The sequence below is a fragment of the Lentzea alba genome (assembly GCF_011067745.1).
GTDB lineage: Bacteria > Actinomycetota > Actinomycetes > Mycobacteriales > Pseudonocardiaceae > Lentzea > Lentzea alba.
This window is the reverse complement of record NZ_JAAMPJ010000004.1, coordinates 287447-344593: the sequence shown is the minus strand read 5'-3', so window position 1 is coordinate 344593 and position 57147 is coordinate 287447. Positions and strand designations below refer to the sequence as shown.

Annotated in this window: 54 protein-coding genes, 1 pseudogene and 1 riboswitch (1 of these 56 running past the window's edge); of the genes and pseudogenes, 34 read left to right on the top strand and 21 right to left on the bottom strand. The window is 68.3% G+C overall.

Going from position 1 to position 57147, the window contains the following annotated elements; genetic code table 11:
• Positions 1-2021, top strand: partial view of a DEAD/DEAH box helicase gene (locus tag G7043_RS17275; RefSeq protein WP_166046682.1) — the 3' portion only. The gene continues 466 nt to the left of window position 1, outside the view; the window shows 2021 of its 2487 coding nt (coding positions 467-2487); its start codon lies off the left edge, out of view; the stop codon is at positions 2019-2021.
• Here the strand turns inward: G7043_RS17275 and G7043_RS17270 are convergent.
• Positions 1999-2748, bottom strand: a complete 750-nt coding sequence (locus tag G7043_RS17270; RefSeq protein ID WP_166046681.1) for a hypothetical protein — start codon at positions 2746-2748, stop codon at positions 1999-2001. The genes G7043_RS17275 and G7043_RS17270 overlap by 23 nt on opposite strands.
• A gap of 430 nt (positions 2749-3178) precedes the next feature.
• Between G7043_RS17270 and G7043_RS49350 the strand changes: the two genes are divergently transcribed.
• The 6 genes from G7043_RS49350 (at position 3179) to G7043_RS17245 (ending at position 8726) form a co-directional block, all read left to right on the top strand.
• Entirely contained in the window at positions 3179-3301 is a 123-nt protein-coding gene (locus G7043_RS49350) for a hypothetical protein (RefSeq protein WP_278185778.1), read from the top strand.
• A 568-nt stretch (positions 3302-3869) separates the two neighbouring features.
• Positions 3870-4154 carry a hypothetical protein gene (locus G7043_RS17265; RefSeq protein ID WP_166046680.1) on the top strand — a complete coding sequence of 95 codons (285 nt, stop codon included), beginning with the start codon at positions 3870-3872 and terminating at the stop codon, positions 4152-4154.
• A gap of 331 nt (positions 4155-4485) precedes the next feature.
• On the top strand, positions 4486-5397 hold the full coding sequence (locus G7043_RS17260) for a LytR/AlgR family response regulator transcription factor (RefSeq protein WP_166046679.1): 912 nt from the start codon (positions 4486-4488) through the stop codon (positions 5395-5397).
• Positions 5394-5798 (top strand): hypothetical protein, encoded by a 405-nt coding sequence (locus G7043_RS17255; RefSeq protein ID WP_166046678.1) that lies wholly within the window; start codon positions 5394-5396, stop codon positions 5796-5798. Before G7043_RS17260 ends, G7043_RS17255 begins: the two co-directional genes overlap by 4 nt.
• Positions 5795-7537, top strand: a complete 1743-nt coding sequence (locus G7043_RS17250; RefSeq protein ID WP_166046677.1) for a sodium/solute symporter — start codon at positions 5795-5797, stop codon at positions 7535-7537. The genes G7043_RS17255 and G7043_RS17250 overlap by 4 nt, the downstream gene beginning before the upstream one ends.
• A gap of 13 nt (positions 7538-7550) precedes the next feature.
• Complete coding sequence (locus tag G7043_RS17245) at positions 7551-8726, top strand: sensor histidine kinase (RefSeq protein WP_166046676.1); 1176 nt, start codon at positions 7551-7553, stop codon at positions 8724-8726.
• A gap of 77 nt (positions 8727-8803) precedes the next feature.
• On the opposite strand, the pseudogene G7043_RS48325 reads toward G7043_RS17245, so the two are convergent.
• Positions 8804-9211 (bottom strand): annotated as a pseudogene (locus G7043_RS48325) (transposase); the annotation flags it as partial.
• A 617-nt stretch (positions 9212-9828) separates the two neighbouring features.
• Between G7043_RS48325 and G7043_RS17235 the strand changes: the two are divergent.
• The 3 genes from G7043_RS17235 to G7043_RS17225 all read left to right on the top strand — a co-directional run bounded on the left by G7043_RS17235 (position 9829) and on the right by G7043_RS17225 (position 12848).
• Positions 9829-10647, top strand: coding sequence for a metallophosphoesterase family protein (locus tag G7043_RS17235; protein ID WP_313887930.1), 819 nt, complete (start codon positions 9829-9831; stop codon positions 10645-10647).
• A gap of 1 nt (position 10648) precedes the next feature.
• Entirely contained in the window at positions 10649-11290 is a 642-nt protein-coding gene (locus G7043_RS17230) for a 4'-phosphopantetheinyl transferase family protein (protein ID WP_166046674.1), read from the top strand.
• Between the two features lie 79 nt (positions 11291-11369).
• Positions 11370-12848 (top strand): glutamate--cysteine ligase, encoded by a 1479-nt coding sequence (locus G7043_RS17225; RefSeq protein WP_166047054.1) that lies wholly within the window; start codon positions 11370-11372, stop codon positions 12846-12848.
• A 52-nt stretch (positions 12849-12900) separates the two neighbouring features.
• On the opposite strand, the gene G7043_RS17220 is transcribed toward G7043_RS17225, so the two are convergent.
• A complete protein-coding gene (locus tag G7043_RS17220; RefSeq protein ID WP_166046673.1) occupies positions 12901-14583 on the bottom strand; it encodes a cellulase family glycosylhydrolase in 1683 nt (560 codons plus the stop codon).
• A gap of 157 nt (positions 14584-14740) precedes the next feature.
• Here G7043_RS17220 and G7043_RS17215 point away from each other — a divergent pair, with 157 nt between their 5' ends.
• Genes G7043_RS17215 through G7043_RS17195 form a run of 5 tightly spaced genes read left to right on the top strand, consistent with a single transcriptional unit; the run spans position 14741 to position 19081 of the window.
• Positions 14741-15802, top strand: a complete 1062-nt coding sequence (locus G7043_RS17215) for an AAA family ATPase (protein ID WP_166046672.1) — start codon at positions 14741-14743, stop codon at positions 15800-15802.
• Positions 15799-17412 (top strand): vWA domain-containing protein, encoded by a 1614-nt coding sequence (locus G7043_RS17210; protein WP_166046671.1) that lies wholly within the window; start codon positions 15799-15801, stop codon positions 17410-17412. The genes G7043_RS17215 and G7043_RS17210 overlap by 4 nt, the downstream gene beginning before the upstream one ends.
• The gene (locus G7043_RS17205) at positions 17412-18080 is read left to right on the top strand and encodes a DUF3800 domain-containing protein (RefSeq protein WP_166046670.1); all 669 of its coding nucleotides are present in this window, start codon (positions 17412-17414) and stop codon (positions 18078-18080) included. The genes G7043_RS17210 and G7043_RS17205 overlap by 1 nt, the downstream gene beginning before the upstream one ends.
• Positions 18073-18768 carry a class I SAM-dependent DNA methyltransferase gene (locus G7043_RS17200; RefSeq protein ID WP_166046669.1) on the top strand — a complete coding sequence of 232 codons (696 nt, stop codon included), beginning with the start codon at positions 18073-18075 and terminating at the stop codon, positions 18766-18768. The genes G7043_RS17205 and G7043_RS17200 overlap by 8 nt, the downstream gene beginning before the upstream one ends.
• 10 nt (positions 18769-18778) lie before the next feature.
• Positions 18779-19081: a putative quinol monooxygenase gene (locus G7043_RS17195; RefSeq protein ID WP_166046668.1), complete on the top strand. Its 303-nt coding sequence runs from the start codon at positions 18779-18781 to the stop codon at positions 19079-19081.
• Here G7043_RS17195 and G7043_RS17190 read toward each other — a convergent pair.
• From G7043_RS17190 to G7043_RS17170, 5 genes are all read right to left on the bottom strand, one after another.
• Positions 19074-19412 carry a hypothetical protein gene (locus G7043_RS17190; RefSeq protein WP_166046667.1) on the bottom strand — a complete coding sequence of 113 codons (339 nt, stop codon included), beginning with the start codon at positions 19410-19412 and terminating at the stop codon, positions 19074-19076. The genes G7043_RS17195 and G7043_RS17190 overlap by 8 nt on opposite strands.
• Before the next feature lie 11 nt (positions 19413-19423).
• A complete protein-coding gene (locus G7043_RS17185; protein ID WP_166046666.1) occupies positions 19424-19990 on the bottom strand; it encodes a TIGR03086 family metal-binding protein in 567 nt (188 codons plus the stop codon).
• The gene (locus G7043_RS17180) at positions 19990-20400 is read right to left on the bottom strand and encodes a YbjN domain-containing protein (RefSeq protein WP_166046665.1); all 411 of its coding nucleotides are present in this window, start codon (positions 20398-20400) and stop codon (positions 19990-19992) included. Before G7043_RS17180 ends, G7043_RS17185 begins: the two co-directional genes overlap by 1 nt.
• Positions 20325-21032, bottom strand: a complete 708-nt coding sequence (locus G7043_RS17175; RefSeq protein WP_313887929.1) for a DUF998 domain-containing protein — start codon at positions 21030-21032, stop codon at positions 20325-20327. Before G7043_RS17175 ends, G7043_RS17180 begins: the two co-directional genes overlap by 76 nt.
• 81 nt (positions 21033-21113) lie before the next feature.
• Positions 21114-21971, bottom strand: coding sequence for a LysR family transcriptional regulator ArgP (locus G7043_RS17170; protein ID WP_166047050.1), 858 nt, complete (start codon positions 21969-21971; stop codon positions 21114-21116).
• 99 nt (positions 21972-22070) lie between these two features.
• Between G7043_RS17170 and G7043_RS17165 the strand changes: the two genes are divergently transcribed.
• Positions 22071-22619, top strand: coding sequence for a LysE/ArgO family amino acid transporter (locus tag G7043_RS17165; protein ID WP_166047048.1), 549 nt, complete (start codon positions 22071-22073; stop codon positions 22617-22619).
• Here G7043_RS17165 and G7043_RS17160 read toward each other — a convergent pair.
• The gene (locus tag G7043_RS17160) at positions 22585-22752 is read right to left on the bottom strand and encodes a hypothetical protein (RefSeq protein WP_166046664.1); all 168 of its coding nucleotides are present in this window, start codon (positions 22750-22752) and stop codon (positions 22585-22587) included. The two genes, G7043_RS17165 and G7043_RS17160, sit on opposite strands and share 35 nt — an antisense overlap.
• A 64-nt stretch (positions 22753-22816) precedes the next feature.
• Positions 22817-23027, top strand: a riboswitch (cobalamin riboswitch).
• Between the two features lie 96 nt (positions 23028-23123).
• Here G7043_RS17160 and G7043_RS17155 point away from each other — a divergent pair.
• The 3 genes from G7043_RS17155 to cutA all read left to right on the top strand — a co-directional run bounded on the left by G7043_RS17155 (position 23124) and on the right by cutA (position 26933).
• Positions 23124-25475, top strand: coding sequence for a ribonucleoside-diphosphate reductase subunit alpha (locus G7043_RS17155; RefSeq protein WP_390827238.1), 2352 nt, complete (start codon positions 23124-23126; stop codon positions 25473-25475).
• On the top strand, positions 25476-26513 hold the full coding sequence (locus G7043_RS17150) for a ribonucleotide-diphosphate reductase subunit beta (protein WP_166046662.1): 1038 nt from the start codon (positions 25476-25478) through the stop codon (positions 26511-26513).
• A gap of 93 nt (positions 26514-26606) precedes the next feature.
• Positions 26607-26933, top strand: coding sequence for a divalent-cation tolerance protein CutA (gene cutA / locus G7043_RS17145; RefSeq protein WP_313887928.1), 327 nt, complete (start codon positions 26607-26609; stop codon positions 26931-26933).
• Here the strand turns inward: cutA and G7043_RS17140 are convergent.
• Positions 26930-28408 carry a helix-turn-helix domain-containing protein gene (locus tag G7043_RS17140; protein WP_166046660.1) on the bottom strand — a complete coding sequence of 493 codons (1479 nt, stop codon included), beginning with the start codon at positions 28406-28408 and terminating at the stop codon, positions 26930-26932. The two genes, cutA and G7043_RS17140, sit on opposite strands and share 4 nt — an antisense overlap.
• 222 nt (positions 28409-28630) lie before the next feature.
• Here G7043_RS17140 and G7043_RS47615 point away from each other — a divergent pair, with 222 nt between their 5' ends.
• On the top strand, positions 28631-29137 hold the full coding sequence (locus tag G7043_RS47615; protein ID WP_207311277.1) for a glycine-rich domain-containing protein: 507 nt from the start codon (positions 28631-28633) through the stop codon (positions 29135-29137).
• A gap of 62 nt (positions 29138-29199) precedes the next feature.
• The gene (locus tag G7043_RS17130; RefSeq protein ID WP_313887927.1) at positions 29200-30042 is read left to right on the top strand and encodes a hypothetical protein; all 843 of its coding nucleotides are present in this window, start codon (positions 29200-29202) and stop codon (positions 30040-30042) included.
• Here G7043_RS17130 and idi read toward each other — a convergent pair.
• The gene (gene idi / locus G7043_RS17125) at positions 30030-30605 is read right to left on the bottom strand and encodes an isopentenyl-diphosphate Delta-isomerase (protein ID WP_166047043.1); all 576 of its coding nucleotides are present in this window, start codon (positions 30603-30605) and stop codon (positions 30030-30032) included. The genes G7043_RS17130 and idi overlap by 13 nt on opposite strands.
• Before the next feature lie 107 nt (positions 30606-30712).
• Between idi and G7043_RS17120 the strand changes: the two genes are divergently transcribed.
• Positions 30713-30901: an MbtH family protein gene (locus tag G7043_RS17120; protein ID WP_166046659.1), complete on the top strand. Its 189-nt coding sequence runs from the start codon at positions 30713-30715 to the stop codon at positions 30899-30901.
• Here G7043_RS17120 and G7043_RS17115 read toward each other — a convergent pair.
• From G7043_RS17115 to G7043_RS17105, 3 genes are all read right to left on the bottom strand, one after another.
• Entirely contained in the window at positions 30898-33414 is a 2517-nt protein-coding gene (locus G7043_RS17115) for a glycoside hydrolase family 97 catalytic domain-containing protein (RefSeq protein ID WP_166046658.1), read from the bottom strand. The two genes, G7043_RS17120 and G7043_RS17115, sit on opposite strands and share 4 nt — an antisense overlap.
• Positions 33415-33528: 114 nt before the next feature.
• Positions 33529-34821 (bottom strand): YVTN family beta-propeller repeat protein, encoded by a 1293-nt coding sequence (locus tag G7043_RS17110; protein WP_166046657.1) that lies wholly within the window; start codon positions 34819-34821, stop codon positions 33529-33531.
• 35 nt (positions 34822-34856) lie between these two features.
• Positions 34857-35351, bottom strand: coding sequence for a GNAT family N-acetyltransferase (locus G7043_RS17105; protein ID WP_166046656.1), 495 nt, complete (start codon positions 35349-35351; stop codon positions 34857-34859).
• Between the two features lie 98 nt (positions 35352-35449).
• Here G7043_RS17105 and G7043_RS17100 point away from each other — a divergent pair, with 98 nt between their 5' ends.
• Together G7043_RS17100 and G7043_RS17095 are read left to right on the top strand one after the other, a co-directional pair.
• Positions 35450-35941 (top strand): RNA polymerase sigma factor, encoded by a 492-nt coding sequence (locus tag G7043_RS17100; RefSeq protein WP_166046655.1) that lies wholly within the window; start codon positions 35450-35452, stop codon positions 35939-35941.
• On the top strand, positions 35934-36779 hold the full coding sequence (locus G7043_RS17095) for a hypothetical protein (protein WP_166046654.1): 846 nt from the start codon (positions 35934-35936) through the stop codon (positions 36777-36779). Before G7043_RS17100 ends, G7043_RS17095 begins: the two co-directional genes overlap by 8 nt.
• On the opposite strand, the gene G7043_RS17090 is transcribed toward G7043_RS17095, so the two are convergent.
• Positions 36764-38089, bottom strand: a complete 1326-nt coding sequence (locus G7043_RS17090; protein WP_313887926.1) for a serine/threonine-protein kinase — start codon at positions 38087-38089, stop codon at positions 36764-36766. The two genes, G7043_RS17095 and G7043_RS17090, sit on opposite strands and share 16 nt — an antisense overlap.
• Before the next feature lie 69 nt (positions 38090-38158).
• On the opposite strand from G7043_RS17090, the gene G7043_RS17085 reads away from it, so the two are divergent.
• The 3 genes from G7043_RS17085 to G7043_RS17075 all read left to right on the top strand — a co-directional run bounded on the left by G7043_RS17085 (position 38159) and on the right by G7043_RS17075 (position 41267).
• The gene (locus G7043_RS17085) at positions 38159-39118 is read left to right on the top strand and encodes a magnesium transporter CorA family protein (protein ID WP_207311276.1); all 960 of its coding nucleotides are present in this window, start codon (positions 38159-38161) and stop codon (positions 39116-39118) included.
• A 9-nt stretch (positions 39119-39127) separates the two neighbouring features.
• Positions 39128-39895 carry an enoyl-CoA hydratase/isomerase family protein gene (locus tag G7043_RS17080; RefSeq protein ID WP_166046653.1) on the top strand — a complete coding sequence of 256 codons (768 nt, stop codon included), beginning with the start codon at positions 39128-39130 and terminating at the stop codon, positions 39893-39895.
• Positions 39896-40166: 271 nt separating this feature from the next.
• A complete protein-coding gene (locus tag G7043_RS17075; RefSeq protein WP_166046652.1) occupies positions 40167-41267 on the top strand; it encodes a hypothetical protein in 1101 nt (366 codons plus the stop codon).
• An 87-nt stretch (positions 41268-41354) separates the two neighbouring features.
• On the opposite strand, the gene G7043_RS17070 is transcribed toward G7043_RS17075, so the two are convergent.
• On the bottom strand, positions 41355-42197 hold the full coding sequence (locus tag G7043_RS17070) for a DUF1963 domain-containing protein (protein ID WP_207311275.1): 843 nt from the start codon (positions 42195-42197) through the stop codon (positions 41355-41357).
• A gap of 38 nt (positions 42198-42235) precedes the next feature.
• The gene (locus G7043_RS17065) at positions 42236-42691 is read right to left on the bottom strand and encodes an SLATT domain-containing protein (protein WP_313887925.1); all 456 of its coding nucleotides are present in this window, start codon (positions 42689-42691) and stop codon (positions 42236-42238) included.
• A 35-nt stretch (positions 42692-42726) separates the two neighbouring features.
• Between G7043_RS17065 and G7043_RS17060 the strand changes: the two genes are divergently transcribed.
• Complete coding sequence (locus tag G7043_RS17060) at positions 42727-43422, top strand: PIG-L deacetylase family protein (protein WP_166046650.1); 696 nt, start codon at positions 42727-42729, stop codon at positions 43420-43422.
• A gap of 308 nt (positions 43423-43730) precedes the next feature.
• Here G7043_RS17060 and G7043_RS17055 read toward each other — a convergent pair whose 3' ends face one another.
• Together G7043_RS17055 and G7043_RS17050 are read right to left on the bottom strand one after the other, a co-directional pair.
• A complete protein-coding gene (locus tag G7043_RS17055) occupies positions 43731-45026 on the bottom strand; it encodes a UDP-glucose dehydrogenase family protein (protein WP_166046649.1) in 1296 nt (431 codons plus the stop codon).
• On the bottom strand, positions 45026-46357 hold the full coding sequence (locus G7043_RS17050; RefSeq protein ID WP_166046648.1) for a glycosyltransferase family 4 protein: 1332 nt from the start codon (positions 46355-46357) through the stop codon (positions 45026-45028). Before G7043_RS17050 ends, G7043_RS17055 begins: the two co-directional genes overlap by 1 nt.
• A 111-nt stretch (positions 46358-46468) precedes the next feature.
• On the opposite strand from G7043_RS17050, the gene G7043_RS17045 reads away from it, so the two are divergent.
• The 3 genes from G7043_RS17045 to G7043_RS17035 all read left to right on the top strand — a co-directional run bounded on the left by G7043_RS17045 (position 46469) and on the right by G7043_RS17035 (position 51592).
• Complete coding sequence (locus G7043_RS17045) at positions 46469-48475, top strand: glycosyltransferase (protein ID WP_313887924.1); 2007 nt, start codon at positions 46469-46471, stop codon at positions 48473-48475.
• Positions 48476-48477: 2 nt separating this feature from the next.
• A complete protein-coding gene (gene asnB, locus G7043_RS17040; protein ID WP_166046646.1) occupies positions 48478-50301 on the top strand; it encodes an asparagine synthase (glutamine-hydrolyzing) in 1824 nt (607 codons plus the stop codon).
• A 64-nt stretch (positions 50302-50365) separates the two neighbouring features.
• Positions 50366-51592, top strand: coding sequence for an MFS transporter (locus tag G7043_RS17035; protein ID WP_166046645.1), 1227 nt, complete (start codon positions 50366-50368; stop codon positions 51590-51592).
• Here the strand turns inward: G7043_RS17035 and G7043_RS17030 are convergent.
• Entirely contained in the window at positions 51564-52409 is an 846-nt protein-coding gene (locus G7043_RS17030) for a glycosyltransferase (protein ID WP_166046644.1), read from the bottom strand. The genes G7043_RS17035 and G7043_RS17030 overlap by 29 nt on opposite strands.
• 110 nt (positions 52410-52519) lie before the next feature.
• Between G7043_RS17030 and G7043_RS17025 the strand changes: the two genes are divergently transcribed.
• The 3 genes from G7043_RS17025 to G7043_RS17015 are packed head-to-tail and all read left to right on the top strand — an operon-like array spanning position 52520 to position 56165.
• The gene (locus G7043_RS17025) at positions 52520-53545 is read left to right on the top strand and encodes a glycosyltransferase family 2 protein (protein WP_313887923.1); all 1026 of its coding nucleotides are present in this window, start codon (positions 52520-52522) and stop codon (positions 53543-53545) included.
• Entirely contained in the window at positions 53542-54975 is a 1434-nt protein-coding gene (locus tag G7043_RS17020) for a lipopolysaccharide biosynthesis protein (RefSeq protein ID WP_166046642.1), read from the top strand. The genes G7043_RS17025 and G7043_RS17020 overlap by 4 nt, the downstream gene beginning before the upstream one ends.
• On the top strand, positions 54972-56165 hold the full coding sequence (locus G7043_RS17015) for a glycosyltransferase family 4 protein (protein WP_166046641.1): 1194 nt from the start codon (positions 54972-54974) through the stop codon (positions 56163-56165). Before G7043_RS17020 ends, G7043_RS17015 begins: the two co-directional genes overlap by 4 nt.
• Before the next feature lie 16 nt (positions 56166-56181).
• Here the strand turns inward: G7043_RS17015 and G7043_RS17010 are convergent, their stop codons facing one another.
• A complete protein-coding gene (locus G7043_RS17010; protein WP_166046640.1) occupies positions 56182-57147 on the bottom strand; it encodes a hypothetical protein in 966 nt (321 codons plus the stop codon).

Genomic DNA, 57147 nt, shown 5'->3' with positions numbered 1-57147 from the left:
GCTGGGCGTGGCAGGTGCCGCTGGTCGAGCTGCCGCAGGCCCAGTTCCTGCTGATGTCGGCGACGCTGGGCGACGTCACGTTCTTCGAGAAGGACCTGGCCAGGCGCACCGGCCGCCCGACCGCGGTGGTCCGTTCGGCGCAGCGTCCGGTGCCGTTGAACTTCCAGTACGTCTCCACGCCGTTGCACGAGACGATCGAAGACCTGCTGCACGGCCGTGAGGCGCCGATCTACGTCGTGCACTTCACCCAGGCCGCGGCGCTGGAGCGCGCGCAGTCGTTGATGAGCGTGAACGTCGCCACGAAGCCCGAGAAGGAGGCCATCGCCGCCACGATCGGCAACTTCCGGTTCTCCTCGGGGTTCGGCAAGACGCTGTCGCGGCTCGTGCGGCACGGCATCGGCGTGCACCACGCCGGCATGCTGCCGAAGTACCGGCGGCTCGTCGAACAGCTCGCGCAGGCCGGTCTGCTGAAGGTCATCTGCGGCACGGACACCTTGGGCGTCGGCATCAACGTGCCGATCCGCACGGTCGTGTTCACCGCTCTCTCGAAGTACGACGGCACGCGCACGCGAATCCTGAAGGCCCGTGAGTTCCACCAGATCGCCGGCCGGGCGGGCCGCGCGGGCTTCGACACGATCGGCACGGTCGTCGTGCAGGCGCCCGAACACGAGGTCGAGAACATCAAGGCGCTGGCGAAGGCGGGCGACGACCCGAAGAAGCGCCGCAAGGTCGTGCGCAAGAAGGCTCCGGACGGGTTCGTCTCGTGGAGCGAGTCGACGTTCGAACGGCTCGTCGGCGCCGAACCGGAGCCGTTGACCTCGTCGTTCCAGGTCTCGCACGCGATGCTGCTGAACGTGATCGGCCGCCCCGGCGGTGGCGCGTTCGCGGCCATGCGGCACCTGCTGGAGGACAACCACGAGGACCGGCCGAAGCAGCTCAGGCACATCAAGCGCGCGCTCGCGATGTACCGGGCGCTGGTCGCGGCGGGCGTGGTGGAACGCGACGGCGACGACTTCCGGCTGACCGTCGACCTGCAGTTCAACTTCGCGCTGAACCAGCCGCTGTCACCGTTCGCGCTGGCCGCCATCGAGCTGCTGGACCGCGAGGCACCCGGCTACGCGCTGGACGTGCTGTCGGTGATCGAGTCTACTTTGGACGATCCGCGGCAGATCCTGGGCGCGCAGGAGCACAAGGCGCGCGGCGAGGCGATCGGCGCGATGAAGGCCGACGGCATCGAGTACGACCAGCGCATGGAACTGCTCGACGAGGTCACGTACCCGAAGCCGCTGGGCGACCTGCTCGAAGCCGCGTTCCTGACCTACCGCCGTGGCCACCCGTGGGTGGGTGATTACTCGTTGTCGCCCAAGGGCGTCGTGCGCGACATGTACGAACGCGCGATGACGTTCACGGAGTACGTGTCGTTCTACGGCCTCGCACGCTCCGAGGGGCTCGTTCTGCGGTACCTGGCCGACGCCTACAAGGCGCTGTCGCAGACGGTGCCGGAGGAGGCGAAGACCGAGGAGCTGCAGGACCTGATCTCGTGGCTCGGCGAGCTCGTCCGCCAGGTCGACTCGTCGCTGATCGACGAGTGGGAGAAGCTCACCAACCCGGACGGCGTCGTCGAGGAGGTCCGCGTCGACCTGCCGCCCGCCGTCACCCGCAACGTCCGCGCGTTCCGCGTGCTCGTCCGCAACGCCCTGTTCCGCCGCGTCGAACTGGCCGCGAAACGCGACTGGTACTCCCTGGGCGAGCTCGACCACGAGTCGGGCTGGACGGCCAAGGAGTGGATGGACGCCCTGGAGCCGTACTTCGAGGAGCACTCGGACATCGGCGCGGGCCCGAACGCGCGCGGCCCGGCGTTCCTGATCATCAACGTCGAGCGCGAGCGCTGGGTGTGCCGGCAGATCTTCGAGGACCCGGCCGGCGACAAGGACTGGGGCTTCAACGCGGAGGTCGACCTGGCGGCGTCCGACGAACTGGGCGAGGCGGTCGTGACCATCACGGACGTCGGCCGCCTCTGAGCTGCAGACGTTTCATGAGGCATTGCGCCTCGTCCGGGCTGATCGGCACGCACTCGTCGTCAGACCTGTCGCGTCTGATGTCCTCACGCATCCAGGAGTAGCTCCACGCTCCATCGCGGTAGCTGTGCTCGTCGGAGTCGTCGGCGGCCCTCGTCCGGACGAGGGCGTGCGCGTTGGCGAGGTCGAGCGCGGCGACCGGGTCCTTGAAGAGCGCGTAGTACCAGTGCGGGCCCGCCCACTCGGCGCGCCGGCGCTTGCGCAGCTTCATCGACAGCGAGTACGCCTGGCTGTTCCCGTTCGTGCCAGGAGGGAGCTCTTCGACGCGCAGCCCGCCGCCGAGTCCGTTCAGCAGCTCCGCCGGCCCCCACCCGAGGAGGTCGCGCGTGAACGCCTCCTCGCGCTCCCCGTGCACCCGCACCACCGCGACCGGCAGGTCACGTCCGTCCTCTTCGTCCAGCACCAGGAAACACCGCGGCGCGACCTGCCGCGCGATGATCGCCTCGGCCTCCTGCTCACTGACCGGCAGGGGCCGGTAGAACGAGAAGTCACCCCGTTCGATCCCGCCGACCACCCCTGACGGCACCCAGCCGCGGTGCCCGACGTGGACCTCCTCCCCCGCCGCCGACCGTCTGATCACGGAGGGCGGATTCTTCGGCTCGAACTCGACCTTCGGCCACAGCGCGAAGTAGTGGTGCTCTCCTCGCGCGTGATACCGCTCGGCCCGCACTCTGATCGATGGCGGCCCGCACCTCGCGGGCTTCGAGCTCGCCGGAGAGCTTCTCCTTGCGGAGCTGCGGTCGCCCCAGCAGATCACTCGACTGCCACCGCAGCTCGCGTGTGAACGCCTCCTCCGCCGACGGGATCTTCCGCACCAACGCGTGCGGCTCGGCCCCCCACCGGCTCACCGCGAACCAGTCCGGGCTGACGACCCTCCACTTGAGACTTTCGAGCTCCTCTTCGCTGATGGGCAACCAGAACAGCCCGTCGAGGTCCCGGGGCTTCGCTCGCCAGACGTTCTCCCGGTCGAGCCACTCTTCAACGCCGTTTCGCCGGCGCATGACCGCGCTGACGTTGATGAGCTCGTCGACCCGGCAGGTCACCGAAAGCACCGCCACACAAGGCAACCCGGCCCGCGCCCTCCGCATGGCCTGGTACACGTGGCCGTAGAACTCGTGACGCTCGACCTCAGTGCCTCCGTGCCGTTCCAGAAGATCGGAATCGACCCACTCACCCAGGCCGACGAGCCGCTCTTCCCCGTGATGGTCCGCACGCACCTCTGAGGTCATGCCCGACCCCCTGCAGCGCTCGTTCGGCCTCGAAGGTCTCGTTGCGGTACCCGCAGAGGGCCAGGCCGACGGCGGAGTTCGGGGCTGAATGCCGCGACCGTCATCAAGAGCGGCAGGAATGACGTGTCAAACCAGGCGCGTCGAGAACACGCTTCGATAAACCTGTATGAACCCGAACGACTGAACCCTGCGACAAAAGAGTTAATACGTCTGCACAGAACCGGCAACCGGGCAACTCAATGTGGCGGTGTTGCGACCCAGGACACACCACTTCGGTCCAACACCTCGGGCGCCACCCGGCCCACCAGGCACGTAGAATCGACACGATGTCGAACAACATCGACTGAACGTCGAAACCACGTCATTTCAACCGGCCGACATAAGAACGAGACCAATTGAGACGAGTGCCTGTTGAGACGCAATGCCGTGCGATTGACCGGGTAGCCTGGGCGGGGCAACATCATTGCGCTGGACCACCTCGGTCGAGATATGGTGTTGCCCAGTGGGGGAAATGTTCGCACTCGTCCTCTCCCCTCTGCCGCGACACGACGGGAGGATTGACGTGGACCCCGCACTGGACGCCCTGCGCGACCGGCTGGCGGAGATCATCGCCTCACCGCCGGACAACACCGAAGACCTCGTCGACACCCTGAGCGGCCTCGCCAAGCTGTCGAACCAGTGGTCCGAGGCCATCCAGGCGCTGCGCGCGCCCACCCGCAGACTCATCGGACCCGCCGCGGCCGCGTCGGTGAGCGTCGCCGCCCGGCGCGCGGAGGAGTCCTTCATCGAGCTGGAGATCACGCTCGGTGACGCGCTGGCGGTGAAGCCCAGGGCCGGTCGGGTCTGAACGGAATCGCCGACCTGGCGAGGCCTGGCTGACCAGGCAACTGCACGCTGCGTGATAGCGGTTTTCGTCTCGGTGCCGAGACACACCCGTTCGGAGGGTTCCGGCACGTCCTCTCGCTGACGGATGATGCGCCCGATCGGGCTTTCCGGGGGAGGAGGGGGAAACCGTCGGTGCACACGCTGGGCAACCGGACCTCTTCGGCGAGTCACCCTCCGTGAGGGTGCATGATCGCGTATCCTACGCCCTCGGCTCACCAGGCGTGCGCTGACCGATCATGGTCTAATCGCCGCCACGTGAGGATCGGCCGTACACAGTTTGGACTCGATCTCGAATGACCTCAGGTCTGCCCTGCCCCATCTGCGAGGGGCCGGATCGACGTGGCAGCCTCGAGCGATCCCTCCGGGTGCTCGCCGTCGACGACGAGGCGCCCGCGTTGGAAGACCTCGTGTACCTGTTGCGCTGCGATCCGCGCATCGCTCACGTGGAAGCGGTCACCGACGCCACCAAGGCGCTTCGGGTGCTGCACCGCGCGATGGACGCCGGGCAGCCGTTGGACGCGGTGTTCCTCGACATCCGCATGCCGGGGCTCGACGGTCTCGACCTCGCCCGCGTGCTGTCGCGGTTCGCGCAGCCGCCGCCCGTGGTGTTCGTGACGGCGCACCAGCAGCCGGCGGTGGAGGCGTTCGAGCTCAAGGCACTCGACTACCTGCTCAAGCCGGTGCGGCCGGAACGGCTCGCCGAGTCCGTGCACCGCATCGTGCACGAGGTCTGGGACTCCAAGACGGGCGGCGAACCCACGACGCCCACGCCCGCGCAGTCCGCGAACGCCACGCCGCCGGAGATGGGTGACGAGGTCATCCCCGTCGAGCTCGGTGGCGTCACGCGGTTCATCCGGCTCGCCGACATCCGGTACGTGGAGGCGCACGGCGACTACGCCCGCCTGCACACCGCGACCGGCAGCGGCCTGGTGCGCGCGGCGTTGAACGGTCTCGAAGAACGCTGGCGCAGCGCGGGATTCGTCCGCATCCACCGCAGCCACCTGGTGTCGCTCGGCCACATCGACGAGATGCGCCTGGAGGACGGGCACCTGAGCGTCACGATCGGCGGCGCGGTGCTGCCGGTCAGCCGCCGGCACGCGAGGCACCTGCGGCAGCTGCTGGTGCGGCGCGCCCGGCCCACCCCCGTGCCGGGTCAGGCCACGCCCGCCGGTGCCGCGCAACCGAGAAACGGGCTGGGGTCGTGACGACGCCACCACCCCCGAAGGGACCGGAGCCGAAGCCGACCCAGCGGGTGGTGGTGACCAGCCCGCGCACCAGGGCTCCCCGTGCGCGTCGCCCGTACTCGGGCACGCGCGAGATCAACGAACAGAGCGAGCTCGGCGCCGTGTACATGCGCACGCTGATCAGGGCGCAACGGCGGTTGGGCCTGTCGGTGTGTTTGGTGGCGGGTGGCGCTCTCGGCCTGTTGCCGCTGCTGTTCTCGATCGAGCCGGAGCTCGGGAAGTCCCGGATCCTCGGGCTCGGGCTGCCGTGGTTCCTGCTGTGCGTGGTGACGTTCCCGATGCTGCTGCTGGCGGGCTGGTTCTACGTGCGGCAGGCCGAGCGCAGTGAACGCGAGTTCGCGGAGCTGGTCGAACGTCCATGACGAGTGGTTACGCCATCGTGGCGGTGCTGGTCGTCGCACTGGGCACGATCCTGGTCGGTACCTACGGACTGCGCGTTTCCCGCACCACGTCTGACTTCTACGTCGCCTCGCGCACGGTTTCCCCGTGGTGGAACGCTTCCGCGATCGGCGGCGAGTACCTCTCGGCGGCGTCGTTCGTCGGCATCGCCGGGCTGATCTTCGCCTACGGGCCGGACATGCTGTGGTTCCCGGTCGGCTACACGGCCGGATATCTGGTGCTGCTGACGATGGTCGCGGCGCCGTTGCGGCGTTCGGGGGCGTACACGCTGCCGGACTTCGCCGAGGCCCGCTTCCGTTCCCGCGGTGTGCGCGCGGTCGCGTCGATCCTGGCGTTGGCGATCGGCTGGCTGTACCTGTTGCCGCAGCTGGAAGGCGCCGGTCTGACGCTGAACACCGTGACGGGTGCGCCGGACTGGGTGGGCGCGCTGATCGTGACGGTGGTCGTGACCGCGAACGTGATGTCCGGCGGCATGCGGTCGATCACGTTCGTGCAGGCGTTCCAGTACTGGTTCAAGCTGACCGCGATCACCGTGCCGATCGTGTTCCTGATCGCCGTGTGGCAGGTGCACGGCGCGGACTCGCTGACCACGCCGGAGTACCCGGCGTTCCGGCAGGACACCGAGGTCACGTTCCCCCACGACACGATGATCCACGCCGAGGAACCGCTGTACATCAAGGGCATCGGCGAGATCGACGGCAAGTACGTCAACACCGTCGGCCACGGCCTGACCGCCGGCTACCACCGCATCGGACAGGGCTCGGAGTTCGTCTTCCCCAAGGGCGGCGCCGTCCCCCACGTGTCCACAATGGCCCACAACACCAACGCGTCATGGGCGCTGCCGGAGTCGAGCGGCCAGCAGTTCCCGTTGTACGGCGTCTATTCGCTGATCATCGCGACGTTCCTGGGCACCATGGGCCTGCCGCACGTGATCGTGCGCTTCTACACCAACCCGAACGGCACGGCCGCACGCCGCACGACGTTGATCGTGCTCGGCCTGTTGACGGTGTTCTACTGGATGCCACCGATGTACGGCGCGCTGGGCCGGCTCTACACGCCCGAGTTGTTGATGACCGGCCAGACGGACGCCGTGGTGCTGGTGCTGCCGACCCGGATGATCGACGGCATCGGCGGCCAGTTGCTCGGCGCTTTGGTGGCAGGCGGCGCTTTCGCGGCGTTCCTGTCGACGTCGTCGGGGCTCGTCGTGTCCCTGGCGGGGGTGCTGTCGCAGGACGTGCTGCGGCTCGGCGGCGTGCGCGGGTTCCGGATCTCCGCGATGCTCGCGGGCATCGTGCCGCTCGCGATGACGTTCGTCGCCACGGGCATGCCGGTCGCGGACATGGTCGGCCTGGCGTTCGCGGTGGCCGCGTCCTCCTTGTGCCCGTTGCTGATGCTCGGCATCTGGTCGACGCGGATAACCAAGGTCGGTGCCATCGCCGGCATGCTCGCGGGCGGCGTGCCCGCGCTGACCGCCGGTCTCGTCACGATGCTCACCGACACCGGCAACGCCTGGTACGAGGTGCTGCTCTCCCGCCCCGCCGCGTGGACGGTACCGCTCGGCTTCACGGTCATGTACGTCGTCTCGCTGCTCACCCAACGGCACGTGCCACCGGGAGTGCAGCAGACGATGGTCAAGCTCCACGCGCCCGAGAACCTCGGGCTGGACGGCTCCGGATCTTCGTCGGCCGACGAGCGAAGCTAGATAGGTGATGTGAATGCAGGACTTCCTCACCGCCGCCGCGATCCTGATCGTGGGCGGAGCGGCCGTGCTCGTCTTGTGGCGGGGCACGCGCAACCGGCAGTCGCTCTCGACCGAGGCCCAGCGCGTCACCTACGAAACACTGCACACCGCGTGGTCCGCCGCACCGCCGTTGCGCGCGGGCCTGGTGCCGGACGCGGCGAAGAAGTCCGCGCGCCACCTGCGCACGTTGCTCGACACGCCCGCGCTCGCCCTGACCGACGAGACGGAAGTCGTTGCGTGGGAAGGGATGTCCGACCACCACGCGGCCGACGCCATGGCGCAGGCCGAGGACGTGTTCCTCACCGGGCGCACCCAGGCGTTCGACATCGGCTGCACCGAACCGAACTGCCCGATCAACTGCGCCGTGGTCGCGCCATTGACGGTGGAGGGGCGCGTGGTCGGGACGCTGGCCGCCTACTCGCGGGAGGCCTCGGCCGGGCTCGTGCGCGCGACCAACCAGGTGGCGCGCTGGGCGGCCGGTCAGTTGGAACTGGCCGAACTGGACCGCTCGCGGACGCGGTTGGTCGAGGCCGAGGTGCGGGCGCTGCGTGCGCAGATCTCGCCGCACTTCATCTACAACTCGTTGTCCGCCATCGCTTCGTACGTCCGCACGAACCCCGAGCGCGCACGGACGTTGCTGCTCGACTTCGCCGACTTCACCCGCTACTCGTTCCGCCGCCACGGCGACTTCACGACGCTGGCCGAGGAACTGCGGTCGATCGACCAGTACCTGGCGCTGGAACGGGCGCGGTTCGGCGAACGGCTCAAGGTGACCTTGCAGGTGGCGCCCGAGGTGCTGCCGGTGACGGTGCCGTTCCTGTGTTTGCAGCCGTTGGTGGAGAACGCGGTGCGGCACGGGATGGAGGGCAAGATCGAGCCCGGGCACATCCAGATCTACGCCAACGACGGCGGCGCCGAAGCCCACATCACCATCGAGGACGACGGCATCGGGATGGATCCCGAGAAGCTCCGCCGGACGCTGGCCGGGCAGGTCGACGAGTCCGCCGGGATCGGGCTCGGCAACATCGACGAACGGCTGCGGCGCGTCTACGGCGACGAGTACGGCCTGGTAGTCGAAACCGCCTGCGGACTAGGCACAAAAATCACCGTGCGAGTGCCGAAGTACCACGCGGGCATCAACGGCATGTAGCCCGAAGTTGATGAGGGGAGCTTTCCCAAACCTGAGGTTTGGGAAAGCTCCCCTCATCAACTTCGCGCCCAGAATCAGCTGGCGGCTTTTGCGGCACGGCGGTCGGCCGCGTCCAGCACCGCGCGGATCCAGTCGAGCTCCTCGGTCCCGCAGGCGCCCTCCGCCGCCGCACGCCGCAGGCGCACCCAAAGGCCCAGGTCGGTCCACTCCTGGAAGCGCCGGTGCACGGTGGGCACGGTCACCCCGAACGACGCCGGCAGGTGCCGCCAAGCGCACCCCGACGACAACACGAACACGATCGCCGTGAACACCGCACGGTTGCAGACGCGGCCACGGCCACCGCCCTGACGGCGCACCTTGGCCGGCGGGATGATCGGCTCGACGACCGCCCACAGGTTGGGCGACACCAGGCGAGAGGAGAGTTGCTCGATGACGTCACCGCGGCCGGGCTCACAGCTGTGTTCCGGCCAGGAGGCCGTGCGCATCCAGGAGTCCTGGCGCGGCGCGTCGGCGGGCCGGGGGTCCTGGCGGGCGGACTCGGCGCGCTGACGGGAGCGCAGCAGCGTGGCCAGGGCGGTGTCCTCGGCCGTGGTGCGGCGCTGGGGGACGGCGTAGGCCTGGTGCTGCTGCGCCTGCCGGGTGATCTCGGCGCCGACGGTGCGGCGGAACGAGGGGTTGGCCGCCAGACGCGGGTCGACCGGCTGGCCGTAGCGCACCGGGACCTGGCCCTGACGTGGGGGAACGGGCCGTTGCGGCACCTGACGAGGCGGGACCTGCCGCGCGAGTCGCGGGTCCGGGGTGCGAGCGAACTGTGAGTCGGTCATGGTGTGGTCCTCCGCCAGGACTTTTCCGTCAGGTGACAGCACTCACAGTAGGAAGACGGCCGGAAAACCGGTAAGTAGGTAGGCCATAAAAGGCGATGAGCGGACGTGCAACGGCGACGCACGGCTGGTCCTGTTGAGACGAGTGGCGCACTGTCTGCGACGAACGGATAACCGGTCGTGGCACTTGACCCACTACCGGGTGGTCCTGACCGCTCACGGAGCGCATCCCGCCGGGCGGTGATGATCCGGTCGTTGACGCCTTAAGTAACGTTCGAACTGTGAAGCTTCTGGCCACCAGCGACCTGCACGTCTCCTACCAGGACAACCGTGATGTCGTGGAGGCGATCGCACCACCGGACCCGAGCGACTGGCTGATCATCGCCGGGGACATCGCCGAGAAGTTCTCCTCCGTCGAGTGGACGCTGAAGACGCTGCGGCCGAAGTTCGGCCGGGTCATCTGGTCGCCGGGCAACCACGAGCTCTGGACCACCAAGGACGACGAGAACCAGGCCCGCGGCGAGGTGCGCTACAAGCAGCTCGTCGAGCTGTGCCGCAGCCTCGACGTGATCACGCCGGAGGACCCGTACGTCACGTTCCCCGGACCGAAGGGCCCGGTCACCGTCTGTCCCCTGTTCCTCGGGTACGACTACTCCTTTCGGCCGCACGGCGCCACGGACGTGAAGTCCGCCCTCGCCATCGCGCACGAGGCGGGCGTGGTGTGCACGGACGAGTACTTCCTGCACCCCGACCCGTACCCGTCCCGCGAGGCCTGGTGCGAGGCGCGGGTCCGCGAGACCGAGGAACGGCTCGCCCAGGTCCAGGGCCCGACCGTGCTCATCAACCACTACCCGCTCGTGCGCGACCCCACGTTCGTGCTGCGCTACCCGGAGTTCGCGCTCTGGTGCGGCACGACCCTGACCGCGGACTGGCACCGCAGGTTCAACGCGGTGGAGATGGTCTACGGCCACCTGCACATCCCCCGCACGACGCACTACGACGGCGTGCGGTTCGACGAGGTCTCGCTCGGCTACCCGCGCGAGTGGAAGCCACGCGGCACCACCCAGGTGAAGCTGCACGACGTGCTGCGGGAGTCATAGCGTGCTGGAACAGCTTCTTCCCCCGCCCATCGCGGCGGTGGAGCGGTACGACGACGAGCAGCCGGTCGAGCTCTTCCCCGAGGAGGAGGCGCTGCTCGGCAACGCGGTGCCCAAACGGCGGTTCGAGTTCGGCACGGCCCGCGCGTGCGCCCGCGAGGCCATGCAGAGCCTCGGGGTGGCCCCGGCGCCGATCCTGCCCGGTCCGAAGCGCGAACCGCTGTGGCCCGACGGCATCGTGGGCAGCCTGACGCACTGCCTGGGCTACCGGGCCGCGGCGCTCGCCAGCAGGACCGACTTCCAGACCATCGGCATCGACGCCGAGCCGCACGCCGCCGCGCCCAAGGGCGTGCTGGAGGCCATCGCGATCCCGGCGGAACTGCGCAGGATGGAGGGGCTGACGGCCGACGACCCGAAGATCTGCTGGGACCGGCTGCTGTTCAGCGCCAAGGAGTCGACCTACAAGGCCTGGTACCCGATCACCCAGCGGTGGCTGGGCTTCGAGGACGCAGACATCACGCTCGACGCCGATGGCACGTTCCACTCGCGGATCCTGCTGCCGGACACCCCGGTCGCCGGGTTCCACGGCCGCTGGCTCGTGCAGGGCGACATCCTCGTGACCGCCATCGCCGTGCCCACCAGGTAGGAACAAGACACACGGGTGTCGGATTGATCAACCATGATGCACAGTGGTGGGGTTAACCCTCGACCGCCGGGAGGCCACCATGGGCGAGGACGTCGCGAAGCACGAGTTCACCCGCGAGGACCGCACGCGGTACCGCACGAAGGTGCGGCGGTGTCTCGACGTGTTCGCCCGGATGCTGCGTGAGGCCCGGTTCGACTTCGAGAGGCCGATGACCGGTCTCGAGATCGAGATCAACCTCATCGACGAGAACGCCGACCCGGCGATGAAGAACCACGAGGCGCTCGCGGTCATCGACGACCCGGACTTCGTGACCGAGCTCGGCCAGTGGAACATCGAGATCAACGTGGCCCCGCGCCGGCTCGCGGGCGGCGGCATCACCTCGTTCGAGGAGACCGTCCGGCGCAGCCTGAACTCCGCCGAGGAGAAGGCGCGCGGGATCGGCGCGCACATGGTCATCAACGGCATCCTGCCGACGCTGCGCACCAAGCACGTCACCCCGGACCAGCTGTCCAGCAACCCGCGCTACGCCCTGCTCAACGAACAGGTGCTGGCCGCGCGCGGCGAGGACCTGCAGATCGCCATCGACGGCGTCGAACGCCTGCACCTCACCGCGAGCTCGATCGTCCCCGAGGCGGCCTGCACCAGCACGCAGCTGCACCTGCAGGTCAGCCCCGAGCAGTTCCCCGCCTACTGGAACGCCGCCCAGGCCATCGCGGGCGTGCAAGTCGCGGTGGGCGCGAACTCCCCGTTCTTCCTCGGCAAGGAGCTCTGGCGCGAGACCCGCATCGCGTTGTTCCAGCAGGCCACCGACACCCGCGGCGACGAGCTCAAGGCCCAGGGCGTGCGCCCGCGGGTGTGGTTCGGCGAGCGGTGGATCAACTCGATCTTCGACCTGTTCGAGGAGAACGTCCGCTACTTCCCCGCGTTGCTGCCCATCTGCGACGAAGAGGACCCGTTGGCCGTGCTCGACCACGGCGACACTCCGACGTTGAGCGAGCTGAAGCTGCACAACGGCACCATCTACCGCTGGAACCGCCCGGTGTACGACGTGGTGCGCGACCGCCCGCACCTGCGCGTCGAGAACCGCGTGCTGCCCGCCGGCCCGACCATCGTGGACACGCTGGCGAACGCCGCGCTGTACTTCGGCCTGGTGCGGGCGCTGGCGGAGGACGAACGTCCACTGTGGTCGCAGATGAGCTTCCAGGCCGCGGAGGAGAACTTCAACGCCGCCTCGCGCAACGGCATGGACGCGCAGGTGTACTGGCCGGGCGTCGGCACCGTGCCGGTGGTCGAACTGGTGTTGCGCCGGCTGCTGCCGCTCGCGCACGAAGGGCTGATCCGGTGGGGCGTCGACTCCGCCGAACGGGAGAAGCTGCTCGGGGTGATCGAGCAACGCTGCCTGAGCGGGGTGAACGGGGCGACCTGGCAGGCGCGCGAGTTCCACCGGCACTACGACCACACGCACATGGACCGGGCGGACGCGCTCCGCACCATGCTCAAAACCTACGTGGACCTCATGCACACCAACGAACCCGTGCACACCTGGCCGCTGACGTGATGAAGGGACCCTTCATCCACCTCAAGTGGATGAAGGGTCCCTTCATCGAACGCTAGCTCGTCGGGAAGTTGTCGGGTGTGCGGATGCGCTCGCGCACCCAGACTCCGGCCGGCTTCAGGACGCCGGTTCCCGCGAACGTCGTGCCCGAGCAGGTGCCGGTCTTGAACACCGCGCCCGACAGCCCGTCGTCGGAGTAGTTCCAGTTGGCCCAGGAGATCTTCTTCTGCGCCATCAGGTCCAGGTACTTCTGCGACATCGTGAAGTCGTTGCTGCCGCCGCCGGACGAGGTCTGCGTGCCGAACTCGGTCACGAACACCGGGACCTCGCTGGAGACGCGGTTCAGCGCGTCGTAGTGCGACTGCTTGTGCGAGGCCGCGTAGAAGTGGAACGAGTACATGAAGTTGGTCGCGTTGACCTTGTTGTTCAGCACCACCGACGGGTCCTCGCCGTCGGAGTGGCCGAACGTCGACCAGCCGTGCGTGCCCGAGACGATGAGGCTGTCCGGGTCGATGTTGCGGATGACCGGGATCATCTGCTCCGCGTAGGACTTGACCTTCGCCCACGACACGTTGTTCGGCTCGTTGGCGATGTCGTAGATGATGTTCGTCTTGTCCTTGTGCCGCTGGGCTATCTCGGTGAAGAAGGTCTTCGCGCGCGACAGGTTGTAGTTCGGGTCGCCCGGCGAGAGCTGGTGCCAGTCGACGAGGACGTAGATGCCGCGGCGGGTGGCTTCCTCGATGTACCCGTGCATCAGGTCGGTGAACTTGCGCGGGTTGGTCTCGTAGCCGTCTTCCTGGATGTACATGGCGACGCGGATGAAGTCCGCGTTCCAGTCGTTGACCAGCGCGTCCCACCACTGGGACTTCGCGCACTGGTGGTACCACTGGATGCCGTGCGTGCTCATGCCGCGCAACTGGATGGGCTTGCCGTACTGGTTGCACAGCTGCACACCACACACACGCAGCAGACCGTTGATGTCGTGCGGTCGCGTGCCACCGGGGGTGCCCGGCGTGGTCTTCACCGTGATGGAGTTGGACGCGGCGGACAGGTTCCCGGCCGCGTCCCGCGCCTGCACGGTGAAGGTGTACGACGTGTCCGGGGTCAGGCCGGTCACCGTGTGCGTGGTGCCGGCCGCGGTCTGCCCGTTGGACAGCACGTACCCGGTCACGCCCACGTTGTCCGTGGACGCGTCCCACGCGAGCGAGATCGACGACGCGGTCTGCGCGGTGGAGCGCAGGTTGCCCGGTGTCGAGGGGGCGACGGTGTCCGGCGGGCCGGACGGGGGTTCGACGTCGAGCCGGTCGAGGTTCGGGCCGCCGTTGGCGGTGGTCGCGACCGTCCTGATCGTGTTGGTGCCCGCGTTCAGGTTCACCGTGGTGGTGCGGGTGGTCCAGGTGGTCCACGCGCCCGTACCGGGGAACGAGAGCTCGTCCGCCGCCAGCGAGCCGTTCACCGAGACGTCCATCGGGCGGTTGGCCGTGGTGCCGTTGGCGAACCGGAACGTGAGCGTCGCCTGACCCGCGCTGGGCGAGGTCACGGCGAACTCGACCGAACTGCCGACCTCGTTGTCGTAGTTGACGAAACCACTGCCGGTGAAGCCGGCGTGGTTCGACTCGACGAGGCCGTTCGAGATCGTCGCGCTCTCCGCCTGGTACTGGACCGGGGCGGCGACCGCGACGGCCGGAACAGCGAGCGCTAACGCTGCCGGGAGGACCAAGAACAGGGATCTGGCCACAGGGTGCCTCCTGTGTAGAGGAACAGCAGGGTGCGGCGGCGATTTAGTTAAGAAGGTTTCCTATCAGTTGTGGGTTGAATCACAGCACCAGACCACTGCTCGTGTCAACAAATTCGGGCGACCGGGACAAGCCTGGTGAGGCATCCTCGATCACCTCATGCGATCCACAGTCACCGTGACACCAGCACAGCTTCCGGAGGTGCTGCTGCACGTCGCCGTCGTCCGACCGGTCTTCCTCTGGGGGGCACCGGGCATCGGCAAGTCCTCGCTCGTCCGCGAGTTCGCCGCCGAGCTGGGCCTGGAGTGCGTGACGCTGCTGGGCACGCAGCTCGCGCCGGAGGACCTGATCGGTGTTCCGGAACTGGTCGGTGGCCGGTCCAGGTTCGCCCCACCGGAGTCCATCGCCCGCCAGGACCCGTACTGCCTGTTCCTCGACGAGCTCAACGCCAGCAGCCCGGAGGTGCAGAAGGCGTTCTACTCGCTGATCCTCGACCGGCGCATCGGCTCCTACGAGCTGCCGAAGGGCTCGATCGTGATCGGAGCCGGCAACCGGGCCGTCGACAACGCCCTGGCGCGCCCGATGGCGTCCGCGCTCGTGAACCGCATGATCCACGTGCACCTCACGGCGTCGGCTCGCGACTGGCTGGCCTGGGCGCGCGAGAGCGACATCCACCCGTGGGTGCTCGACTACCTGACGCAGCGCCCGGACCACCTGTGGAGCGCGGCGCCGAAGGTCGAGGAGACGTTCTCGACGCCGCGCGGCTGGCACATGCTGTCCGACGCGCTGCACTCGTTCGGCGACGACATCTCCGAGGACCTGCTCGGGGTGCTGGCGTTCGGCACGGTCACCGCGAACCACGCCTCGATGTTCAAGGCGTACGTGAAGACCGTCCGGCATGCGTACGGGCTGGAGGCCGTGCTGCGCGGGGACGCCCGCTGGCCGTCCGCGCCAGGAGACCGCGACCTGCTGTACTTCCTGGCCGAGGCGTTCCGCGCGCGGCTGGTGAAGGAGCTGCCGCACGACAAGGCGCACGCCCCCGCGGCGGGCAAGCAGCTCGCCCACCGCGGCAAGGCGTTGTTGCTGGAGCTGGCCGAGCTGTCGCTGGAGATCGCGCAGATGGTGATCGCGGCCGATGACGACGGCAACCCCGTGCTGCCCGCGTGGTTCCTCGTCGAAGTCACCCGCGACCTGCCACGACTGGTCGCGGCAAGGGCATGAGCCGGCGTTCGAAGGCACACGTCGATCCAGCCGCGCTGGCGTTCGCGGCGGCGAACAAGCGGATCAACTTCCATCCGTTGTTCGCCGCCCTCAGCCCGTATGTGCGCCGGCAGTCCGATCACCCGTGGGCGGACATCACGCTGGACGGCTCGATGCTCGCCCACCCGACGAAGAAGGCGAGCGAGGAGGAGTGGGCGTGGGTGTTCGCGCATTGCTTGCTACACCTGGGTTTCGGCACCTTCTCCTGTGACGACGTGCTGGACTTCCAGCCCGCGCTGAAGTTCGGCACGCGGCCGCCGTCCTGGGAACCGGGCAGGTGTGTGCGCGGCGGGGAGTCGAGGGACCCGAAGAAGTGGGCGGAACGGTTCGCCGCCGGGCTCTCCAACGCCGCTGTCGCCGCGATCGACGTGGCGGGTGGCGCGCGCTCTTCTTTGTCCGACGCACGGCCGTTGAAGACCGAGTGGGATCTCGCACTGGGCTGGTTCGTGTCGAACTACCCGCTGCTGGGCGCGCTGGCGTCGTCGATGAAGGTGGTGGCGGACGCCGAACTGGCACGGGGCTGGGACATCTCGATCGCGGCGGTCTCCACGGCGTCGGCGGAGATCTACGTGAACCCGCTGGCCGGGCTGTCCCGGCAGGAGTGGCGGTTCGTGCTGGCGCACGAGATGCTGCACGCCGCGTTGCGTCACTGCGACCGGGTCGGCGGGCGGGATCCGTACCTGTGGAACATCGCCGCGGACTTCGTCGTCAACGGCTGGCTGGTCGAGATGGGCGTGGGCGAGGCTCCGGAAGGCGTGCTGCACGACCAGTCGTTGCGCGGCCTTTCGGCGGAGTCGGTGTACGACCGGATCACGGTCGATCTGCGGCGCTACCGGAAGCTGTTGACGTTGCGGGGTCACCACCAGGGCGATCTGCTCGGCGAGCCGTTGCGCGGGCCCGCGGACATCACCGGCCTGGACGAGTTCTACCGGCGGGCGTTGCTGACCGGGTTGAGCTGTCACACGTCGGCTCGCGGACTGCTGCCCGCCGGGCTGGTCGAGGAGATCCGCGCGCTGGAGCACCCGCCGTTGTCGTGGGACGCCCAGCTGGCGCGCTGGTTCGAGGAGTTCGTTCCCGCCGTGGAGAAGCGGCGCACCTACGCCCGTGCGTCACGGCGGCAAGCGTCCACTCCGGACATTCCCCGGCCCGGCTGGGTGCGGCCCGAGACGCTGGAGTCGCGACCGACGTTCGGGGTCGTGCTCGACACGTCCGGTTCGATGGATCCCAAGTTGCTGGGCAAGGCTCTGGGCGCGATCGCGTCCTATGCCGCGGCACGTGACGTGCCCGCCGCGCGCGTGGTTTTCTGTGACGCGATGGCATATGACGCCGGATATGTGCCCGTCGAGGACATCGCGGGCCGGGTGACGGTGCGCGGGCGCGGCGGCACGGTGCTGCAGCCCGGCGTCGACCTGCTCGAACGCGCCCCGGACTTCCCAGCGGCAGGCCCGATCCTGGTCATCACCGACGGGTGGTGCGACGTGCTGCGGATCCGGCGCGACCACGCGTTCCTGATCCCGGCTGGCGCGCATCTGCCGTTCCGCGCCCGTGGTCCCGTGTTCCGGATGTCCTGATGGAGATCGCCTGCGACGAGTCGGGTTCCGAGGGCGAGAAGCTCGTCGGCGGCGTCACGGCGGTCTTCGCGCACGCCGGCGTGCGGATGACGCGGGACGAGGCCTCGTCGTGTGTCGAGGCGTTGCGTTCGATGATCAAGTCGCCCGCGCTGGAGTACAAGGCGAACCACCTGCTGCGCACGAAGAACCGGTGGGTGCTGCTGTGGTTCCTCGGGCCGTCCGGGCCGCTGGCCGGTCGCGCCCGCGTGCAGCTCGTGGACAAGCGGCGGTTCCTGGCCTCTCGGGTGCGCGCGGAGTTCGGTCGCGTGTCCGGACCGCTGGAGCACTACAACGACCTGCTGCGCGCCCGCGGACCGGGCGGGACGCTGGACCCGTTGTTTCCTGCGATACTGCGGGCCGTCGCGCAGTGGAGCGGCCCGGTGTCGATCGTGCACGACCAGCAGCTGTCGCTGACCGATGGACGCATCCGGCAGCTCAAGAAGATGGCGCCGCGACTGGAAAACCTGACGTTGGTCGACTCGCAGTACGACGCCCGCGTGCAGGTGGCCGACTTCCTGGCCGGGATCGCCCGGCGGGTCGCGGAGGAAGAACTCAACGGAAAACCAGACCGCGAGGTGATCGAGTTGCTGATGCCGTTCGTCGTCGGGCCTAGGATGTGGAATGCCTGACGCGATTTTCGCCGATCCCCGACTCGCCCGGATCTACGACCAGTTCGACGGGCCGCGCGACGATCTGTCGCTGTACCTGGAGATCGCTGCCGGTGTCGGTGCCCGCTCGGTGCTCGACCTCGGCTGCGGCACCGGGAGTTTCGCGACGCTGCTGGCCGACGCCGGACTCACGGTCTTCGGGGTGGATCCGGCCCTGGCGTCGCTCGAGATCGCGCGAGCCAAGGACGCGCGGGTGAGGTGGATCCACGGCGACGCGACGTCGCTGCCCCCGTTGCAGGTCGATCTCGCGACCATGACCGGCAACGTGGCGCAGGTGTTCCTCGGTGACGACTGGGAGACCGTGCTCCGAGCTGTGCACGACGCGCTGCGGCCCGGCGGGTACCTCGTGTTCGAGACGCGCCGCCCGGAGCGCCGAGCCTGGGAGGACTGGTCGCGGGCGGAGCCGCGGGTGCGGGGCGGCGTTCGCGAGCAGCTCGAACTGCTCGGCGTGAACCTGCCGTTCGTGTCGTTCCGCCACACCTACCGGTTCCCGGACGGCTCGATGATCGCCTCGGAGTCGACGCTGCGGTTCCGCTCCCGTCCCGAGATCGAGCAGAGCCTGGGCCGGTGCGGCTTCGAGGTCGTGGACGTGCGCGACGCGCCGGACCGGCCGGGCAAGGAGCACGTGTTCGTGGCGATGCGGAAATAGGATTCGCCGCATGGCGTTCGGCTACATCGGCTCGATGAGGACCAAGCCCGGTCACCGCGACGACGTGGTGGCGATCCTGACTCGCGGCGGGGACGGCCTGCGGGAGGCCGGCTGCCGGGTGTACGCGGTCGGGCTCGATCCCGAGGACGAGGACAAGATCTGGGTCAGCGAGATCTGGGAGTCCGCGCGGCACCACGCGGACTCGTTGCAGTTGCCGGAGACCAAGGCCGCGATCGCGGAGGCCATGCCGATGCTGACCGGCGAGTTCTCCGGGCAGAAGGTGGAGATCGTCGGCGGCCTGGGCGTCAGCTGACCAGCGCGGGTTGCTTCCAGGCCTGCACCAGCCACGGCAGGATGCTCGGCATCCGGTCGGCGACGATGTCGTGCAGCACCAGCACGATCCGGCCGGACCGCGCGGGACCGGCGTCGAGCCACACGGTCTGCATCAGCACGCCCGCCTGGAGGTCGAGCCCCGCCTCCGCCTCGGCCAGTGCGGCGTCCGTGGCGGCGGCGGGGTCCACGACCTCACGGTGCGCGAAGCCGGATCGGCACAGTTCGGGATGCAGTTCCACCAGGGAATCGACCGCGGCGGCCAGACGTCCCACGCCCAGGCCGGCCCGAACCTGCACCGTAATCGCTCTCACGTTAGGAGAGCCTAACCTAGGTGCCACCCGGGATTCCGCCCACTGAGTCCCAGGACACGGTCCAGCAGCGGCGCGTTCGAGTCGACCTCCACCGCGGCTCCGAACAGCGAGCCGTCGCGGTCGTCCGGACCGATCGAGGACACGAAGCCGTAGACGACCTGGAGCAGGTCCTCGTCGACCGCGAAGTCCTGGCCGGTCGCGCGGGCCAGGTCCCAGCCGTGCAGCACGACCTCGTCGAGCGCCACCGCGCCCGCGACCTCGCCGGGCAGGTCGACACCGCCCGCCGCGGTCATGCCCTCCCAGGACGACGGCGCGCGCCAGGCCGACGCGAGCTCGGCGAGCCGCGCCGGCATCGACTCGCGGAAGTCCAGCGGCAGCCTGGCCGCGTCACCGGCGCCCGTGCCGGCCATCGGGGTCTTCCGCGCCGCCATGGTGAAGGCGACCGACAGGCCGTTCACGTGGTCGAGCAGGTCACCGACGGTGTAGTCGGGACACGGGGTCGGTGCCTTGAGATCACTGTCCGAAACGTTGCGCACCAGGACCGCCAGCTGATCTGTCGCGGGCGTCAAGTCGAACATCAGTAGCCATCGCCTCCCCAGAACTGTTCCTCGAGCATGTCCGCCGTACCGGCGAGCAGCTGCAGCGGGTCGGTGAACTCGTGGATGTCGAGATCCACCAGCGGAAGCGAGTGCCGGACCACCACGTGCTCGCCCATGATCGCGAGACCGCACGCCACGGTGGACTTGCCGACCTCCTCCAGCACGTCGCGGAGGTTCACGTCCTTCGCGAGCCCGCACGGGGAGGCGATCTGCACCCATTCGTGCAGCTTGTCGAGCACTTCCCGGACGATGATCACGACCTGCGTGCGTTCATCGTCGCCCTCGTCCTCGTCACCGAAGGTGAAGAGGATCCTCAGCTCCTCGTCCTCGTCGTGGATGACGTCGTACTCGGCGCGGACGTAATCCGCGAGGTCTCCCCAACTCGCCATGGCGCAACCCTACTGGCCGCGATCGCCCACAGCCCGACGACGAGCACCGCGATCACCTCGGCGATGACCAAGATCCTCTCGATGTAGCCCAACGGGAACACGACCCACCACCGAACGTCGGAGGTCGCACCCAGCACAATGGCGTAAAGGAGCGGGGTGAACGCCACAACGCTCAACAGGCCGGACGCCATCGTGAACCTCGCGTGCTTTCCCCACACGTGATCGCGCAGCCACGGCCTGGCCAGCAGGATCACCGCGATCGGCAGGCTGACGAACGCGAGCATGCTGCCGAACCGGTGGATGCTGCCGCTGAGCTGGTTGGTGCCCATCGCCCAGTTCGTCTTGGGGAACACCACCACCAGGAACAACCCGACCGACCACAGGGTCAACGCGATCGAGCCGCCGGACCGCCATCTGGTCAGTCCCTTGTGGACGAGCGCGGTGAGGATCGCGAGCGAACCGACGGCCAGCAGCACCACGGCGACGTCGAACACCGGACGGTAGTCGCCCAGCGCGTACTCGCTGATCGTGCGGCGCAGCGGGCCGACGGTGAGGTCGAGCAGACCCACCATGGCCACCGTCGCGACGACGGCGAGTGAACCGCCGGTGGCGGCAAGTCGAGGAATCAGCACATACCGGTCAACGTGGGCGCGAACCCGTCCTGTTCCTGGGTTCAGGAAGCCGACAGGTTGCCCTCAGGGTTTCGACAGGCCCTACTCGAGCGCCACACCGGCCTCGCCGTAGACCGCGTCGGCGACCGCGGTGAGGGCCGGCGAGTCGAGCTTCCACTGCTGCCAGTACAGCGGCACGGAGATCGTCCGGCCGGGCGCGAGGTCGACCAGGCCGTCCTGCAGCTGCTGCGGCGGCACCATGCCCCAGCCGAGGCCCGCCACGATCGTTCGCACGTACACCTCGGACGACGGCACGTAGTGACGGTGGTCCGACGCGCCGCGACCGCGGGTCAGCGTGCGCACGAACCTGTCCTGAAGGTCGTCGTTGCGGTCGAACACCACGACCGGCGCGTCCGGCAGCCACGACTTCAGCGCGCCTTCTTGGTACCGGTCTATGAAGGACTGCGAAGCCATTGCGGCGTAACGGATGTCGCCGAGCTTGCGGACCGAGCACCCGGCGACCGGCTCCCGCGACGACGTGACCGCGGCCATCACCACACCTTGCCGCAACAACGCCGTCGTGTGGTCCTGGTCCTCGCGGTGGAGGTCGAACGAGATCTTCAGCTCTGGCGAAACCCGTTGCAGGGCGGGCAGGAACCACGTGGCGAGCGAATCAGCGTTCACCGCGATCGGCACCCGCACGAGGGCGTCCTCCCCCAGCGCCGCGTCGAGGTCCTGGTCCAGAGCGAGCAGTTGCCGACCGTACCGAACCAGAACCTCTCCCGACGGCGTCAGCCGCACCGGCCGGGCCCGCACCAGCAGCACACGACCCGTTCGCTGCTCCAGTGCCTTGATCCGTTGGGAGACAGCGGACGGAGTGACGTGCAACGCTGCCGCGGCAGCGTCGAACGTGCCCGCGTCGACGACTGCCAGCAGGGTGCGCACCAGGTCGAGATCCATCACGGCTGCTAATGATACGTAAGAATCTTTAGCTGGTCTCATCAAGACGGCGTCAATACCGTCGACGACGTGACTGACTTGCTGCTCGGCTTCGGCACCATGATGACCCTGATCGTCGCGATCGGCGCGCAGAACGCTTTCGTGCTGCGCCAAGGACTTCGACGTCAGGCCGTGGGCAAGGTCGTCGCCGTGTGCGCCATTTCGGACGCGATCCTCGTCGCGGTGGGCGTCGCGGGGTTCGGGGCCATCGTCCGCAGGTGGCCGCAGGCGATCACCGTCGCCGCCGTCGTCGGCGGGCTTTTCCTGCTGGGATACGGGTTTCTGGCGGCGCGCAGGGCGTTCCAGCCGTCGTCGATGACCGTCGCCGACACCGGTTCGAACCGGCCCGTGCTCACCGCGCTCGCCCTGACCTGGCTCAACCCGCACGTCTACCTGGACACGCTGCTGCTGCTCGGCTCGATCGCGGCCGGCCGCTGGCTGTTCGGGGTCGGCGCGGTCACCGCGAGCGTCACCTGGTTCGTCGCGCTCGGGTTCGGCGCCCGGCTGCTCAGCCCGCTGTTCGCGAAGCCCCGCTCGTGGCGGGTGCTGGACGGCCTGATCGCCGCCGTGATGATCAGTCTCGGGGTCGCGCTGATCGCCGGGTGGTGATCAGCACCAGCACCGCCGACACGGCCAGCACCCCGCTCGTCACGGGCGCCGCGGCACCGACGGCGAGGGACGTCGAAGCGAGCCCCGCACTGAGCAGAGCACCTGCGACGACCTTCGGCCGAACCTCACCCACGTAGATCACCATAACCCAGGACACGCCCATGTTGGGTGGTGATCAAGGCCGCACCCCAACATGTAGTATCTGCCGCGCTGGTGGTTCACCGACTCGGAGCAACGGGCCGGTGAGGCAAGAGGGAACCTGGTGAAAGACCAGGACTGCCCCGCAGCGGTGAGTGGGAACGAAAGCCGTCAACGAAGCACTGGGTCGCGAGACCTGGGAAGCGACGGCCGGTAGGCGTTAGAGGTACGCCCACGAGTCCGAAGACCTGCCACTGGTGTGTGCGCAAGCCTGCGCGCACGACACGGTGCCTCGAGGGAGGGCAGCTGTGTGCCCTCAGTGGCGCGCGCATGCATTCCTTCGAGCCGAGCTCGCGAGGAGAGAGCGTGCCCGACCGCCTTTCAGTGGTCATCAACGAAGCATGTGCCGACCTGCCCAACGCGTCGGCCGAGGCGGTGCTGGCCGAGACCAAGCGAAATCTCTACGACGGCATCACCGACGCCGAACTCGCGCTGGCGCCGATCATGGCCGCCCGCACGATGGTCGAGCAGGACCCGGACTACTCCTACGTCAGCGCCCGGCTGCTGCTGGACAAGCTGCGCGCCGAGGCCTGCGGCGTGCCGTTGAACCACGCCGAGATGACCGAGCGCTACCCGGACTACTTCCTGTCGTTCGTGAACTACGGCATCGAACTCGGCCAGCTCGACCCGCGCCTCGCGTCCTTCGACCTGGTCAGGCTGGGTGCGGCCCTGGACGCGTCGCGTGACCTGAACTTCCAGTTCCTGGGCCTGCAAACCCTGTACGACCGCTACTTCCTGCACCACGACGGCCGCCGCTACGAGCTCCCGCAGGCGTTCTTCATGCGCGTCGCCATGGGCCTCGCTCTCGAAGAGGACGACCGCGACGCCCGCGCGATCGAGTTCTACGAGCTGCTGTCGTCGTTCGACTTCATGTGCTCGACCCCGACGCTGTTCAACTCGGGCACCACCCGCCCGCAGCTGTCGTCCTGCTTCCTGACCACTGTCGACGACGACCTCGCCGCCATCTTCCACGGCATCAGCAACAACGCGCTGCTCAGCAAGTTCGCCGGCGGTCTCGGCAACGACTGGACCCCGGTGCGCGGCATCGGCGCACACATCAAGGGCACCAACGGCAAGTCGCAGGGCGTCGTGCCGTTCCTCAAAGTCGCCAACGACACGGCCGTAGCCGTCAATCAGGGTGGCCGCCGCAAGGGCGCTGTCTGCGCGTACCTCGAAACCTGGCACATCGACGTCGAGGAGTTCCTCGACCTGCGCAAGAACACCGGTGACGAGCGTCGGCGCACGCACGACATGAACACCGCGAACTGGGTGCCGGACGAGTTCCTGCGCCGGGTCCGCGCGAACGGCCAGTGGACGCTGTTCTCCCCTGACGAGGTGCCGGACCTGCACGACGCGTTCGGTGACGAGTTCGCGGCCAAGTACCGGGCGTACGAGGAGAAGGCGGCCAACGGCGAGATCAAGGTCTTCCGCCGGCTCCCGGCCGTCGACCTGTGGCGGCGCATGCTGACCATGTTGTTCGAGACCGGGCACCCGTGGATCACGTTCAAGGACCCGTGCAACCTGCGTTCGCCGCAGCAGCACAGCGGTGTCGTGCACTCGTCGAACCTGTGCACCGAGATCACGCTGAACACCACGATCGACGAGGTCGCGGTGTGCAACCTGGGATCGGTCAACCTCGCACAGCACGTGACCGAGAACGGCATTGACCACGCGCGCCTCGAGAAGACCGTGCGCACGGCCGTGCGGATGCTCGACAACGTGATCGACGTGAACTACTACACGATCCCCGAGGCACGGAACTCCAACCTCAAGCACCGGCCGGTCGGCCTCGGGCTGATGGGTTTCCAGGACGCGTTGTTCACCCTCGGCACGCCGATGGCCAGCGAGGAAGCGGTCGAGTTCGCGGACCGCAGCATGGAGGAGATCAGCTACTACGCGATCTCCGCGAGTGCCGAGCTGGCCCAGGAACGCGGCGCCTACCAGTCGTTCGAGGGCTCGCTGTGGTCGCGGGGCATCCTGCCGATCGACTCGGTCGAGATCCTGGCTGCCACCCGCGCCGAGGGTGAGCTGGCGCAGGACCGTTCGTCCACACTGGACTGGGCTGCCGTGCGCGAGAAGGTGAAGCGCGGCATGCGGAACTCGAACGTGATGGCCATCGCGCCCACCGCGACCATCGCGAACATCACCGGCGTGAACCAGTCGATCGAACCGCTCTACCGCAACCTGTACGTGAAGTCGAACATGTCCGGCGACTTCACCGTGATCAACCCGGACCTGGTGCGTGCTTTGAAGCAGCGCAAGCTGTGGGACGAGCGGATGATCTCGGACCTGAAGCTGCACGACGGCAGCCTGGGCGCGATCGACCGCGTGCCGCCGTTCCTGAAGGCCTTGTACGCCACCGCGTTCGAGGTCGACAGCTCGTGGTTGATCGAGGCGGGCTCGCGCCGGCAGAAGTGGATCGATCAGGCGCAGTCGCTGAACCTGTACCTCGCCCAGCCGAGCGGGCGCAAGCTCGACGAGCTGTACCAGCTGGCGTGGGTGCGCGGCCTGAAGACCACGTACTACCTGCGCACCCAGAGCGCCACGCACGTGGAGAAGTCCACGCTGCAGGGCACCGACGGCAAGCTCAACGCCGTCTCGCCCGTCACCCCGGATGCCTGCTCCATCACCGACCCCGACTGCGAGGCGTGCCAGTAAATGAGCAACATCGAAGCGGGCGCCGCGCGTGTCAGCGTCGACGACAAGGCGATGATCAACTGCCGCGCCGACGTCAACCAGCTGCTGCCGCTCAAGTACCACTGGGCGTGGGACAAGTACCTCAACGGCTGCAACAACCACTGGATGCCGACCGAGGTGTCCATGCAGGCGGACATCTCGTTGTGGAAGTCCACGGACGGCCTCACCGACGAGGAACGCCGCATGATCAAGCGGAACCTCGGCTTCTTCGCCACTTCGGAGTCGTTGGTGGCCAACAACATCGTGCTCGCGGTGTACCGGCATCTGACCAACCCGGAGTGCCGCCAGTACCTGCTGCGCCAGGCCTTCGAGGAGGCCGTGCACACCCACACGTTCCAGTACATCTGCACCTCGCTCGGTCTGGACGAGGGCGAGCTGTTCAACATGTACCGGGAGATCCCGTCGATCACCGACAAGGCCGCGTGGGCGCTGCAGTTCACGCAGCACCTGGAGGACCCGGACTTCAAGACCGGCACGCCCGACAAGGACCAGGCGTTCCTCAAGGACCTGGTGGCGTTCTACGTGGTCTTCGAGGGCATGTGGTTCTACACCGGTTTCGCGCAGATCCTGTCACTGGGCCGGCGCAACAAGATGGTCGGCATCGCCGAGCAGTACCAGTACATCCTGCGCGACGAGTCGATCCACCTGAACTTCGGCATCGACGCGATCAACCAGATCAAGATCGAGAACCCGCACCTGTGGAACGACGTGTTCCAGAAGGAGGTGCGCACCATGCTCGCGGAGGGCTGCGAGCTGGAGATCGCGTACGGCCGCGACACGATGCCGAGCGGCATCCTGGGCCTCAACTCCGAGCTGTGCGAGCAGTACATGCGGTTCATCACGAACCGCCGGTGCGCACAGCTCGGGTTGGAGCCGGTCTGGGAGGCGACCGAGAACCCGTTCCCGTGGATGTCCGAGATGATGGACCTCAAGAAGGAGAAGAACTTCTTCGAGACCCGCGTGATCGAGTACCAGAACGGCGGCTCACTGGAGTGGTGAGTTGAGATGGCGAGTGGTTGCGCGGTCGGCAACCACTCGCCGTCAGGCCGAACGTGCGGCAGTGCGGACCCGAGCGCGGCTAGGCTTCGAAGGGTGTCTGATCACATCCAAGTTACGACCGTTGCCGACAGCCAAGAAGTAGCCGTGCGCCTCGCTCGATCCGCCGTGGCGGCCCGGCTCGCGGCCAGTGCTCAAGTACTGGGACCAGTCACCTCGATCTATTGGCATCTCGGTGAGCTCGGCACCGGTCAGGAGTGGCAGACCGTCCTGAAGACCACGGCTTCTCGCTACCCGGAACTGCGGGATCATCTGCTCTCCGAACACCCGTGGGACAACCCGGAGATCACCGCTGTGGAGATCGTCGAAGCAACCGACGCCTACCTCGACTGGTTGAAGCGAACGGTTGAGCCTGGGGACTAGCCTCGAACCTGCTCGATGACGTGCGAGACAGCAACAGAAGACTTGAAGTCCTGGAGCCGGTTGACCAAGCAGTTGATGCGCTCCATCGGGCGAACCGAACCGACACCTCGTGCCAGTCGGGCGCATTCCTGGGTCACCAGCGCGGCGCGTTCGATCTCCTTGCCGTCGATGAGTGCATGCGCCAGCGACGTCATGTACAACGCCTTGTCACGTGCTTGAGTGTCGTCGAATCGGGCCAAGGCGGCGTCCAGAGTGGTCACCGCCCGCAGAGGACGTCGCAACTCCGCCCAGCAACGCCCGGCCATGATCTCGACCTCGTTGTCGTCGACCCAGAACACCCAATCCGGCTCCGGTCGCTCACTGTGCGCCATCAATGCCGACTTGGCGTCCGCCAGCGCGCGCTCGGTCGCCTGGTAGTCACGCGCAACCGCATAGGTCCAGGCTTTGCGTTCGAGCAGCAGCGCGCGAACCTTGGGCGTGGCGTCCTTTTCCGCCGCGGCGAACGACGCTTCGGCGAGGCCGACATTCGGGCCGGTGGTGCTGAGTTCCTGATACGCGAGGAAGGCCAGCGCGTTCCCGGCAAGCGCCGCGTCCTTCGCCTCTTCAGCCGCCTTCAAGCTGTCGTTGTAGTGCTGCTTCGCCTCAGCCTGCATCCCAGCGTCGAACGCCGCCCAGCCGGCCATCTGCGCTTGTTCGGAAATCACGCCGACCAGAGCGGCGCGGATCTTCGACGTGCAACTGACCGCTCGAACATAGCGAACCGTTGATGCGAGTTCGGAGGCATACACGTTGTACGTGTCCCGACCGCCCAAATAGTTGTCCAGACGACGCAAGCGCGCTGTGCGGTCGAGCAGATGACGCCAGTCGGACTCGCCCGCACGAACCGACAGAGCGGGGCGGAATGCTGTCGTCATACCGAGAACCGCCCCTGTGGCAGCACCCAGGAACTCGCGCCTGTCCACCTCACTCCTCACTTCGCCGGTCGACTCGATCAAGGTGGCGAGCTGTCCGATCGAGATACCGAGGACTCTCGCGATCATCGGCCGCTTCCACGGTTGTGGCGTGCACTCGCCACGCTCCCACCGGCCAACCGTGGTGAACGCCACGCCGACCTCTTCGGCGAAACTTTCCTGCGAGTGGCCTTTTCGTTGCCGGGCAAGAGCAAGGGCACTGCTCGCCCGCAACGATCTGGGACCACTCCTGACAGCGGGGGCCACCGATTCTCGAGGAGCTGCGAGGAGTTCGTCGATGGGTGCCGCGAAGTAGCGCTCCAGCAGGCGAACCGTGGACGTCCGCAACTGCTCAGGCGTGAGCTTGCCCGCGCACAGCCTTTGCACGTGCCGAGAACTCAGAGTTCCGATCTCACCGCTCTCGCGGGCGAAGGTCTCCAGCTGCTCCGCGAACTCCTCGAAGGTCAACCGGCGTTGTTGAATGCGGAGTCCGAGCACTGTCCGCGCCACGCTTCTTGCGGTCACCCCGAGCCTCCCGTTCGACGGCAGCGACTACGTGAACATGTACGCCTCTTGCCCGATCGACACAACGACCTGAGGACGACTTAACGCTCGTGCGGACGCTGACCACTTGTGCATTTGTGCAACGTCGCCGCCTCCTTCTTGCGCTGGTAGAGGCCGCCTGAAGTCCGGTTGTCTGGCACCTGCCCGACCAGTGGCCATCACGCCGCGAGAAACGAGGAAGCCATGACCATCACCGACGTCCCGGTCGCGGGCCGAACGCTTGTCTCCGCTCCGCTGTTCCACGCACTGGTCGACCGTACGGTCACCGATTTCGGTGTCGACCCGGTGCTCGCTCCGCGCGTGGTGGATCAAGCGCTGGCGTTCCTCGCGACAGCAGGGCGAAGCGCTGACGCGGGCCTGCCGTTGAGGCCTTCGAAAGCGGTCGATCCCGGCTGGCACGCGTTCCTGATGTACACCCGCCCCTATCGCGCGTTTTGCGAGCGGGTCGCAGGCCGGTTCCTCGATCATGTGCCCGACGACGATCCCACCGTGTCGAGCACGTGGGGCGGCGCTCCGGCCCACGGTGTCGCTTCTACGATGCAGACGATCGCTCGCGCGGGGTTCCTCGTCGACCCTGACCTCTGGCTCGTCGACGACGCCAAGTGCGGACAGTGTCACGAGGACGGCAACTGCAGCGCCAGCGGCGGAGCAGGCGACGAGAACACAGACACGCGCTATCCCGACAAGTGAGTGGACAGAGCACCGTGAAGACTCGTTGGGCGGACTTGCCCACGCATGTCAGAACCGCTGTTGTGGACCAGGTCGGCCAAGTGACCGGCGCGACTGACATCGCTCTGGGCGTCTCGAGTGATCTCAGCACCGTCCTGGTCACCTCGGCTGGGCCGGACGTGTTCCTCAAGGGTGTACGCGGTGTCAGCTTGCGCATGCGCTGGCTTCGCAACGAGATCACGGCTGGAGCGATCGCGGCGGGAATCGCTCCAGCGGTTCTCTTCCACGCCGACGTCGACGACTGGCTGCTGGTCGGTTTCGAGCATCTGCGTGGACGAACCGCAAGCCTTGCTCCGGGCTCGCCCGATCTGCGAGCCGTCGCCGCGGTGATGGCAAGACTCAGCACGATCACCGCACCCGACCTGCGCCCACTCCGCGAACGCTGGACGCTCACGAACGCGTGGAACAACCTCGCCGAGACCAACCCCGAAGTCGTGGAGGGGTGGGATGTCCATAGGTTGGCAGACCACGCCGCACTCATCACGGAGTTGGTCGACGGCTCCTGCCTGCTGCACACGGACATGCACGGCGATCAGTTCCTGATCGACGGAACCGGCGCGGCTCACGTGATCGACTGGGCATTGCCCGCGCGCGGCGCGGCATGGGTCGATGGCGCGTTCCTGGTACTGCGCCTCATCGAGGCAGGCCATCTGCCGGAAGACGCCGAACGCTGGGCGCAGCGGCTGCCCAGCTTCTCCGACGTGGACGCGGAGACGACGATGAACGCGTTCTCGGCTTTCATCGCAGGTTTGTGGACCACCTGGGCCGTCTCTGGCAAACCTCCTGCCGGAGCTGCACACCGAGCCCGCTTGGCGATGAACTACGCGACCTACCGGTTCGGCGAAGGAGCCAGTCAGGCGAGGTGAACGGCCTTGGGGAGCCCGGCCCGGTCCGCCACCGGCCACGCCAGCGGATCGGGCCCCAGCTTCACCAGTTCGGCGACCTGCAGCCGGGACCACGGCGAGATCTCGCGCGTGCCGTCGAGCGCGCTCGCGGCGAACTCGGCCCACGCCACCCGTTCGGTGGAATCGACCTCGTCCGGGTTCGGGGTCGGGTCGTCGTCGCACAGCACCCGGAACACCGGGCACATCTCGTTCTCGACGACGCCGTCCATCTCGGCGCGGTAGCGGAAGGCCGGGAGCAGCAGTTCCGGGTCGGAGCACTTCAGGCCGAGCTCGTCCTGCAAGCGCCGCACCACCGCGGCGGCCATGTCCTCGTCGGGCAGGGGGTGGCCGCAGCAGGTGTTCGTCCACACGCCGGGGAACGTCTTCTTGTGCAACGCGCGCCGGGTGAGCACGGTGCGGCCCGCCGAGTCGAAGACGTAGCTGGAAAACGCCAGGTGCAGCGGGGTGTCCGCGTGGTGCACCACTGCTTTGTCCTCGACGCCGATGGCCGAACCGTCCTCGGCCAGGAGGACCACCTGTTCCACAGTCACGACGCCACGTAATCACACGAGCGCCGCACATCGGAAGCCGGGACCGCGAGCTTGAGCAGACCGATAGCCGGACCATAGGTGGTCCAGGTCACCCTGAGGTCATGACTTCCCCGTTCGCTCAGGCTCACACCATGTTCCTGGTGCTGGTCAGCCCAACGGGCCAGTACTCGATCTGGCCGGCGGTGCTCCAGGTGCCCGCCGGGTGGCAGGTCGTCCACGGCGTCGCGTCCCGGATCTCGTGCGAGGAGCACCTGGCCGCACGCCGCGCCGACCTGCCCACGGCTGCCTAACAAGTGACTCGTGCGTCACCCCACACGGCGTTGTCGAGGCTCGTCCCGTCACCGCCGTCGGTCACCCGCAGCGTCAACGACTTGATGCCACCCAGGTCGACGCTGATCGGCAGCGCCGGGTCCACCGACCTGCGCAGCGGGCTCTCGTAGAGCACGCGGCCGTCACCGAGGACTGCGAACACCACCGATCCACCGACCCCGGCCGCGCGGTCCACTCGTCCGTCGACCTCGTCGTCGACTCCGACGGTGGCGTCGAACCGGGTGCACGTGCCGAGCTCGAAGGTCCTGTCCGCGGGGGTCGTGCCGATGCCCTTGCCGAACCGGACGCCGCCGGTCGTCAGCGTCCTGCCCTCGACGGAACGGTCGTTGCCCGCCAGATAGGACTGTCCGGCGGGCAAGGGCTTCCACACGTGCGCGCGGGTCACCTTCTCAGCGGAGAAACCGGCGCTGAAGCGGGCCTCCACAGGCACATCGGTCAGCCCCACGACAGGATTCGCGCCGACCCGCACGGTCCACCTGCCGCTCAACGACTCCCCCTGCGCGAGGCGGAACGCCTTCACCGCACCGGAAACCGTCCAGCCGGAAGGCACCCGCGGCGCGAACGTCACGCCGTAGAGCGGTCGGTCCGAGGTGTTGGTGACCGTGCCGCTCGTCTCGAACACCTGCCCGGGCTGCACCGACACCAGCTCGGGCGTGGTCACCACGGAAGTCGACGGGATGCCGTGCGTGGGCCGCGCGCAGGTGGCACGGTCCGGCCGGCAGACCAGGGCGGCGAAACCGCCGTCCTTCGCGACCGGGATGGTCAGCTTGCCCGAGGTGACATGGGTTTCCTTGACCAGACCGGCAACACCGTCGCGCACCACCTCGACCAGCCAGCGCCCCTGGCCGAGCGCGGGCAGGTCCACAACACGCGCCTCCCCCGCCACCGCGCCGCCCACGAACCAACGGTCGCCATCACGGCGGGCCATCACGACGCTTTCAGTCGGGCGGCCGGACAACAGGCGCGTCTCGTCCCACGCAGTCGGCGCCTGTTCCAGGAACCACCGCGCCAGTGGCCGGGCGTCGTAGGAGTCCGGGCGGCCGGCGAGGTTCTGCACGCCGGACTCGTAGAGCACGGACAGCGCGAGCTCGCCGGCGTCGGTGTTGGCGCGGGTGCGGTGGAAGCCGCCGGGCGTGTAGTCCATGCCTCCCACCACGTTGCGGGTGAACGGCAGCGCGGTGAGGTGCGAAGTGGTGAGGCCGCTGGACTTCTCGGCGCCGTGCACGGCCTCGGTCGTCATGACGTGCGGCCAGGTGCGGTGAACGCCGTGCGGCAGCGTGGCGCCGTGGAAGTTGATCAGGAAGTGCATCCGGGCGGTCTCCGGCAGGATCTCGTCGTACCAGCGGTAGCGCTCCTGGCCGTCGGAGTCCATGAAGTCGATCTTCAGGCCCTGCACGCCCCACTTCCGCAGCCACGGCAGGTAGTCCGCGCGTTTCTCCGCGGTGTCGACGCTGCTGAACCGCACCCAGGTGTGGATGCCGACGCCGCGCGCCTTCGCGTACCGCACGAGTTCGGGGATGAAGCTGGTCCGGCGCCAGTTCGGGTCGTCGTACCAGCCCGCGTCGACCACGACGTACGGCCAGCCGCGCGCGGCGGCGTAGTCGACGAACTCCTTCTGCCTGGCCAAGTCCTGCTGCACCGTGCGGCCGCCGGCGAGCCAGGTCCAGATCGCCGGACCGGGTTTGATCCAGGACGTGTCGCGCACGCGGGACGGCGGCGCGAGGTCGTCCACCAGCGTCGACTCGGTGACGGTGGCCAGCGAGCCCACGATCACGGTGCGCCACGGCGTTTTCAGCGCGCCGGACACCGCGACCTTCTCGTCCCACAGCTTCACCTGGTACCTGCCGCCACCGGTGTGCACCAGGCGACCGCCCGAGTACCGTCCGTCCACATCGGACTCGGTGACCAACGCGTAGGTGCCGCCGACCTCGAACAGCGCCGGGTGCATGTACTCGGCCGGCTCGGCGGTGCCGGCGGTCATCTGCAGGAACGGGTTCTCGTAGTCGCGCCGGAACTTGGCGAGCCACGCGGGAGAGTCCGCGGGGAGGACGAACGCCGAGGCCTCGCCGGTGACCGCACCGGTGTCCTGCGGCAGCTCGTACCGGTACGCGACGCCGTCCGGGGACTCGCGCACCACCAGGTTGAGCTTGTTGGCACCGGACGTGAACCGGTAGGTCGTCTCGGTGGCCCGCACGGTCCGGTCGCGCTTCTTGCCGGACGTCGTGCGGTAGCGCTCGAAGATCGCCCGGCGCGACTTGCTCGCGAACGACAACCCGGATGACAGGTCGGCGCGCTCGGTCGTGATCCCGACCGGCGATGGCTGCACAACCGTCTTGCCGCCGAGCGTCACCGCCAGGGTGACCGCTCCCCCTGAAGCGCTGACGACCGCCCGCGGGCCATCGGACGAAGCCTGTGCGGGTGGCACGACCAGGCCTGCGACCAGGACAGCCACGGCCACAGCTCTCACCGCCACGGACACTCCCCTCGTGATCCGGGGCGGCGGTCACCGGAGTACATCCCTCGACCCGGACGCTATGCCGGGCATTTCGTCCGAGTCAAGGGATGTAACAACCGTGACTGATATTGACTAGAGCAGCGTGATGTAGCCGTGCGCCGAGGCACCACCGTGCTCGTTGTTGCCCGCGTACGAGGCCGTGAAGCCCTGCAGCAGGGTGGACAGGCCGACCAGCAGCGACACGTTCGCGTCACAGGTGGCCTTGCCCGACGAGTTGGTCGTGGCGGTGCACAGCGGGTTGCCCTTGACCGTGCGGAACACGACCTGCTGCCCGGCGATCGGCGCGCCGGTGTGCTTGTCGGTCAGCGTCGCGTCGAGCGAGCGGACGGTGAAGCCGAGCAGCCGCAGCTGCAGCTGGGCGGTGCCGCCCACGAGCTTCGACGCGGCGGGCGGCACGAAGTTGATCGCGATGCCCACCGGGCGCTGGCCGACCGCGATGGAGCCGGTGACCGTGTTGGACGCCGTGTCGATGATCGACACCGTGTTGCTGTTGAAGTTCGTGACGTAGGCGCTGGCGCCGTCCGGCGTGAGGGCCACGCTGATCGGGCGGTCGCCGACGACGATCTTCTGCAGTTCGGTCATCGCCGTCAGGTCCACGACGGACACCGAGTCGAACTCGCTGTTCGTCACGTACGCGCGGGTTCCGTTGGGCGACAACGCGATGCCGTGCGGCACGAAGCCGACCTTGGCGGTGCCGACGACGGTGCGCGTGGCGACGTCGATGGCGGAGATGTCGTCCGAACCCTTGTTGACCACGTACATCCGCGTGCCGTCGGCCGATGCCGCGACCGCGGTGGGCGTGCTGCCCACGTTGATCGTGCCGGCGACGGTGTTGGAGGTCGTGTCGATGACCGAGACCTTGCTCGGGCCGACGACGTCGTGCGTGACGTAGACGGCGGTGCCGTCGCGGGTGACGACCACGCCGTCCGGGTTCTGGCCGACGGTGACGGTCGCGGTGACCGTCAGCGTGGCCGTGTCGACCACGGACACCGTGCCGTCCGCGTAGTTGGTGACGTAGACGAAGCCGCCTCCGGGGGCGACCGCGACACCCGCCGGGTGGCTCCCGACGGGAATGGACTTGTCGACCGTGTTGGTCGGCGTGTCGATGACGGTGAGCGTGTTCTGCACGGAGTTCGTCACGTAGCCGCGAGTTCCGTCGAACGCGACCGCCGCCATGTACGGCGAGCTTCCGCCGCTGTCGACGATCGTCTGGGACACCGCGTTCGTGGCCGTGTCGATCACCGACACCCCGCCGCCGTTGTTGGCGACGTAACCGAGCACCCGGCCGGCGGGAGCCGCCGAGGCCGGGGTCACCACCAGTGCCGCGGTGACGGCGACAGCCGTCACCAGTGGACGCAACCGCATGTTCAATGCCTCCTGGCGCGAGTCATCCCGACCTTTCAGGACATCGCAACCGGATCAGCGGACGTTAGCCTCTTCAGCCGCTTCTCGAACCAATGGTCGGCATATTCGGCGTCGTTGTAGCGATCGATCTCCGCGAAACCGTGCTTGGCGTACAGACTTCGCGCCTCGACCAGATCCGCGCGCGTGTCGAGGCGAAGCACCTCGACACCGTGTTTCAGCGCCTCGGCCTCCATCGCCACGAGCAACGTCGACGCGACGCCCTTCCCGCGCCACGGCATCCGCACGAACATCCGCGTCAACTCGCCGACGCCGTCGCCGAGGAACCTCATGCCGAGACAGCCCGCGTCCTCGCCGTCACTCGACGCCACCAGGAACACCGGCACGTCGTGGTCCTGCTCGTCGCGTTCGTAGGCGTCGATCTCGGCGTCGTTCGTGGGCCGCCCCCAGTAGCGGCTGATCATCTCGGCGTTGTACTCGCGGTTGAGCGGCGAGTGCGCGGCGTCGGCGACCGTCACGGTCCAGTTGGTCATGCGACCATCTTCGAGACGCTGTCCAACCAAAAAGATCCAACGCAGTGTGACCCACGTCACTGCAACACCGATGCCGCGAGAAGCCAACTGGGGGCGTGATGTTCGCGGAGCTGTTCGACGAGCACGCCCATCCGCTGCACCGATATCTGGCGCGACGGGTGGGTGTCGACGTGGCTGACGACCTGGTCAGCGAGACGTTCCTGGCCGCCATGCGCGGAAAGGAGACCTACGACCCGGAGCGGGGCAGCGTCGTCGGCTGGCTCTACGGCATCGCGACGAACCTGTTGCGCGGCCACGCGAAACGGGAGACCCGGTTGCTGCGCACCGCCGAACGTTATGGCGTGGACGTCGGTGTCGCGGAGTCGCTGGAGCACACGGTGGTCACCCGCATCGACTCCCGCTCGCACCTGCGCCGAATCGCGCGCGAGCTGGCCAAGATGTCCGACGTCGACCGCGACCTGGTGCTGCTCGTGTCGCTGGCCGGTCTGAGCGTGCAGGAGGCCGCGGAAGCCCTCGACCTCAACCCGGGAACCGCCCGGTCCCGTCTGCACCGCCTGCGCGCCAAGCTGAAGGAAGTGGAACATGCGTGACGTGCTGGACGACGACCTCTCCGAGCTGTACCCGGTGCGGGGTAGCGACGACGTGCGGCTGGCCCGGTTGCGCGAACAGCTCTTCACCGAGGAACCCAAGCCGCGGTCCCGGCGCTGGATCGGCATCGCCGCGGCGGCCGTGGCGGTCGTGATGATCACCGGGCTCGTGGTGACGCTGCGGCCGTCGTCGCGGGACGCGCCCGCGACCATGCCGACCATCCCGGCCACCTCGCTGCTGGAGGCCGCGACCATGCTGGAGACCGCCGACCAGCCGACCACCGGGTTTCAGCACGTCAAGTATCTGCTCTGGCACAGGATCGACGGCAGGGACGGCTGGGGGATCACCGACGTCCAGTTCCAGTACGACGCGTGGATACCCGTCACCAAGGGCGAGTCGGTGCTGGTCTACCGCAGGGCGACCGGTGAGCGTCGCCCGGTCGGGGGCGATCAGGCGCCGCTCGACGTCCTCCTCGAGAACGGGTACCGGGGCCCCGTGCTGTGGTCGACGTTCTGCGCGGCCTCCCCGTGCCAGGAGGAGAGCCTCACCCTGCCGCCGAACGCGACGACACCGGTGCAGAAGCTGATCCAGTCGTCGTTCGCGTTGATGTCCCCGTTCACCACGAACAAGGAGAAGGCCGCGATCTACCGCAGACTCGCCGAGACTCCCGAGATCCGCTGGGACAACGGGAAGCTGACGACGGACGGCACTGCGATGAGCTTCACCGTCGATCCCGCCACCGGCAGGATCTCAGGAGCGGAGGACGCCGCGATTCTGAACGGCAACGGAAAGCTGTCGGTCACCATCAGCTACGAGTGGGTCGCTCAGCGGCCGTCGTAGGAGCGCGGCAGGTACCAGGCCAGGGCGGCGCGCAGCTCGGCGACGTCACGCTCGCGCCGCCGCCTGGTCCGCTCGTGGGACACCGGGAACACCCGAACACCGCCGTGGTGCGCGCCGAAGAAGCGGCGCGGCGCCGGGTCCTTCAGCCAGACGACGACCCACGGCCGTTTCTTGTGCGGCACGACTCTTACCCGCGCCAGCTCGTACCACCAGTACTGGTGGAACTTGCCGTTGCGCGTGGTCGCGATGCCCTCGCGGCTGATCTCGATGACGATCTTGCGGCGGGCGGCGGCACCGAAGTACCGGGCCGCGCGCACGACCAGCACGCAGAACGCGGCCAGCGCCAGCAGCTGGGTGGCGCCGTTGGCCTTGGCGGCCGGGTCGGCGATCGCGGCGGCCAGCAGCGCGGCGGCGAGGTTCGTGAGCCCCCACAGCAGCGGCACGACCCGCGACGTCGAGAACGTCGCCGCGGCGGGCGTCATCGGCGCGGGCAGCTTGCTGGTCGGCGGCTTCGGCGTGACGACCTGGGCGAGCAGCCGCGTCACCTCGGACGGGTCCGGGCGCTTGGCGGGGTCGCGGTGCATGCACTTCTGCACGAGCGGCCGCAGCGCCTTGGGCACGCCGTCGATGTCCGGTTCGCCGTGGGCGGCCTTGTACAGCAGCGTCGCGGTCGGCCCCTCGCCGAACGGGCCCCTGCCCGTGGCCGCGTAGACCAGCACGGCGCCGAGCGCGAACACGTCGGACGGCGCGTTCACGTCCTGGCCGGTGATCTGCTCCGGCGAGAGGAAGCCGGGGGTGCCGAAGACCATGCCGGTCTCGGTGAGCGCGGTGTGCTCCATCGCGCGCGAGATGCCGAAGTCGATCACGCGCGGTCCGTCGGCGCCGAGGAGCACGTTGGACGGCTTGAGGTCGCGGTGCACCAGTCCGGCGCGGTGGATCGCCGTCAGCGCCTCCGCGAGGCCCTCGGCGAGCCGGCGCAGGTGGTGCTCGGGCAGCGGGCCGTGCCGTTCGATGGCCTCCTGCAGCGTGGGGCCGGGCACGTACTCCGTGGCCATCCACGGGCGGGCGGCGCGCGTGTCCGCGTCCACGACGGCCGCGGTGCCGGCCGAACCGACCGCGCGGGCCATCTGCACCTCGCGGCGGAACCGCTCGCGGAAGCGCGGGTCGTCGGCGAGCTCGGCGCGGGCGACCTTGACGGCGACCTGCCGTCCGTCGCTGCCTTGGCCCAGGTAGACCGTTCCCATGGCACCACGACCAAGCCTGCCCAGCAGCAGGTAGTCGCCAATGCGCTGTGGTTGGTCCACCTTCACCGTAACGAGAGTAGCGGGAGTTGGCCGTCAATCCTCACATCTGAGTAGATCTACGTATCGTTGTCACCCATGGGTCGGACCCGCTTGTACCGCAACGGCGAACTCGTGGACCGGGACTTCCCGGTCTCCGACGTCGCGCACCACCTCGAAGATCCGTCCGCGGTGGTGTGGTTCGACCTTTGCGCGCCCTCGCCGGAGGAGATAGGTCTGCTCCGCGACGAGCTGGGACTGCACGAGCTCGCGATCGAGGACGCCATGGCCGAACGCCAGCGCCCCAAGGTCGACCGTTATCCCACTCACCTGTTCTTGAGCGTCTACGCCGTCTCATATGGCGAGGGGCACGAACTGCGCACGTGCGAAGTCGACGCGTTCGTGACCAAGAACGCGCTCGTGACCGTGCGCGAGAGCGAGGACTACGACCTGGCCGGCGTGGTGCGCCGGTGGGACAGCGCGCCGACGCTGGCGTCCAGCGGCGTCGGGTTCCTGCTGCACGGCCTGCTCGACGACGTGGTGGACGGCCACTACAGCGCGGCGGAACGGCTCGACGACGACATCGAGGCGCTCGAGGACCGGATCTACCAGGAGAAGCCGCACGTGGGCCGCAAGGCGCTGCAGCTGCGGCGAGCCCTGGTGCAGTTGCGGCGGGTGGCGTTGCCGATGCGCGAGGTGCTGGGTTCGCTGGCGCACCGCGAACACGACGTGGTGGACGACGTGATGATGCCGTACTACCTGGACGTCAAGGACCACGCGTTGTTCACCGCCGAGCTCACCGAGTCGATGCGGGAGCTGATCACGAACCTGCGCGAGGCCGAGGTCGCGGTGCAGGGCAACCGGCTGAACTCGATCATGAAGAAGGTCACCAGCTGGGCGGCGATCATCGCCGTGCCGACGGCGATCTCCGGGTACTACGGGATGAACGTCCCCTATCCCGGTTTTGAGCAGAAATGGGGCTTCTGGGTGGCCACGCTGGGCATCTTCGGCCTCTCCTACTACCTGTACCTGATGTTCAAGCGCCGCGACTGGCTGTAGAGGAACCCGATGAAGATCCACCTGACCCGGCAGAACGAGCTCGCGATCATCACGATCGACGCGCCGCCGCTGAACCTCTACGCGTTGGATCTCGATGCCGAGTTCCACGACGCGTTGGACGAGCTGGGCGACGCACGGGCGTTGCTGGTCAACGCGTCCGGACGGGTCGTGTCCGGCGGTGTCGACGTGTCGCTGTTCGCGGCCCAGGAGTACCGCGAGGACGCACAGGCGTTGTTCGACCGCATGATTCTGCTCCCTCAGCGGCTCGCCGCGCTGCCGATCCCGACCGTCTTCGCCGCGCACGCCCTGTGCCTGACCTGGGCGTTCGAGCTGGCGGTGGCGTGCGACCTGATCGTCGCCGCGGAGAGTGCGCGGTTCGGGCTGGTGGAGAAGGTGGTGGGTCTGACGCCGACGATGGGCGGCACGCAGCGGCTGGCGGCGCGCGCGGGCGTGGGGCGCGCGAAGGAGTTCGTGATGACCGGCGACCTCTACGACGCGGCGACGCTGGAACGCTGGAACGTGGTCAACCGCGTGCTCCCGGACGAGGGCTTCGCGCTGGCCGCCGAGCAGTTCGCGTTGTCGCTCGCGGTCGGCCCGACGCAGGCGCACGCCGCGACCAAACAGGTGCTCGCGCATTTCGAGAACGGCGGTGTCCCGGAGGCGGACGCCCACGTCACGACGATCGCGTCCGCGTTGTACGAAACAGAGGACCTGCCACGCGCTGTGCACAGCTTCCTCACGGACGGTCCCGGCCGCGCCACTTTCATCGGTCGCTGATCTCACACATCAAAGAATCAAATGGCTCGGTGATTAAACCGTGATCTACCTGCTCACACAGATGGAGCATTCCTGCCGAGCCGGAAGATGATGTTGCGGCGCAACGAGATCCGCTTGACTCCTCCTGTCGGCCCGTGCAGTGTGCTGGTCGTTCAACGGCCCCCCGGTACGACTCCGTCGCACGAGTTCGTACACATTCCGCAACGGCCGACGACACAATTAGCGAGTTCACGGTCCCCCGTCGTGAACACGCGTGGAGGTAGATCCAGCCGTGAAACTGAGATTGGCCGTACTGCTGACCGGTGGTGTCATCGCGTTGGCCGCCTGCTCCCCGACGAAGGCGGCCCAACCGACACCCGTGGCGGACAGCACCAGCGCCACCTCGACCAGCACGACCAGCAGTTCCGCCGCCCCGAGCAGCACCTCGGCGGCACCCAGCACCACCAAGTCCGCCACCAACGGCCCCGTGAAGCCGCCGACCAACCCCGGCACCCCCGCGCCGGCCGGTTCCCCTGGTTGGAAGCTCACGCAGGCGAACACGGGTCTCGCCGCCCAGGGCCTCAACTGCGACTCGCTGCCGCTCTACACCGGCCCCGGCCAGCCCGGCGCCGGCACGGTGATCTCCGGCAAGCGCATCGAGCAGGCCCTGACGTTGTTCGCGGGCAACATCACCATCGAGAAGTCCTGCATCCGCCCCACCAAGCTCAACGAGGCGGCCCCGCTGGTGACCACGAACGGCCCGTGCGGCAGCAACTCCTGCCAGGTCACCGGCGCCCCGGTGACGATCCGCGACTCCAACATCGACGGCTCCAAGCTCTCCGCGTCGACGATCGCGAAGTCGTGCGCCTTCCTCGGCGTCGGCACGTTGCAGCGCAACTACATCACCGGCATGGGTTCCGGCATCTGCTTCTACAACACCGGCAGCTCGCTGAGCGGCCTCGCCGAGGGCAACTACGTCCGCGGCCTGCGCACCGCCGGTGACGCGCACAACGACGGCGCCACCGTGCGCGACTTCCCGCTGGACCGCAACGCCGGCCGCACCCTGACCTTCCGCAACAACCGGATCGACTGCTCCACCGGTCAGGACACGGGCGCGTTGTTCATCCAGACCTACGGCGGCGACATCGACAACGTCACCGTCGAGGGCAACCTGCTGGAGGGCGGCGGCTACCAGCTCGGGCTGGAGTCGAGTCACGGCAACCAGTACGGCCGCAACATGAAGTCCATCAACAACCGGTTCACCGGTAGCGGGTGGGGCGCGGCGTACGTGACCGCGAACGGCGTCGGCTACAAGTGGGCCGTCTGGCAGGACAACTACCTGCTCGACCAGAACGCGCCGGACGCGAAGGGCAAGCCCGCCGGCACCCCGTGACCAGTGTGTGGGTAAAGCCATGGGGGGCACATTCATGGACCTGAGGTCCATGAATGTGCCCCCCATGGCTTTCCCGTGCGGCGCGGGTCAGGGGTTCCAGAAGATGCTGGTGTACGCGCGGTCGAAGCGCCGCGCGGCCAGGTCTTCGCGCTGGATGATCCAGTGGACCGTGGCGCTCTCCCAGCCCTCCACGTCCCAGCCCGCCTGCCAGTCGGCCAGCAACACCCAGTCCGCCACGTCCTCCGAGACCGGTCCGTCGATCCCGGCGGCCTTCAGCGCCTTCACGGCGTCGGGCACGGCGTTGGCGACGGGGTCGGAGTCGATGGCCTCCTCGTCGGCGTAGCCCCCGATCTGCAGCGTTCCGGAGGAGGCGATGGCGGCACGGGTGCTCTGCCAGACCGCGGCCAGTTCCCCGGCACGAGGATGACCGGGCAGCGGGCGGCCGTCCGGCAGCGGGAGCGACGAGTGGTAAGGCAGCGACACGTCGATCGTCGCGTGCAGCGGCCCTTCCGGGAACTCCTCAATCATCGCCTCGTTCTCCTCCCAGTCGAAGGAGTCCCACCCGAGCTTGTCCCGTTCCTCCACGACCGTGCCGGCGGGCACGTGCACCACGCCGCCCAGGCCCTCGTAGTCGGTCTCGGGGAAGGCGAAGAGCAGCAGGTCGCCGTCAGACGGCAGCGGCAGGCCCGTGCCGGCGGGCAGGGCCGCGAGGTCGATCGAGGCGACGAACGGGTGCTCGGGATCCGGGGCGTCGGCCGGGAGCAGGAGCGGACCGCCGAACCGGCCCACGACCGGCCCGTCCCCGTCCCGCGACAGCGTCGCGCAGGGGCGGGCGGTCGCGAGCCACCGCTCCACCTCCTCGGCCGGGATGCCCCGCGCGACGGCCTCGTCGCGGAAGGGACCCAGCCGATCCCACATCTCAGGAGTCATGGACGAACCGTAGCGACGGGGTCTGACACTCCCTGGCGTCAGGCGTTGTCGCGGTACTTCAACCAGCGCGAACTGAGCGAGTCCCAGATCTCCTGGTACCGCTCGAACATCTCGCGCACCCGCGCGGGGTCGATCTCCTCGGCCGGGTGCGAGGCGATGTAGTAGGAGAGGTCGTCCTGCAGCCGGTGGAACCGGTGGCTGGCGTCTTCCATCAACACCCACAACGACCGCCACGCGAAGAACGGCTCCAACGCGGACACCACGGTCACCACCGCGACGAGCGAGAACGCCGTCCCCGTCCACGGATCCAGGTTCTGCAGGCCGAGGATGATCGTCGATGCCGCCGAAAGGACCAACGTGGTCAACCGCACCGCCACGGATTTCCAGCGGAACCGGTGCTTGCGGGACCTGGCATAGGTGTGGCCACGCTCGATCTGGTCACGGAGATGATGGGCGAGTTCCAGCGGCTTCAGGCCGGACGGCAAGTCGGTCACCGGCACGACAATAGATTCGAGGTACGTTGCCCCGCGTGCAGTTCGCCGGACCGAGAACTTTGCTGGCCGTCCACGCCCACCCCGGCGACGAGTCGACGTCGACCGGCGGCATGCTCGCCCACTATGCCAGAACAGGCGCCAGAACCGTCGTGGTGACGTGCACCAACGGCGAGTTCGACGACGCTCCCGGGGGCGCGATGCCCGGCGAGGTGGGCCATCACCCCAAGGCCGTGGCCGCGCACCGCAGGGCCGAGTTGCAGGCGGCGTGCGACGCGCTGAGCATCACCGACCTGGAACTGCTGGGGTACCACGACTCCGGGCACACGGGCGAGGTGCCAGAGGGCGGGTTCTGCACGATCCCGGTGGAGACCGCGGCGGGCAGGCTGGCCGCGCTGATCGAGCACTACCAGCCGCAGGTCGTGGTCACGCACTACAGCTCGCACCGCGACCACATGCACGTGATCCGGGTCGCCAAGCTGGCCGTCTACCGGACCGGCATCCCCGCCAAGCTCTACCTCACCGCCAAGGACGGCTCCACGACAATCGACATCAGCGACGTCGCCGAGGTGAAGCGCAAGGCGTTGCAGTGTCACGCCAGCCAGCAGGTACACGGGGCGTTCGCCTTGGAGGAGCACTACTTCCGCGCGCTCGACACCACCGGCGCGCCGCTGCCGGAGACCGATCTCTTCGCGGGCATCACCACCGCCGGACCGGATCTGCCGCGCTGGTGACGCCGGGGACGTTGATGAGGGGAGCTTTCATAAACCTGAGGTTTATGAAAGCTCCCCTCATCAACAACGCCGTTTAGAGCGGCAGCGCGGAGAGCAGGCCGTTGGCGAGGCTGCTCGCCTGGCCGAGGAGGCCGCTGGCCTGGTGCACGAGTCCGCTGACGAGTTCCATGATTCCGGCCACGGTGGGAACCTCCTGGCAAGACCCCGGCGGGCTCGTCCCACCGGGTGTTGCCGGAAATCAAAGCGCTAGCACACCGACCTCGCGCGCTCTGTCACACCATTGAGCTAAATGGACTGTCTCAAATGGACTACCTGCGTCCCAGCGACGTGCAGGTGAAGCCCGCGCGCCGGATGACGTCCGGGTCCAAAATGTTCCGCGTGTCAACGACAACCGGCTGCCGCACGGTCTCGGCGAGGCGCGGCCAGTCCAGCGACCGGAAGTCCGGCCACTCGGTCAGCACGATCAGCGCGTCGACGTCCTTGGCCATCTGGTAGGGATCGTCCACAACGGACACGGAACCGAGGTCCGTGCCGCCGGAGAGCGCCGGGTCGTACCCGACGAGTTCCGCGCCGGCCTGCTTCAGCATCGCCGCGACGGCCAGCGAAGGCGAGTCGCGCAGGTCGTCCGTGCCGGCCTTGAACGTGAGGCCCAGCAGTCCCAGTCGCACGTGGGACAGCGAACCACCGCGCTTGCCGGTGACCGCGAGACGGACCTTCTCGACCATCCGCTGACGCTGGCGCTCGTTGGTGTCGATGGTGGCACGCAGCAGGCGGAACTCGAAGTCGGCCGCGTCGGCCACCTGGAGCATCGCGTGCGTGTCCTTGGGCAGGCACGAGCCACCCCAGCCGGGGCCGGGGTTGAGGAACGCCTGGCCGATGCGCTTGTCGTAGCCCATGCCCTCGGTGACGTCGGTGATGTTCGCGCCGAGCCGCTCGCACAGCTCCGCCACCGCGTTGACGTACGAGAGCTTCATCGCGAGGAAGCAGTTCGCCGCGTACTTGACCATCTCGGCCGAGGCCGCGTCGGTGAGCACCGTCGGCGCGCCGAGACGTGCGTACAGGGCGGCCACGCGCTCGGCCGCGTCCTGCTGGTCGCAGCCGACGACGATCCGGTCCGGGTTGAGGAAGTCGTGCACGGCCGAACCCTCGCGCAGGAACTCGGGGTTCGACACCACGGCGACGTCGTCGCGCCGCAGCAGCTCCGCGGTGCGGACCGCGGTGCCGACGGGGACGGTGGACTTGTTCACGATCACGCAGCCGGACGGCAGCAGGTCGCGCGTCTCGTCCACAACGGACTCGACGGCGGCCAGGTCCGCGATGCCGCCGACCCCCATCGGCGTCGGCACGCAGAGGAAGACGACCTCGGCGTCGGCCACCGCGGCCGACGCGCCCAGCACGAACGACAGGCGGCCGGAGGCCAGTCCCTCGGCGACCAGTTCGGCCAGGCGCGGTTCGAGGATGTCGACCTCGCCGCGCGACAGCCGTTCGATCTTGCGCTCGTCGACGTCCGCGCACACCACGCGGTGGCCGAGCGACGCGAGACAGGCTCCGGTGGTCAGGCCGACGTAGCCGGTGCCGACGACGGCGATCCTTCTGACGAACATCATTCTCCCGTTCGGTTCACGGCGAACGCGCGGAGCACGGCGTCGTCGCTCACGTCGATCATCTTGTTGCCCCACGCGTCAGTGCCCGCGGTCAGCTCGGGCCTGCCGTCGGGAAACGGGCCGCGCGAGCCGAAGCCGGTCAGCCCGTCGAACACCGCCACGTAGTTCTCGGCCTGCGGGCGCCAGTCCAGCTCCGCCTCGCAGCGGCGCCGGCCCTCGAAGCCGAGGCGGCCGCGGCGTTCGGCGTCGTCGAGCAGGTCGAGCAGCGAGGTGGTGAACGCCTCGACGTCACCCGGCTCGACGAAGACGGCGCAGTCACCGGCGGACACCACGGTCTCCTGCAACCGGTACGTGACGACCGGCAGCGCGTAGGCCATGTACTCCATGGTCTTGTTCATAGTGGACACGTCGTTCAAAGGCGACAACGGATCCGGGCCGAGACCGACGGCGGCCGTGGAGAGGTAACGGGTGATCTGTTCGGGCCCAACACGTCCGGTGAACTCGACGTACGGGTCGAGTCCCCAGGCCGTGGCCTGCTTCTTCAGGTCTTCGAGGCAGTCGCCGAAGCCCAGCAGCGCGAACCGGACGTCGGTGCGGCCGCGGTCGTGAACGACCCTCTTCGCGACTTCCAGCACACCGTCGACGCCGTCCTGCGGGCCCATGATTCCGAGATAGGCCACCAGATGTTTGCCGCCGCGTCGGAGCTCGTCCACGCCCTCGACAGGCCGCATCACGGTGGTGTCCGGGCCGGAGCGCACGACGGTGGTGTGCTCGGGCGGCACGGAACCGCGCGTCCACGCGATCTTCTGGTACGAGGTGTTGGTCGACGTCACCCGGTTGGCCGTGCGGAACGTCCGGCGCTCCAGCCACTTCAGAATGCGGTACTGCAGCTTGCCCGCGACGCCCTTGGGCTCGCCGAACCGCGACAGGAACACCTCGGGGTTGAGGTCGTGGTGGTCGAAGACGAACTTCACGCCACCCAGCCGCCACAGCAGCGCGAGCGCCCAGTACGTGTCCGGCGGGTTGCACGCCTGCATGACGTCGAACCGCCTGCGAGCACGCACCTTCACGCTCAGCAACGCCGTGCGCACCCAGCAGTACAGGAACTCCCACGCGTAGCCCAGCGCGCCTTCGGCCTGGGGCGGCGGAGCGTACTTGTAGAGGTGCACTCCGTCGAGGAGTTGGTAAGCGGGATCACCCGGACCCTTGGGGCAGATCACCGAAACCTCGTACCCGGCGTTGGTGAGAGCGCGGCACTCCAGCCACACCCGGCGGTCCAGCGGCACGGGGAGGTTCTGCACGATGATCAACACGTGCGGCGATGACGTCACGCTTTGGTTCTCGTTCGGGAGGGCAAAACGGTTACAGGTTCCGCCGATCTCGTAACGGAGGTTGCAAAACGCTCGATGTAGCGGGCACAAGCCCGAATGCGAGGAGCGGTTGTGGAGCGGTCACCTGTCGCGGTGGTCATCGTCACGTACCAGAGCGAACAGGTCATCGAGGGGTGCCTGAACTCGCTGCCAGACGACGTAAAGGTGATCGTCGTCGACAACGCTTCCGCCGATAACACCGTGAGTGTGGTCGCCGCCACACGACGGAACGCGCAAATCGTGCGCAATCCGGTGAACGCGGGATTCGCCGCGGGCGTGAATCTCGGCATCAAAGCGGCAGAAGGCCACGACGTGCTCGTGCTCAACGCCGACACGCGCCTGCACCCCGGCACGATCGAAACGCTGCAGGCGGCCGACAAGCCCATCACCGTGCCGAAGATCCTCGGCGAGGACGGGATGGTGCACTTCTCGTTGCGCAACGAGCCCACGCTGCGCACCTCGCTCGCCGAGGCGCTCCTCAACGGCCAGCGCGCCGGTCGGATGGGACTGGGTGCGACGGTCGTCGGTCTCAAGCACTACGAGGGCTCGCGGTCCGCGGACTGGGCCACCGGCTGCGCGTGGCTCATCAAGCGCGAAGTCATCGAGAAGCACGGCCTTTTGGACGAACGCTACTTCCTCTATTCGGAGGAAGTGGAGTACATGCTGCGCGTCGGTGGCGTCTGGTTCGAACCGCGCGCGACCGCCACGCACATCGGTGGCGAGTCCAACACGAACCCCCGGCTGTGGTCGCTGCTGGCCACGAACCGCGTCCGCCTGCACCGCGAGCGGTACGGCAGGTTCGCCGCCGTCCTCATGTGGCTCGTGGTGGCGCTGAACGAGGCCCTGCGCCTGCACAAGCCCAAGAACCGGGCCGCGTTCAAGGGGCTGCTCACGATGCGGCACTGGCCGGAGGAAGTCGCCTCCGCGGGGCCGGCGTACCTGTGCTTCTCCGCGCAGGACTGGTGGTACCACAACCGGGCGCACTCCGACTTCCAGCTGCTGCGCCGGGTCGCGAAGCACCGCAAGGTGCTGCTGGTCAACAGCATCGGCCTGCGGATGCCCTCGCCCGGCAAGAGCACGCAGTTCCTGCGCCGCATCTTCCGCAAGGCGATGAGCGTCGCGAAGCTGGTGCGCCGGCCGATTCCGGAGACGCCGAACTTCTACGTGATGACGCCCGCTCCCCTGCCGTTCTACGGCAAGCCGTGGCTGCGCAAGCTGAACTCGGTGCTGGTGCGCACCCAGGTTCGTCTCGTGTGCTTCTTCCTGCGGATGGGCACGCCGGTCGTCGTCGCCACGATTCCCACCGCGTGGGACGTGGTGGAGCCCATGAAGCACAAGGGCCTGATCTTCAACCGCTCGGACCGGCACTCGGCGTTCCCCGAGGCCGACCAGGGCACCATCGCCGCGCTGGAGAACCAGCTGCTGTCCAATTCGGACACCGTGCTCTACGTCTCCCGCGCGCTGCAGGAAGAGGAGTCCGCGCTGACCGGTGAGCGCGCGCACTTCCTGGACCACGGCGTGGACGTCGACCACTTCACCCGCCGCGACGTGCTGCCGGCCGACATCGCGTCGATCCCAGGGCCGCGCATCGGGTTCTTCGGCAGCCTCGACGACTACCTGGTGGACTTCGACCTGATCGAGAAGGTCGCGCAGGAGTTCCCCGACGCGTCGGTCGTGCTGATCGGTGACGCCACCTGCTCGATGGAGCGCTACGCCAAGTACCCCAACGTGCACTGGCTGGACTTCCGCGCCTACGAGCAGATTCCTGGCTACGGCTCCGGTTTCGACGTGGCGCTGATGCCGTGGCTCGACAACGACTGGATCAAGCACGCGAACCCGATCAAGATGAAGGAGTACCTGGCGCTCGGCCTGGCCGTGGTGTCCACGGACTTCCCCGAGGTGGAGCGGTACTCCGACGTCATCCGGATCGCGTCCGGAGAGGCCGACTTCATCGACCAGATCCGCCTGACCCTGAAGGACGGCGGCCTGAAGACCCCGGCCCAACGGCGTGCGGCCGTGCTGACCGCGTCGTGGGACTCCCGTGCCCGTGAACTGATGCAGATCGCGGAGGACCGCTGACCATGTGTGGCATCGCAGGCGTCAGACGGTTCGACGGCGCGCCCGTCTCCCGTGAGCTGCTCGCCGAGATGGCGAAGCGGCTGCACCACCGCGGCCCCGACGACAGCGGCTTCTGGTCGGACGGCTCGATCGGCTTCGCGCACACCCGGTTGTCGATCATCGACCTGGCCGGCTCGCCGCAGCCGATGGCGGGCGCGTCGGGCACGACGACGATCGCGTTCAACGGCGAGATCCTGAACTACAAGCAGCTGCGGACCGCGCTCGCGTACCCGTTCAAGACCAGCGGCGACACCGAGGTGCTGCTGGCGCTGTACGAACAGCACGGCGCCGCGGGGGTTGCCAAGCTGCGCGGCCAGTTCGCGTACGCGATCCACGACGCTGCCACGGGCGAAACGCACCTGTTCCGCGACCGGCTCGGCATCCTGCCGCTGTACTACTACGCGGACTCCTCGATGTTCGCGTTCGCGTCCGAGATCAAGGCGCTGCTGCCCGCGATCGGGTCGGCCGACGTCGACCAGGAGTCGCTGCACGACTACCTGGCCCACCGGTCGGTGCCCGCGCCCTACACGCTGCTGCGTGGCGTGCGGAAGGTGCCGCAGGGCCACCACCTGGTGGTTTCGGCTGACGGTTCGGTGCGCACCTCGCCGTACTGGGAGCTGCCGCGCCAGTCGGAGATCCGGTCCGTGACGCCCGAGGAGGCCGTCCGGCTGGTCGACGAGGCGCTGACCGCCTCCGTGCGGGACGCGCTGGTCGCGGACGTGCCGGTCGGCGCCTACCTGTCCGGCGGCGTGGACTCGTCGCTGATCACCGCGCTGGTGGCGCGCGAACGAGGCGGCGCTCCGCTGCACACGTTCTCCGCCGGCTTCGGCGACCCGCGCGTCGACGAGCTGCACTGGGCCGAGAAGGTCGCCGGGATCGTCGGCAGCACGCACCACAGCGTCATCGTGACGGCCGACGACTTCCGCGACAGCTGGGCGAAGCTGTCCTGGCACCGCGACGCGCCGCTGTCCGAACCCGCTGACGTGGCCGTGTTCCGCCTCGCCGAACTCGCGCGCCGCGACGTGAAGGTCGTGCTGTCCGGTGAGGGCAGCGACGAGCTGTTCGGCGGCTACCCGAAGTACCGCTTCGCTGCCGCCACCCGTCTCGCGGGCGCGCTGCCGTCGTTCGCCCTTCGTCGGCTGGAGAAGGCGCTGCCGGCCTCGAAGGCGCGGCTGGGCATCGCTCTGCGGGCGATCGCCGAACCGTCGTACGCCGAACGCATGCGCGGCTGGTTCGCGCCGTTCACGGTGTCCGAAAGGGCAGCGTTGCTGGGTGGGCCGGCCACGCGGTCCGTGCTCGCGCCGTACGTCGACGGACGCGGTGACGCGTTGCGCCGCATGCTCTACGCCGACTCGCACACCTGGCTGGCCGACAACCTGCTCGAACGCGGCGACCGCATGTCGATGGCCGCGTCCCTGGAGCTGCGCCCGCCGTTCCTGGACCACCGGGTGGCCGAGCTCGCGTTCTCGTTGCCCAGCAACGTGAAGGTGCGCGGCGGCACGACCAAGTGGGTCGTCAAGGAAGTCGCGCGCCAGCACCTGCCGGCCGACGTGGTCGACCGCCCGAAGTCGGGCTTCAAGGTGCCGCTGGACGCGTGGTTCCGCGACGGGTTGCGGGACATGGCGTACGACCTGCTGACCGGGCCCACGTCGTTCGTGGGCAAGACCTTCGACCGGGCCGCGGTGCGATCGCTGCTCGACGACCACGACTCGGGTGACCGCAACGAGCAGCCGCGCATCTGGACGCTGCTGTCGCTCGAGGTGTGGCACCAGACGCTGAGCTGGTAGGACGCCCATGAACTCGCTTCCGCACGGCACCACCGCGTCCGAGACTCCGGGCTGGTAGGCCCGCATGTACGTCGCGTCGTCGCGGCCGGCCAAGGCCGACTTCCGCAAACGGTTGCCGGGCACCGTGTTCGCGCTGGGCACGGTCAGCCTGCTGACCGACATCTCCGCCGAGATGATCACGGCGTTCCTGCCCGTGTACCTGCTGTTCACGTTGCAACTCGGGTACGCGCAGTTCGGGCTGTTGGACGGGATCTACACCGGTGCCACGGCGCTGCTGCGGCTGGTCGGCGGCGGCATCTCGGACAAGTTCCGCCGGCCCAAGGCCGTCGCGGCGGCCGGGTACGGGCTGTCGGCCGCCACCAAGGTGTTCTTCCCGCTGGTCGGGGCGTCGCCGTTCGGCATCGGCGCGCTGATGGCCGCGGACCGGGCGGGCAAGGGCATCCGGACGGCGCCGCGCGACGCGATGATCTCGCTGGCCACGCCGGAAGATCGGCTCGGCGCGGCGTTCGGCGTGCACCGGAGCATGGACACGTTCGGTGCGCTGCTGGGGCCGTTGGTGACGTTCCTGCTGCTCGCGCAGATCGGGATGGTGCCGGGGCCGATCTTCGCGGTGTCCGCGGCGTTCGCGGTCATCGGGCTGATCGTGCTGATCTCGTTCGTCCGGGAGACGCCCGCGAAGGAGCAGCCGAAGGGGCCGCGGCCGTCGTTCAAGGCGGGCCTCAACCTGCTCACCGACAAGCACTTCCGCCGCACCACCGTCTGCGCAGGGCTGCTCGGGCTCGCGACGGTGTCGGACGCGTTCGTCTACGTGCTGGTGCAGAAAGCCACGAACATCTCGCTCGGCTGGCTGCCCCTGCTCCCGCTCGGCACGGCGGTCGTCTTCCTCACGGCCGCCGCGCCGCTCGGGAAACTCGCGGACAGGATGGGCCGCTGGCGGATGTTCCTGCTCGGCCACGGCCTGCTGCTCGGCGTGTACGCGCTGCTGTTCATCCCCGAGGGCGGGAAGGGCGTCGCGATCGCGGCACTGCTGCTGCACGGACTGTTCTACGCGGCCACCGACGGCGTGCTGTCGGCCAAGGTGAGCGAGTCGGCACCGGAGTCACTGCGAGCGAGCGGGCTGTCCGTCGTGCAGACCGGGCAGGCGCTGGGCCGTCTCGTTTCGTCCGTCGCTTTTGGACTGCTGCTGCAATTCTCCAGCTTCACCACCAGCGTCACGGTGGCGCTCGCAGCACTCACCGTGACGCTCGTCATCGCTTACGGGATCAACCGCGAGCAGCCAGCTTCTGCTTGATCTTCTCGAACCCGCCCTTGCCGAGCACCTTCATGGCCGCGTTCTTGGCAGCCACCCGGCCCGAGTCACGCATGAACCGAACGGGCTGAGACACCAGCCGATCCTGCGCCACGGCGAGCGAGCCGGGCGCGGTCACGTCGTCCAAAGACGCGCCGAACGACGCCTTGTAGGCATCGGGCGAGACCAACCGGCCGCGTGTGCGGTTCGACACGTTGCCGCCGTGCACGACCTGCAGCCAACCGGGAGCGCCGCCCAGTTCGACGACCGGGAAGTGCAGGTGCATGTGGTTGTGCCAGTGCGCCCAGCAGGTCACGGGCTCGTCCCAGGTCTCGCGGACCGAGACGAACGCGTTGTGCCGGTCGACGCGGTGGTACAGGCCGCCCGGCGACTTGATCAGGCCGTTGACCAGGTAGTACGCCGCCGTCGTGGTGGGGCGGGGAGCGGCGCAGAGGCGTTCCACGAAGTCGACCGCGAGGCCGTCGTCGTTGTCCAGGTTCGTGGTGATGAGCTCCTCACCGACCTGGCTGTAAAGCGACCGGATGTCCGATCTCAGCTCTTCCCGCGACACTTCCGCGCGGTAAACGGGCGTGTACGCGTCGCCGTGTTGCGCGATTTTGTCCTTGAGCCATTTCGGTGATTCGGGGTCGAAATAGATGAGCCAACGCGTCCGTTTGTCCGACTGCGCCAGCACCGATGGCAGGCAGTAACGCTCGAACAGCGCAACGCGTTCGGTCAGCCATCCTTCCTTTGCCCGGACGTAGCTTTCGGCGCCCTTAGAAGGCAGGTTGAAGCGCGTCAGGATGACGTGGTCGGCCATGACTCCCCTTACTCCGGTCATCGCCTACATCGCCCGATGGGCCCAAAACGTTGCGGGGCTAACGAATGCGCGTGGAGACCGATAGCTAGGTTGTGCCAACGCTTCCCACAGTGGACGTCGTGATCCCCTGTTACAACTACGCCCACTTCCTGCCGGTCTGTGTCCGCAGCGTCCTCGACCAACCGGGCGTGGACGTCCGAGTGCTTGTGATCGACGACACGTCGTCGGACAACACTCCTGAGGTGATGGCCGAACTGATGGCCGCCGACAAGCGCGTCGAGGGCTACCGGCACGAGGTGAACAAGGGGCACATCGCCACCTACAACGAGGGCCTGCTGGACTGGGCGAGCGCCGACTACACGGTGCTGCTGTCCGCGGACGACCTGCTGGCGCCCGGCGCCCTGCAGCGCGCGGCCGCGGTCTTCGAGCAGAACCCCGACGTGGGCATGGTGTACGGGCGCGTCGTGTACTACAGCGACCACGAGGCGTTGCCGAAGATCGCCCAGCTGCCGGTGACGTCCAAGGTGTGGCGCGGCGAGGAGTGGATCGAGAACCGCTTCCGCAGCAGCCGCAACGTGATCTCCTCGCCGGAGGTCGTGGTGCGCACCAAGGTCCAGCAGAAGGTCGGCGGTTACCGCGCCGACCTGCCGCACGCGGGCGACCTGGAGATGTGGCTGCGGATCGCGGCCGTGTCGGACATCGGCTACGTCAGCGGCAAGCCCGGCGCGTACTACCGGGTGCACGAGAACTCCATGATGCGCACGACGTTCAAGTCGGTGTTCGCCGACCTGGAACAGCGCCGCGACGTGTTCGACCTGGTCCTGGAACAGAACCCCGGTCTACCCGCGCGACTGAAGCCATTGGCGCGCAAGGCCATCGCGAGCGACGCGCTGTGGCGCGCGGTCCGGCTGCACGACCGCGACCAGCTCGACGGCACCGAGAAGGAGCTCGTCGACTTCGCCCGTGAGACCTACCCGCAGCTCGAGGAGCTGCCGGAGTACAAGGCGCTGCTGCGCCGCCAGAAGTTCAGCCCGTCGTTCCTCAGCCGCACCCAGCTGTTCCTCGCCCCGCACGCGTACAAGCGCGCCAAGCTGTGGGTGAGCACGCAGCGCTGGAAGTGGCGGGGCGAGTGGTGACCACGCAACAACTCGAAGGCAAGGTCTCCAGCGCCATCCGCTGGAGCGCGATCAACTCGCTGCTGCAACGCCTCGCGGCGGTCGGCATCAGCGTCCTGCTGGCCCGGCTGATCGCACCCGAGCAGTTCGGTGTCTTCGCGGTCGCCCTGGTCGTGCTCAACATCGTGCTGAGCGTGTCCGAACTCGGCGTCAGCGCGGCTCTGGTCCGCACCAACGACTCCGTCGAGGAGATGGCGCCGACCGTCACGACGCTGTCGCTCGCGTCCGGCACGCTGCTGGCGTTGATCTGCGTGGTCGGCGCGCCGTGGTTCTCGAACGCGATGGACGCCCCGGAAGCGACCGGCGTCATCCAGCTGATGTCCGTGGCGTTGGTGATCGCCGGTGCCACCGCGGTGCCGGGCGCGATGATGCAGCGGAACTTCCGGCAGGACCACAAGTTCTACGCCGACACCGCCGCGTTCGTCTGCGGCACGGCGGTCGCGGTCGTGCTGGCGATCATGGGCTTCGGCGCGTGGAGCCTCGCGTGGCAGCGGATCGCGCAGAACCTGAGCGCCGCGATCATCATGTTCTGGCTCACCAAGGACAGGTTCCGGCCGGGCTGGAATCGGGTCCAGGCGAAGGAATTGCTGGCGTTCGGCCTGCCGCTGGCGGGGTCGAGCCTGCTGATCTTCGGCGTGATGAACGTCGACTACATCGTCGTCGGCGCGATGCTCGGCACCGTGCAGCTGGGCTTCTACCTGCTGGCGTTCAACCTGGCGAGCTGGCCGGTGGCGGCGTTCTCCGCACCGGTCAGAAGTGTGTCGCTGGCCGCCTTCTCGAAGGTCCGCGAGGACCCCGAGCTGTTCCAGAAGTCGTTCGGACGCGCGCTGGGGCTCCTGGCGCTCGTCACAGTGCCCGCGTGCGTGCTGCTGGCCGCACTGGCCGAGCCCCTCATCCGCGTCGTCTACGGCGAGCGCTGGGCCCCCGCGGCGACCGCTCTGGCGTTGCTGGTGCTGCTCGGCGCGGTCAGGGTCGCGCTGGAGCTCGGGTACGACTTCCTGGCGTCCGCCGGCCGGTCCCGGGCCATCCTGTGGATCCACCTGGTCTGGCTGGGCGCGCTGGTGCCGTTGCTGGCACTGGGCGCGCACCTCGACGGCATCCGCGGGGTCGCGGCGGCACACGTGATCGTCGCCGTTCTGGTGATCACGCCCGCGTACCTGGTCGCGTTCAAGCCGTACGGCGTCCGCGCAGGCGCGTTGGGTGCACGGCTGCTGCGACCGTTCCTCGGCGGCGTGCTGATGGTCGCCGTGGTGCTCGCGGTCCGGAACGTGATCGACAGCGAGCTGCTGCAGATCCTCGTCGGCGGCGCGCTCTCGTGCCTCGCCTACGCGCTCGTGGTGTTCCCGATGAGACACGAAATCCTTGGCGTGCTGCGCAGGAAGGCGTCATGAGACGGCTCAGACAGGTCACGAAGATCGTCCGCGAACAGGGCGCGAAGAAGCTCGGTGTCCGGCTGCTCACCGCCGCGACCCGCCGGCTCGGCGCCGAGGGCGAAGAGCTGCCGGTGCGGCTGGAGGACGTCCGCAAGGCCGACGTCGAGTCGCGCAAGCCGATCGTGATCCCGCCGGTCCCGCAGGACGGCAAGCTCACGATCAACTGGGTCACCACTCCCCCGTCCAAGGGATCCGGCGGCCACACCACCATGTTCCGGCTCGTCCGGCACCTGGAGTCGCTCGGCCACGAGTGCAAGCTCTACCTGTACGACACCTTCGGCAACACGGTCGCCGACCTCGAACCCGGCATCCGCGCGGCGTTCCCGTTCTTCCAGGGCTCGATCCACGACGTGACGGACGGCATGGCGGACGCACACGCGGTCTTCGCGACGGCGTGGATCACCGCCTACCCGGCGTTCAACGACCCGTGCGCGGGCAAGAGGTTCTACCTCGTGCAGGACTACGAACCGTGGTTCTACCCGTCGGGCGGGCTCTACGCGTTGGCGGAGAACACCTACCGAATGGGCATGCACGGCTTCACCGCCGGCCGGTTCCTCGCCGACAAGGTCCGCGACGACCACGGCATGCCCGCCGACCACTTCGACTTCGGCTGCGACGCGGACCGGTACAAGCTGGGCGACGAGAAGCGCGACGGCATCGTCTTCTACGCCCGGCGCAAGGCACCGCGGCGCGCGTTCGAGCTCGGCCTGCTCGCGCTGGAGGTGTTCGCGGAGAAGCACCCGGACCTGAAGATCCACGTCTACGGCGAGAAGATCGGGCAACTGGGGCCGCAGTTCGTCGACCACGGCCTCGTCACGCCCGACGAGCTGAACGCCATCTACAACCGTTGCTTCGCCGGGTTGTCGCTGTCGATGACCAACGTGTCACTGGTGCCGCACGAGATGCTCGCGGCCGGATGTGTCCCCGTGGTGAACGACGCGCACTTCAACCGCGTAGTCCTGGACAACGACCACGTCCGGTACGCGACGCCCACCCCGCACTCGCTGGCGCGCGCTTTGTCCGAAGTGGTCACATCGCCGGACTTCGGCGCGGTCGCCAGGGCGGCCGCGTCCAGTGTGGAGGGACGTTCCTGGGATGCGGCCGGACACGAGCTGGAGAAGGTGCTCCGCCGCGAGCTCGCCACATGACTCGCGAGGACGTTCCTCACGTCACTGGGGACGGCGAAGTGGCGTCTGCGATCAGCACCTTCGCGGGCTGCGAGCCGTCGGCCGGGGCCACGTGAACCGCGGGCAGCTTGGCGTCCTTGGGCACCGCGGCGAACGCGAGCTCGCTCTCGGTGAGCCAGGTCGCCTGGTCGTCGATGCCGGCTGTGCCGGGCAGCCGCTTCTCCGTGCCGGTCGCGAGATCCAGCACGGCGAGGTCCCACGGCCCGAGGCGGCCGATGCGCTTCTTGTAGGCGACCTTCGTGCCGTCCGGCGAGAGCGACGGGCACTCGGCGTCGCGGCGCAGCGACGTCACGGACTTGCTGACCAGATCGCCCTTCACCAGCCACGTGAAGCCACCGCTGGCGAGCGTCGCGTAGAAGGTCCGGTCGTCGGAACCCACGGTCAGGCCCCAGTAGTTGGCGTCACTGGCCGTGAGCGGAGCACCCTCCACAGTGGCGGCGAAGTGCTCGATCGACTCGACGGTCTCACCGGTGCGCACGTCGAAGAAGCCGGTGCGGGTGGAGAAGCCGCCGGGCACCGAGTACGAGTCGCCGGTGACGAAACTGGTCCAGGACACCACGTTCCCGGACTGCGAGACCTTCGCGCGGCTCGGGATGCCGGGCAGCGGGATCGTCTTGACCGGCTTGCCCCCGCGGCTCACCTCGGCGGCGTAGGACGGACCGGGCCCCGACAGCTTCAGGCACACGCTCGTGCCGCCGGCGGAGTAAAACCGCTGGCAGGCGAGCTCCGTCGGGGTGCGCGCACCGCCGTCGGCGAGCTTCTCGACCCGGTTCTGCCCACCGGCGAGATCGACGAACAGCAGATCACCGGCCTTGGCCTGCGACACCTGTTCGGCGCCCGCCGGCTGTTTCGCGTCGGTGGCCGCTGTGACGACGTAAGCCGTTGTTCCGCCGATGACCACGAGAATGGCCGCGACGGTCACGGTCAGTCGTCCTGCACGCAT

Coding starts and splice junctions, on each gene's coding strand:
- G7043_RS17260 (WP_166046679.1), top strand. CDS start 4,486: ATGACCTCAGGTCTGCCCTGCCCCATCTGCGAGGGGCCGGATCGACGT.
- G7043_RS17250 (WP_166046677.1), top strand. CDS start 5,795: ATGACGAGTGGTTACGCCATCGTGGCGGTGCTGGTCGTCGCACTGGGC.
- G7043_RS17245 (WP_166046676.1), top strand. CDS start 7,551: ATGCAGGACTTCCTCACCGCCGCCGCGATCCTGATCGTGGGCGGAGCG.
- G7043_RS17225 (WP_166047054.1), top strand. CDS start 11,370: ATGGGCGAGGACGTCGCGAAGCACGAGTTCACCCGCGAGGACCGCACG.
- G7043_RS17215 (WP_166046672.1), top strand. CDS start 14,741: ATGCGATCCACAGTCACCGTGACACCAGCACAGCTTCCGGAGGTGCTG.
- G7043_RS17210 (WP_166046671.1), top strand. CDS start 15,799: ATGAGCCGGCGTTCGAAGGCACACGTCGATCCAGCCGCGCTGGCGTTC.
- G7043_RS17205 (WP_166046670.1), top strand. CDS start 17,412: ATGGAGATCGCCTGCGACGAGTCGGGTTCCGAGGGCGAGAAGCTCGTC.
- G7043_RS17200 (WP_166046669.1), top strand. CDS start 18,073: ATGCCTGACGCGATTTTCGCCGATCCCCGACTCGCCCGGATCTACGAC.
- G7043_RS17195 (WP_166046668.1), top strand. CDS start 18,779: ATGGCGTTCGGCTACATCGGCTCGATGAGGACCAAGCCCGGTCACCGC.
- G7043_RS17185 (WP_166046666.1), bottom strand. CDS start 19,990: ATGTTCGACTTGACGCCCGCGACAGATCAGCTGGCGGTCCTGGTGCGC.
- G7043_RS17180 (WP_166046665.1), bottom strand. CDS start 20,400: ATGGCGAGTTGGGGAGACCTCGCGGATTACGTCCGCGCCGAGTACGAC.
- G7043_RS17170 (WP_166047050.1), bottom strand. CDS start 21,971: ATGGATCTCGACCTGGTGCGCACCCTGCTGGCAGTCGTCGACGCGGGC.
- G7043_RS17165 (WP_166047048.1), top strand. CDS start 22,071: ATGATGACCCTGATCGTCGCGATCGGCGCGCAGAACGCTTTCGTGCTG.
- G7043_RS17150 (WP_166046662.1), top strand. CDS start 25,476: ATGAGCAACATCGAAGCGGGCGCCGCGCGTGTCAGCGTCGACGACAAG.
- G7043_RS47615 (WP_207311277.1), top strand. CDS start 28,631: ATGACCATCACCGACGTCCCGGTCGCGGGCCGAACGCTTGTCTCCGCT.
- G7043_RS17120 (WP_166046659.1), top strand. CDS start 30,713: ATGACTTCCCCGTTCGCTCAGGCTCACACCATGTTCCTGGTGCTGGTC.
- G7043_RS17110 (WP_166046657.1), bottom strand. CDS start 34,821: ATGCGGTTGCGTCCACTGGTGACGGCTGTCGCCGTCACCGCGGCACTG.
- G7043_RS17105 (WP_166046656.1), bottom strand. CDS start 35,351: ATGACCAACTGGACCGTGACGGTCGCCGACGCCGCGCACTCGCCGCTC.
- G7043_RS17100 (WP_166046655.1), top strand. CDS start 35,450: ATGTTCGCGGAGCTGTTCGACGAGCACGCCCATCCGCTGCACCGATAT.
- G7043_RS17095 (WP_166046654.1), top strand. CDS start 35,934: ATGCGTGACGTGCTGGACGACGACCTCTCCGAGCTGTACCCGGTGCGG.
- G7043_RS17085 (WP_207311276.1), top strand. CDS start 38,159: ATGGGTCGGACCCGCTTGTACCGCAACGGCGAACTCGTGGACCGGGAC.
- G7043_RS17080 (WP_166046653.1), top strand. CDS start 39,128: ATGAAGATCCACCTGACCCGGCAGAACGAGCTCGCGATCATCACGATC.
- G7043_RS17070 (WP_207311275.1), bottom strand. CDS start 42,197: ATGACTCCTGAGATGTGGGATCGGCTGGGTCCCTTCCGCGACGAGGCC.
- G7043_RS17055 (WP_166046649.1), bottom strand. CDS start 45,026: ATGTTCGTCAGAAGGATCGCCGTCGTCGGCACCGGCTACGTCGGCCTG.
- asnB (WP_166046646.1), top strand. CDS start 48,478: ATGTGTGGCATCGCAGGCGTCAGACGGTTCGACGGCGCGCCCGTCTCC.
- G7043_RS17035 (WP_166046645.1), top strand. CDS start 50,366: ATGTACGTCGCGTCGTCGCGGCCGGCCAAGGCCGACTTCCGCAAACGG.
- G7043_RS17030 (WP_166046644.1), bottom strand. CDS start 52,409: ATGGCCGACCACGTCATCCTGACGCGCTTCAACCTGCCTTCTAAGGGC.
- G7043_RS17015 (WP_166046641.1), top strand. CDS start 54,972: ATGAGACGGCTCAGACAGGTCACGAAGATCGTCCGCGAACAGGGCGCG.
- G7043_RS17010 (WP_166046640.1), bottom strand. CDS start 57,147: ATGCGTGCAGGACGACTGACCGTGACCGTCGCGGCCATTCTCGTGGTC.